Here is a 57,671-nt window from a genome sequence, read left to right as displayed (position 1 = left end):
GCGAAGCTGGAACACGTGCACCGATTCCGCGCGGCTTTCCGTGGTCGCCTTCGCGATCTCGAGCTGCCGGTCGAAGCTCAGCAGCGCGATGTACGACGACGCCACCGACGCAACCAGCGACAGGATCGTCGCGCGCCGCCCTTCCTCGGTGGACAGCAGACTGGCGCGCGCCGATTCCGTCAGGCGCCGGTTGCGCCCGAACAGATCGATTTCCCACGACGCGTTCAGTTGCGCCTGGAAGTCGTTGAAGATCGCGCCGTTCGAGAACACGGGCGTCGGACCAACCTGCGTGACGCGCTCGCGCGCCGCGCTGAAGCCCGCGCCGACTTGCGGCAGCAGTGCCGAGCGCGTGCTCCAGAACTGCCCGAGAAACTGCTCGACACGTGCGGCGGCGACCTTCACGTCCTTGTTGTCGGCAAGCGCCGTGGCGATCAGGTCGTCGAGCACCGGATCGTCGAACTGCCTCCACCATTCGGTGTTCGCCAGGTCCTGGGCTTCGCCTTCCTGGAAGCGGAAGGTGGCTGGCGTGTCGATCGCAGGGCGTTGATAGTTCGGGCCGAGCAGACAGCCGGTCAGACTGAATGCGAGCATCGATGCCGTCGCGAGTGAGCGTAGCGAGCGTTGCATGTCATTCATCCTCGCGACGGGCCGACGGCGTCACATGTGGGCCGCCCGGTCCGGGCGCCGGCGCGGACGGCGGCGCATCGCCGGCCGAGCCCGGCTTCGTCTTCTTCCCTTTGCGCCTGTCGGACCAGGTCTCCAGCACATAGAAGAACATCGGGATGAAGAACACCGCGATCGCTGTCGCGCCGAGCATCCCGCCGATCACGCCGGTGCCGATCGAATGCCGGCTGTTTGCCGATGCGCCGGTTGCGATCGCGAGCGGCACGCAGCCGAGAATGAACGCGAGCGAAGTCATCACGATCGGGCGCAGCCGCTCCTCGGCCGCATGCATCGTCGCATCGAACACGGACTTGCCGGATTGCCGGTTCAGCACGGCGAACTCGAAGATCAGAATGGCATTCTTCGCCGCGAGCGCGACGAGCATCGTCAGGCCGATCTGGAAATACACGTCGTTGTTCAGGCCGCGCAGCAGGATCGCGAGCAGCGCGCCGAAAATCGCGAACGGCACCGCCATCAGCACGCCGAACGGCAGGTTCCACTTCTCGTACTGCGCGGCGAGGATCAGGAACACCATCACGAGACCGAATACAAACACGAGCCCCGACGTGCCGCCCGACTGCTTCGCTTCATACGCCTCGCCGCTCCATGCGAGCGCATAGTCTTGCGGCATCTGCGCGCCGATTTCCTCGAGCGTCTGGATCACCTGCCCCGAGCTGTAGCCCGGCGCCGCATTCGTCGTGATCTTGACGGCCGGATAATTGTTAAAGCGCGTGACGAGGTCCGGACCGGTGACGTACTTGTACGTGACGACCGACTTCAACGGCACCATATCGCCGGAATTGCTGCGCACGAATACCTGCGTCAGATCGTCCGGCCTCAGGCGATACTGCGGTTCGGCCTGCAGAATCACCTGCCACAGCCGGCTGTTGCGATTGAACTGCGAAACGTAGAGCGAGCCGAACATCGTCTGCATCGTGCTATACACGGCTTCGACCGGCACGCCGAGCGTCGTCGCCTTGTCGCGGTCGACGTTGACGAGCAATTGCTGCGACGACGCGTTGAACGTCGATGTGACGCCGGACAGCTCGGGGCGCTTCTTCGCCTTTTCGACGAATTCCTCGACCACCGCCGCATACTGCGCGACGGATGCATCGCCCTTGCTCTGGATCCACACCTCCGTGCCGCCGGTCGTACCGAGACCCGGAATCGCAGGCGGATTGAGCGGCACGATGATGCCCTGCTTCACCTGCGACAGTGCTTTGTACGCATCGACGAGCACCGCCCGCGCGTTCTGCGTGCGAATGTTCGCCGACGTATAGCGTTCGTCGAACGACTTGAAGCCGATAAAGAACGTCGACGCGTTGTTCTTGTTCTGGCTATCGAGCAGGCTGTAGCCGTCGACGGTGGTCACGCTGTCGACCGCCGGCTGCCTCATGAAGTATTCCGTCACATCGTCCGACACGAGCCCGGTGCGATCGAGGCTCGCCGCGTCGGGCATGATCACGGCGCCTAGCAGATAGCCCTGGTCTTCGGGCGGCAGAAACGCGCCCGGTATGGTGCGCATCATCCATACGGCAAGCGCGATCATGCCCGCGAAGATCAGCAGGCCGATCGCAAAGCGCTTGATCATCAGCCGCACGGCGCGCGTGTAGCCGGCCGTCATGCGCGCGAACTGCCTGTCGAACCAGCGGAAGAAGCCGCGCTTTTCGCCGTGGCCGGGCTTGAGCAGCAGCGCCGCGAGCGCCGGCGACAGCGTCAGCGCGACGAGTCCCGAGATCACCACCGAGATCGCGATCGTAATGGCGAACTGCTTGTACATCTGGCCGGTAATGCCACCGATAAACGCAACCGGTACGAACACCGCGCACAGCACGAGCACAATCGCGACCACCGGACCCGCCACTTCGTCCATCGCGTGCTTCGCCGCGGTTTTCGGGTCGAGCTTGAGCACGGTCATATTGCGCTCGACGTTTTCGATCACGACGATCGCATCGTCGACCACGATACCGATCGCGAGCACCATGCCGAACAGCGTCAGCATGTTGATCGAGAAGCCCAGCGCGGCCATGCCCATGAACGTGCCGACGATCGACACCGGCACCGCGAGCACCGGAATCAGTGTCGCGCGCAGGCTCTGCAGGAACACGAACACGACGATCACGACCAGCACGACCGCTTCGAAGAACGTATGGACCACGTCGGTAATCGATGCGCGCGTGAACTCGGTCGTGTCCATCGCGATCTTGTAGTCGATCCCTTCGGGAAACGACTTCTTCATGTCCTCGAGCGTCTTGCGCACCGCCTTCGATACGTCGAGCGCATTCGCGCCAGGCTGCTGGTAGACGGCAATCACGGTCGCGGGCTTGCCCTGGAAGCGGCTGCGGATCGAATAATCCTTCTGCCCGAGCTCGGCGCGGCCGATGTCCTTCAGCCGCACGATCGCGGCGCCGCCGCTTTGCGCGCGGATGATGATGTTCTCGAACTCGGACGGTTCGGTGAGCCGCCCGGTGGTCGTCACCGCGAACGACTGCTCGACCGCGTTGCCCGTCGGCGACTGGCCGAGGCGGCCAACCGCGTATTGCTGATTCTGGTTCGCCACCGCGTGCTGCACATCGGCTGCGGTGATGCCCAGTTGCGCCATGCGGTCCGGCCGCAGCCAGATCCGCATCGCATAGTCGGGCGTGCCGAAGATGCTCGACTGGTTCGCACCCGGAATGCGCTTTAACGCATCGAGCACGTAGATGTTCGCGTAGTTGGCGATATAGGTCGAATCGTAGCGTTCGGTCGGCGAATAGATCGCGATCACCATCATGAACGCCTGCGACTTCTTCTGTACCGACACGCCCTGTGCCTGCACCGATTCCGGCAATTGCGGCAACGCGAGATTCACGCGGTTCTGCACGTCGACCTGCGCGAGTTCCGGGTTCGTGCCGATCTCGAAGTAGCAGTTGACCGTCAGATTGCCGGTCGACGAGCTCGACGAACTCATGTAAATCATGTTGTCCGCGCCGTTGACCTGCTGCTCGATCGGCGCGGCGACGTTGTTCGCGACCACGTCCGCGCTCGCGCCCGGATAGGTCGCGGTCACTGTGATTTGCGGCGGCGTGATGTCCGGATATTGCGCGATCGGCAGCGAGAGCATCGTGAGCGCGCCGCCGAGCGTGATGATGATCGAAATGACCGACGCGAAGATCGGCCGGTCGATGCAGAAGTGGGAGATGTTCATCAGCTCGCTCCCGGGCCCGACGCTGCCGATCCTGCCGATGCGGGCATGCCGGCCGCGGGTGCGCTGGCCGGCGGCTTACCCGGCTTGACGCCCGCGGGCGTCGTCGGCGCAGGCAGATTGCTCGGCGGCGCGGTGCCGGTGACCTTGATCGTCGAGTCCGAGGTTACGCGGATCGCGCCGTCGACGACGACGCGCTCGCCGTTGCGCAGGCCATCGGTGATAAACCAGTCGTCGCCGTGCCAGTCGCCGACATCGACGATGCGCTGATGCGGCTTCGATTCGTTATCGAGCACCCAGACAAAGTGGCTCTTCGCACCCTGCAGCACCGCACGCTGCGGCACGAGAATCGCATTCGGCCGCACCGCGCCGGACACCAGCGCGCGCACGAACTGTCCCGGACGCAACACGCCTTTCGGATTCGAAAATACCGCGCGCACGAGGAAGGTGCCGGTCTCCGAGCTGAACGCCGGGTTCGTGAAATCGATACGGCCGCGCTCGGGATACGTCGAACCGTCGGCCAGGATCACGGTCACGTCGAATCGGTTTTCCGGCGGAAAGCGCAGTTGCCCCTTTGCGATCTCCTCGCGATAGCGCAGCAGTTCGTTTTCGGAGATGCTGAAATTCACCCACATCGGATCGAGCTGATACACGTAGGTCAGCAAGCCGCCCTGGGTCGGCGTCACATAGCTGCCCTCCTGCTGGCGCGCATAGCTCGACAGGCCGAGCAGCGGCGACTTGATGATCGTGTAGCTGAGGTTCAGCTCGGCGGTCTGCACCTGCCCCTTCGCGGCGATCACCGCCGCTTCCGCTTCCTTCTCGTTGCCGACCGCGTCGTCCAGATCCTTTTTGCTCAATGCGTTTTGCGCGGCGAGCGGCACCACGCGGGCGAGGTTCGCCTTCGTGACCGTGAGCCGCGCCTGCTGCTGCGCAAGCTCGCCCTTGGCGGTCTGCAACGCTGCTTCGAACGGCCTGCGGTCCATGATGAACATCGTCTGGCCCGCCTTCACGAGCGAGCCTTCGGTGTACATGCGCTTGTCGAGGAAGCCATCGACACGTGCGCGGATCTCGACTTCGCGCGAACTTTCGGTCTGCGCGGTGAACTCGAAATCGACGGGCGTCGCCTTCTGTTCGACCGTGACGGTCGTCACGTCGACGGGCGGCCGTTGCGCCTCCGGGGGTGCCTTCCTGCAGGCGCCGAGCAACACGAGAGCCGCAGCGAACGGCAACCACCAGCAAGCGCGCCGGCCGCCCGACACGGCGCGCGACATCCGCTCATCGCGCTCAAACGATCGATTCATTATGTTTGCTCCGTCTGATCGTTACGCTCATTGATTGACTCGCGAAACGTCACTGAATGGTGTAGCCGCGTCCCGACATGCATGCCGACAATGCCCGGTTGTAAGTGGCGAGCTGCTGCGATGCCTGTTGTTGCGTCGCCTGCTGTTGTTGCTGTTGAGACTGCGCCTGACGGCGCTGGCGGATGCCGCCGCCGACCGCGCCGCCCGCCGCGCCGATCGCGGCGCCCTTGCCCGCATCGCCCGCTATCGCACCGACCGCAGCGCCCACGGCGGCGCCGCCTGCCGCACCGCGCACGCGCCCGCCGCTGGGCTGCTGCGCCGGCGTCTGATTGGCCGCGTGTTGCGCCAAAGCGGCCGGGTCGACGCCGGTGTTCTGTTTAGCCCACGCCTCGCACTGCCCCATGTCGCTTGCCTGCTGCTGGGCGCTTTGCCCCTTCGCGGGGTAGATGATCGGTTGCTGCGCCGCTGCCGGGAATATCACCGCAACCGCGACGAACGCGAGCACGGAAGCGCTCAGCACAGGCGAGATCCGCACTGCTGGTTTCATGTCTGCCAATCCTCATTCGATGACCTGTTGGCGGCACCGCTGTGCTCGCCGCCAATGCGCGGCGCGCGGGCACGCCTTGACGCTTGCCGTCTCAAAAGGGGCAAGTTCCGATGCTGTCAATATTGGAAGTCGCCCTCTTCGAAGACAATTGGACCTTGGTCCAATAGCTCGTGTGGCTTGTGCGGGAAGGCAGGTGGCGCGTCAGCGCGGCACCTCGATATCGAGCGCCGAGCAGACGGTGCGGATGAACAGCGCGTCGTTGAACGGCTTGCGCAGATAGGCGACGGCGCCGGCGGCAAGCGCTTCGTCGCGCACGCCGGCGTCGTCGTGCGCGGTGATGAAAATAACGGGCACGGCAAGTCCGGCCAGTCGCCGCTGGACCTCGAGTCCGTTCGAACCGGGCATCTGAACATCGAGAATCACGCAATCGGGACGATACGAGGGCATGGACGACAACGTGTCCAGAAATTCATCGCCGCTCGCGAACGTGTCGGCCACGATCCCGACAGAGCGCAACAATCGTTTGATCGCCCGGCCCACCGATGCATCGTCGTCAACCACCACAACGAATGGTTTGGCAGCGCCCATTTTGAATAGTCCGGTGACCGGCAACGCGCATGCGACGTCTGCAAATGCGTTCCCTGCAATAGACTATGAGACGGCGTGCGCGAGCGATATTGGACCTTGGTCCCGTACAGCGCCGCGGATCTCCGATGAAGGCGCGACAGTCGACTATGCGCGGGGCGCGGGCAAGGCCGATGGGAGCAGGCGTTTAGTCGTGCGAAGGCTGATTGAACGCCGCGCCGGCGCGCGCGACCTTGTCGGCGACGCGCACGAGTTCCGCGAGCGAGTTGACCTCCATCTTTTGCATCACGCGCGCACGATGTGCCTTGACCGTCTTTTCGACGGTACCGAGTTCGCAGGCCACCTGCTTGTTGAGGCGCCCCATCACGACGAGTTCCATCACTTCGCGTTCCCGAGGCGTCAGGCGTTCGACGCGGCTCTGCAGTTCCCGCAACTCGCGCAGGCTTCGCAACGCATCGGTGGAGCGGACCAGCGCTTCGTCGATCGCGCGCAGCAGGTCGACGTCGCTCACGGGCTTGGTCAGGAAATCCGCGGCGCCGGCCTTGAGCGCGCCGACCGTCATCGCGATGTCGCCGTGCCCGGTGAGGAAAACGATCGGCAACGATGCCGGCAGTTCGCGCTGCAACTCGAGCCCGCTCAGGTCCGGCAGCTGTACGTCGAGCACCACACACGACGGAATGTCGGCGGCCGGACAGCGCTCGTCGCGCACGCACGACAGCGCCTGCGCGAGAAACTCGCGCGCCGACCCATAGGCGTCGACGCTGTAACCGGCCGAACGGATCAGCCGCGCGAGCGCGCGGCGCACACTCGCTTCGTCGTCGACGACGTAGACCATCGCGTCGTACGCGCCGATCTCGTTACGCACGTTGAACATCATGATTGTCGCGCCGTTTCCGGCCCGCTCCATGGCGGCAGCACGACGTAGAACGTCATGCCCCTGTCGCTATTGTTTTCGGCCCATAAACGGCCACGATGCATGTCGACGATCGAGCGGCTGATCGACAGGCCAAGACCGAGCCCCTGCGGTTTCGACGTGACGAACGGCTTGAAGATGCGTTCGAGCCGATCGACGGCGATTCCTTCTCCGCGGTCGCGAATCGCGATGCGCACATTGCCGTCGCGGTCGAGCCCGGCGAAGGCGCTGACGGCACGCTCGAGCGCATCGCAACCGCGCATCGCGTCGAACGCGTTGATCATCAGGTTCAGCACGACCTGCTGCAGCTGGATCCGGTCGCCACGCACGGGCGGCAAGTCGTCGTCGATATCGACCGACAGATGCACGCCGCGCACGATCGCGTCGCTGTGCACGAGTTGCGCGACATCGCGCAACACGTCGCCGGGATCGAGCCTCACGAATTGCAGCTCGTCCTTCTTCACGAATGCGCGGATGCGGCGAATCACTTCGCTCGCGCGGCAACTGTCGTCGACGATGTCCTTCAGGATCTCGCGCACTTCGATAAGCTCTGGCGGATCGAGATCGATAAAACGTTGCGCCGCCTGCACGTTGCTGAGGATCGCGGTCAACGGCTGATTCAGTTCGTGCGCGAGCGAGCCGGCCAGCTCGCCGAGTGTCGACACGCGCGTCAGATGCGCGAGCTGCTGGCGATCGCGCCTCAGTTCGTTGCGTTCGGTGCGGTCGGTGACGAACGCAAGCATGGCGATATGACTGCCGTAACGCAGCGTGCCCGCGGCGACCTCCACGGGAAACTCGCTGCCGTCACGGCGTTTCGCTCGCATTTCGCGTGCGACTTCGGCCGGTTGCGTACACGCAGGCATTGCCGCATGCGGCGGGTCGGTCCGCGCGTGCGCGGCATCGAGCAGATGCGGAACAAGCAACTCCGCCGCGAGGCCCGCGAGATCGCCGCGCCGGTACTGAAACAGCCGTTCGGCCTGCGTGTTCGCGCGCAGAATCCGGCCCTCGCCGTCGACGACGATCGCCGCAACCGGCGCTGGTTCGAGCGCGGCAAAGGAATCGCACAGATCGGGCGCCACGCTTCCCGAATCGCGTTGGAAGACCGCGCGCCACGCGCCCGCGAATCGCCGGGTCCGCTGCATGACGCGCCGCGCGCCGCTGCCGGCTCCCGCTCGCTGCTCCGTCTCGAGCCGCGTGATCGACGACAGATGAATGCACGATGCGGTTCCATCGAGCGGGATACCGGTGCGCGCAGGGGCCGACGGGTACAAGATCGGAGCCCGCGTCGAGGACAGCAGCGAGCCCAGAAAACGGTTGAGGCGCGAGACAGCATTCGCGACGGCAAAGAGAGCGATGTTCATGGCTTACGTACCTCGTCGACGCTCGCACAAGACAACCTGATTTGCCTGACTGATGATGCATAACGGCAGACGCATGTTGACGGCCGGAATCCGGACCCGTGCGATTGCCGCCGGCAACCGCCCGATGCATCGATCGCTTGAAACACTAACGACTTGAACAACTTTTTCTGATTGCGCTTAACTGGGAACGGTGGAATTTCGACCGATGCGCGTGCAACACAGCGCAATGTCGAGAATGTTCACTGTCGCGCAAGCGACAGCGTAGGCATTTACTTCGCTATTCGAATTGTTCAGGGAAAAATTTGCAACTTAATGCTAGGCACAAACCAGGCGTTAGTAAAGCGATTCTTATCCCTGATCGTTGACGATTACAAAGTTTCCCAAATATATCGGCGGTAGGAGAAAGCGCTAACGGCAAAGATTCGTATTTATTCTTAAATGGCCGTGCAATTTAACGGAGGATTCTTAATTTGGTATCGAATATGTCCGATCAGCGATTGGACGAGGGGCGCGACGCGCTCTCGAGCAATTCATCGAGCACCGACATTTCGAGTGGCTTCACGAGATGCGCATCGAAGCCAGCCGCAAGCGATTGTTCGCGGTCGCTCGACTGGCCGAAACCGGACATCGCGACAATACGTGTTAACGACAGCGTCGGGTTCGAGCGCAACTCGCGCAGCAAACCGAAACCGTCGACGTTCGGCATCGCGAGATCGGTCAGCACGAGTTGCGGCAGATATACCTTCGCTGCGGCGAGCGCGCTCTCGCCGTCGTACGCGACGCGTGCCACATGCCCTTTCATCTCGACCAGCACCGCGAGACTGTCCGCGGAGTCGCGGTTGTCGTCGACGATCAGCACGCGCAGCGCGGCGCGCGGCGCGCCCGCCGCCACGAGCGGCAACGCGTCGTCCTGGTCGTGCCCGGCGCCGGCCGCGAGCGGCAGCCGCACGGTGAACGTGCTGCCTTGTCCGCGCCCGGCGCTGGCGGCCTGGATCGCACCGCCATGCAGTTCGACAAGCGAGCGGCATAGCGTCAGACCGATGCCGAGACCGGTGTCGGTCGGATTCTGCGCGTGACCCTCCTGCATGAACAGATCGAAGATGGAACCAAGTGCGTTCTCAGGGATGCCGCGCCCCTGGTCTTTCACGCGCACGACGACCGCCCGCCGTTCGGTTCCGACATGAATCGAAATCTGTGTGCCGTTCGGCGAAAACTTCGACGCGTTGTTCAGCAGGTTCTGCAACACCTGCACGAGCCGCGTCAGATCGGCGCGCACCACGAGCGGCGTGGCCGGCATTACTACCCTGATGGTTTGCCCGCGCGCGTCGGTGAATGGCCGCGCGGCCTCGACACTGCGCGCGACGACCTCCTGCATCTCGACCGCCGCCGTGCGTAGCTCGATCTTGCCGGTCGTGATGCGCCCGATGTCGAGCAGATCGTCGACGAGCCGCGTCAGATGGCCGATTTGCCGGTCGATCACGTCGCGGCATTGGCGCAGCAGCGGATCGGCATTCGGGGCGAGCTGCATCGCGCTGACGGCGTTGCGCACCGGCGCGAGCGGATTGCGCAGTTCGTGCGCGAGCGTCGCCAGAAATTCGCTCATGCGGCGACTCGACACCTCGAGTTCCTCGAGGCGCTTGCGTTCGCTCATGTCGCGCGTCACCTTCGCGAAGCCAAGCAGCCGCCCGGCGCTGTCGCGCACCGCGGTAATCACGACATTGGCCCAGAACATCGAGCCGTCCTTGCGCACGCGCCAGCCTTCGTCTTCGATGCGGCCGAAGCGCGCCGCGATCTCGAGTTCGCGCTGCGGTTTCAGAGCGGCATTGTCGTCGGCGCTGTAGAACACCGAGATCGGGCGACCGAGGATTTCCTCGCGCCGGTACCCCTTGATCTGCATCGCGCCCGCGTTCCACGTCGCGACGTTGCCGTCCGCGTCGAGCATGAAGATCGCATAATCCTTGACCGACTCGACCATCAGGCGAAAGCGCTCTTCGCTCTGGCGCAGCTTTTCTTCTTCCGCGCGCCGCGTGGTCAGGTCGCGGGTGACCTTCGCGAAGCCGCGCAGCCTTCCGTCCGCGCCGCGCAGCGCGGTAATCACGACATTGGCCCAGAACTTCGTGCCGTCCTTGCGGATGCGCCAGCCTTCGTCCTCGACGCGGCCGTACTGCTCGGCCAGCACGAGTTCGCGCTCGGGCTTGCCGGAAGCCTTGTCTTCTGCTGGATAAAACGTCGAAAAGTGCCGTCCGACGATTTCATCGGGCCGGTAGCCCTTGATATGCTGCGCGCCGGCATTCCAGCTCATCACGCGGCCGCCGCGGTCGAGCATGAAGATCGCATAGTCCTGGATGTCCTGGACGATCTGCGCGAAACGCTCGGAGCTTGCGTCGATCAATTGCACATCATTGGAGGCGTCGGTCGTGGGGCGCGCGGTGAGCAGGCAGTTGAAGCCGACCAGCGCGCCGGCTTCGTCCGATACCGAACTGATCGACACGCGGGCATGAATCGGCGCCCCATCGTTGCACCGCAACCGGCGCTCGCCTTCGATACGCCCCTGGTAAGCCGCGCCCTGCAGATCGCGGCGCGCAAGCACGTCGGCGGGAAGGCCGTCGTCGGCCGCGGCGCCCGCGTACAGGTATGACAGATGACGCCCGGCCATGGCGGCGTGCGCATGGCCCGTCAACCGCCCGGCGGCGGCGTTCCAGCCGATCACGACGCCGTTGCGATCGAGGATCGCAAGCGCACAATGATCGTTCCCTTCGACGAGCATCCTGTACGTTCCGTCATCCGTCGCCAGCGGCTCTGACGGCATCTGACGTTTGTCGCCGGCGACGACTAAGGCGGGTTTCCTGTCGCGGGTTGCCATGGGAATGTCTGCGCGGATTGCCTCTGATCGGAAGAATGCAGTCGAACCCTATCTTATGCCTTATACGGCCATAGACGGCATAGCGAGATTCAACCATCATGCGACCGCGAGTAGCAGAATGCATACCCGCCGGACTGCGACCGACGAGCCGGCCGCCGAATTGATGACATCGTCATGAAAGAGAATGTCGACACTTCAACGTTGCACGATGCGAAGGTTCCACGCTTCTGGCGCGACGACGCGTTCCCGTTCATCGAAGCGCGCGCGGTGCATGACGGACGAAGCGTCTGTTATGCAAAACATACGCACGAGACGTTTTCGATCGGGGTGATTACGCAAGGCATGTGCACCTACATCAACGAGCGTCTGCGCGAACGGATCGGTGTCGGCAGCGTGGTCGTCATCAATCCCGGCGACGTGCACGCGTGCAATCCGCTTGGCCGCGAGGCATGGTCGTACCGGATGCTCTACGTGGACGTGCCGTGGCTCGCCGGGCTGCAGCATGAACTCGGCGTCGGCAAGGCGGCCGACTTCCGTGTGTTCTCGACGGCCTTGTCCCTGTGCGGCGAGCTATATCGCGGACTGAACCAGCTTCATACGCTGCTCACGAGCGAAACCGCCGACCCGCTTCGCAAGCACTGCGCGCTGCTCACCTATTTCGGCGAACTGCAGCGCCAGCTCGATCCGGCACCCGAATCCAGTTGCGAGCACAACTACAAGCTTGCGCGCGCAGCCGAATACATTCGCGAAAATTGCACGCGCGCACTGAAGCTCGACGAAATCTGCGCGGCCGCGGAACTGTCGGCTTCCTATCTGATTCGCGCGTTCAAGCGCTGCTATGGGATGACGCCGCACGTGTATCTGATCAACCGCCGCGTCGACTACTGCCGCACGCAATTGCGGCGCGGACGAACGATTGCCGAAGTGGCCATCGAAGCGGGATTCTCGGATCAGGCGCATTTGCAGCGTGTGTTCCGGCAGTTCATGGCGGCGACGCCGGGACAGTATCGCCGGCGTACCTGAGACGCCGCACGGGATGCGGTTCACGTCATTTGCTGCGTGACCTGCGCGTACATCAGATAGGCCGCCGTAGCGATCAGCATTACGCCCATCGTCAGGTTGAAGATGCGAATGCGCAAGCGGCTATGCAGCAACACCGCGACACGGTCGCCCAATACCGCCCACGCCGCGAGCGACAGATAGCAGACGAGGAAATACACGCTGATAAACGCGAGCAGCGTGGCATACGAGCTCGAGAACAGCGCGGCACCCGATGCGCAGGCGACCCACGCCTTCGGGTTCAGCCATTGCAGCAGAAAGCCCTCGACGAAGGTTGGCGTGCGTTGTCGCTCGACGCTGATTTCGGGCGGCGCCAGCGCGATGCGGTAGCCGACGTACACGATAAACGCCGCGCCGACGAGTTCGAGGTACATCAGAAAGACTGGATACGCGCTCACGAACTTCATGAGCCAGAAGCTGACGACGATCAGCAGCAGCGTAAAGCCGATCGTCGCACCGGAGACGAACGGTATCGTGCGTCTGAAGCCGTGATTGGCGCCCGACGAAACGATCACCATGTTCACCGGCCCCGGAGAAATCGACATCGTCAGCGAAAACACGCACATGGCGATGAACAGCGTCATTCGGTTCTCTCCATCACGTGGTTCAGAAGTCTTTCAGCGTCAGGTCGGCGAAGTAATCGACATCGAACGGATTCATCACATAGCCCGCCACCCTGGTGCTCATCAGCCGGAACACCGTCGAGTGAACGAGCGGCACGACCGGTTCGTCGTCGGCGAGCATCGCCAGCGCTCGCGCATAGAGATCGCTGCGCGCCCTGACGTCGGACGTCGCGCGCGCGTCGGTGATCAGGCGGTTGAAGTCGGCGTTGCAATAGCGCGCATTGTTCGACCCGCGCGTAACCGCATCGCAGCTGAAGAGCGTGTAGAGGAAGTTGTCGGGGTCGCCGTTGTCGCCGGACCAGCCCAGCTGCGCCATGTCGTGCTCGCCGCGTTTGACCCTGTTCAGATAGGTGGGCCAGTCGTAGGTGACCAGTTCCACCTTGATGCCGACGCGCGCGAGGTCCGCCTGCATCATCTCTCCCATCGTGCGGCCGTTCGGGTTGTACGGACGGCTGACCGGCAAGGTCCACAACGTAGCGCTGAAACCGCTCTTGTAGCCCGCTTCGGCGAGCAGCGCGCGCGCCTTGGCCGGGTCGTAAGGATAGGTTCGCACGCGATCCGTATATGACCAGAGCGTCGGCGGATACGGGTTGAAGGCCGGTTTCGCGTTGCCGAGAAAAATCGCGTCGATGTATGCCTGCCGGTTCAACGCATGCGCGACCGCGCGGCGCACGAGCACGTTGTTGAACGGCGGCTTCGCGGTGTTCATCGCGAGGTAGCCGACGTTGAGGCCCTCCTGCGCCTGCAAGATCAGACGGCTGTCCTTGCGAATGGCGGGCAGCGCCGCCGGCGGCGGCGCCACCGCGATCTGGCATTCGCCGCGCCGCACCTTCTGCACACGCACGCTGGCGTTGGGCGTGATCACGAACACCAGATGCGCGATGCCGGGCGCGCCTCGCCAGTACTGCGGATGCGCGTCGTAGCGGATCACGCTGTCTTTCACGTAACTGCGAAACGCGTACGGGCCCGTGCCGACTGGCTCGGTATCGATGTCTTCGGGACGGCCCTGCTCGAGAAGCCTGGCGCCGTATTCGGCTGACAGGATCGACATGAACGGCATCGCGAGGTCCGCAAGGAACGGCGCGTCGGGTCGCGACAGCACGATGCGCACCGTGTACGCATCGACGCGTTCGACCGACACGATCAGCGTATCCATGCCCATGCCCTGGAAGTACTGATAGTTGCCGCCGCCCATCCGGTGATACGGATGATCTGCCCTCCATTGCCGGTGCACGGAAAACAGGACGTCGTCCGCATTGAAGTCGCGCGTCGGCGTGAAGAACGCCGTTCGGTGAAACTTCACGCCACGCCGCAAGCGAAACAGATAGGTTTTCTGGTCCGCCGAGATCGACCAGCTTTCAGCCAGTGCGGGCACGATTTCCGTCGTGCCGGGCCGGAAGTCGACGAGCCGATCGTAGATCGTCGTCGCCGTCGCGTTGCGTGCCGTGCCGGACAGCATCAGTTGCGGATTCAACGATTCGGGGCTGCCCTCCGAACAGTAGACGAGCGTATCGGCCGATGTGGCATACGCGGCGCCGCAGGCACACGCCGCATGAAACACGCAGCAGGAAAACGCCGCGCGTCGCACGAGGTCGAGGCTACGAGAGGCTACGAACGACATCATGACCATAGCCCCAGACTGCCATCCTTCCTGAGCCCGATAAACGACGTCTGCGAAATGCGCTCTCCATCGGGCGTGCCGAAAATCTCGTGGAAGTTCTGCGTGTTGAAAATGATCAGATCGCCGACTGCCGGCATGACGCACAAGCGGTCGTCGCGTTCGAGCACGTCATACGGGAAGTAATATTCGCCAGGCACTTTGAGGCGTTCGTTGTGCGGCGTATGAACCGTGTCGTAAATCACGAGTTCGCCGCCGTGGCCTTGCATGCAGTAGTAGATGTTCCAGGTCAGCTGGCGCTGGATCTGCGTGACCGCCCACGGCTGACGGATATGGCTCGGCGCGTGATCGACATGCAGGCGTCCGTGGCCGCGAAAGCGCCTGAACGCGCCGGCGAAATACGGGCCGAAACCCGGCTCTTCGAATACATCGACTTGCCGGTTCGCGCACGCCGCGATCGTGTCGGCGACCATGCGTACCGGGTCGATGCCGAGGCCCTCGTACACCCGTCCGGTCGCTGCCTGTGCGTCCCGCGTCTTGCGAAAATACACAGATTTGTCGTCGTGCGCCCACTGGTTGTGACACACGCCGACGTGATGCACGGGAATATTGTTCAGATGCGCATAGTCGCCAAATTCCAGCTCGCGCAGGCGTGCGGCGACCCGCGAGCAGATGCCAGGCTGTACGAACCCCTCGACGATGATGCCCGGAATTCTGAAGTCGAGCAGCAAGTCGAGATTCGACTCGGTCAATTCGCATAGCTGACGGCGAATCCAATTGCCCATGTTGTTCTCCGTTGGTTGCAGGATCGCGCTCAAACGGCGCGCACCGTTTGCCGGTCACCCGACGCGATAAAAATGATGACCGTCAGATAAAGCATCATTAGCAGACCGACCACTTCGACGAAGCGGCCATCGAAGCGATCGATCAGCGCGCCGACCAGCGCCGCCTGCATGCTCGCGACAAAGCAGCCAAGCGCGAACGAAATCCCGAATACCGAGCCGAGGCGGCCCTTCGGCGCGAGCGCGACCATGCCGCTGTAACCCATCATCCACAGAAACTCGAAAACGACCACCATCGCGAGAAAAAGCGCGCCGCTCGTGACCGGACTCATGCCGCAGGCGGCGGCGATGTAGAGCAGCGCCGCGAGCGCCGACAACACGACAGTCAGTCGCCGCACCTTCACGAACGGCTGCTCGAAAAGCCGCGTTTTCCTGCAGAAGAACGAGAAGCTCGCCGAGCCCGCGACGATGCCGATGCTTGCGAGCACGTACGACATCGATACCGCGGCTGGACCGAGCCCGAAGCGCTGTATGGGAAAAATCGGCTGCAACACGCTGTAGGTTCCCTGGAAGAAGGTGGCGGTCAGCGGGGGCAACAGCGCGCAAAGGAGGAGACGCCGGTCGCCGGCAAGCACGTCGCGGTATTCGGCAAGGCGAACGAGGAGCGATGGACGCGCGCTGCGAGACGCTTCCGGGCTTGCCTCGATACAGCGCGTGAACCAGACGAGACCGGCTGCCGCAACGAAGGTCAGCGCATCGAGCAGCGCGACTGCGCGAACGTCGAGCCGATCGGCGGCGACTACGCCGGCCACAGCGGCCAAACCGATCCCACAGTGATAGCCCGACTGCAGAAATGACGCGTAGTGTGCCGCTTTGGCCTGCGGAAACAGCGAGCGCGCCGCGACGGTCTTGTTGATGCGGTTCACCTGATCGACGAGTCCGCGCACGAGCAGAACCGCGATGACCGGCCAGTAACCGGCCGAATCGGGAATCAGCGCAACGGGCACGGTCAGCGCGGCCGAGACCAGTTCGAGCCGGAACCATCGCACGCGCGGATTGACGCCGTCGTTCCAGTCGCTGCGAACGAGCACCACGAGCATCGCGGGCAGCCACTGCAACGAAACGAAGACCGACGTCATCAAGCCGGAGCCGGTCTTCGCATAGATGGATATGGCCAGTACGATATGCAGCAGCACAGACCCGGCCGATGACATGGTGAACGCCGCGGTGCCGAGCAACAGGTTGACTCTGGCGCGATCGAGCTTGATCATCGGGGCCGCCTCTAGCCGATTGGCGCGATTGGCGCGATCGTCGTTCCGGCTGCAATGAAATCGACGGCTCGCGCGGCGTTAAGCTTTGCTTCATGCCGGTCGCGCCCGACACACATCACCTGCGCGATCCAGCTGAAGTTCGAATTCACGTCAGCAACGGTGTCGCCAGGTTCGCGATGCAGCCAGACGTCGTGCACGCCCGGCTGCGATCGGATCGCATCGATCGACGGCATGGCAACGACCTTGCCGCGCGTCGGGCTGACAAAGCACTTCCATGCGGCTCCGCGGCGCGGTTGATACAGCGGTTGCCCGGCGGTGCTGGTGCGCGTGGTCGCTTCAAGGCCCGCTTCATGGCGCGCTTCAAAGCCCGCGTCATGGCCCGCTTCATGGCGCGCTGCGTCGACTACGTGAAAGTCCGAGCCAACGTCGAGCGTGCCGAGGCACAGTTCGATGCAGTCGCCGACAATCGAGCGCGACGTCGCGAGGTCCAGCATCACCGAATGGCCGCTGCCGCCGACGCGCGTGTTGACTTCGACCAGATGCGGTCCGTCACGCGTGACGATCATTTCGACGTGGCTCGCGCCGAAGTCGTAGCCGATCGCGTCGAGCGCCGCGCACGCTTTTCGCTCGACGGCTTCACGGTGAGCATCGACGAGCGGAAACGAAGCGCCGATTTCAACGGCGCCGTTCATGACATCGCGATCCGCAATACCGACGATCTGATGCCGTCCCGCGCCCGTCGTCAGGATTTCGGCGCTGACGAGTGCGCCTTCCAGATAGTCTTCGACGACGAATGCCGGCGAGATCCAGTCCTCGTCGATCTGTCGCAGCGACTGCAGGACCGAGCCAATCGCGGCTCGATCGCGGCACACCATCGCGCCGATGCTCGAATGCCCCTGCACCGGCTTTACGAAGCAGGGAAAACCGGGCGCGCCCTCCGGCTCTTCCAGCAATGCCGGCAGCAATTCGATGCTATCGATCTTCCTGCATCGAACGCTGTCCGCACCTTTCGCGAGCAGCGTTCGGCGAAAACGGTACTTGTCCTGCGCGAGTGCGATCGCGTCGGGATTCGCGCCTCGCAAGCCGAGTTCGCGACACAGACGCGCGGCGATATGCGTACGGATTTCCGCGAAAGTCAGCAATGCGTCGATCGAATCGAGCTCGCCCTCGAGCGCCTTCGACACCTGTTCGAGATCGTTCGAATTCGGCACGCGTACAACCTTGTCGACGAGATCAAGCCTTGCGAGCGCTGACGCCGGAAACCACTTCCTGAAGCGCTCGAAATTATCGGTCACCAGCACGGACCGATAGCCGCGCTGTCTGCAATACGCAATCGCATCGAGACCGCTGAAGTTCGTTTCGATAAATACGACTGTTTTCATGCACGTATCCTTTATGTTGTTGCTGATCAGGCGACGCACGGATACGTCACGCGCAGGTGCGGGAGTCCGACTCGAGCTGGATCAGGTGCGCGCACTGATCCCAGAACCGACACCAGTAGTCGATGCCCTGGTCGAACGACTGTTTGAACGCTTCGCGCTCGGACTGCGTATTGCAGAACCGCAGGAAGTTGGCTACCGAATGCCGGATATGCTCGGTCTCGTCCGCGCGATGCACCCTGAAGAACGCCGAGTCGGACAGCACTTCGCCGCAACCTTCGCTGTAGCACAAGCCATCGAACAGCGTTTCGATGTTCTCTTCCGCGATGATTTCGAAGCTCAGCAGCAAGCCGATGATGCCGGCCTCGCTATCGGTGTGCGCAAGTGTCGCGTCGAGTACGCGAATGACGTCGCGGATCGACGCGCCTGACTCACTGGCCTCGACTTTCAAGCCGATCGCATCGATCGCCTTCAGGAAAAGTCGCGAGTGGATGAACTCCTTGTTGCGGCCGCCCAGTTCGTCGTAGGCGATCTGAATCAGATGATGCTGACGCTCGGGGTCACCGCTTTGGGAAACGGCGCGAGTAAGGAACGTCGGGACATAGCGTGTGAACTCGTACCAGGCAGTCGCCAGCGTTTGCGCGGCGCCGTGCGACCGCCGATTCGACGACGCGGCTTTGATTTTTGCAAAAACGTTGCGCTTTTCAGCCTCGCTCACAAAATGCCGGGTCCAGAAGATCACTTCGGGATGGTCGTATCCATATTCCGCTTCGGGAATCAGATAGCGCCGTCCTTCAACGGCATGCTGACTTGATCGAAATTCCTGTCGACTCATGCTGAGCTTCCCTTGTTTAGGTCTTGCACCGGTCAACCTGCATGCAAGGAGCCGGGACCTCGAACAGCCCGTGTTGCCTCTGCCCGGTCCGTCAGGCTGCCGTTGAAGACTGTTGTTGCCTTTGCGGCGGTCTCGTATGTGTCCGATCGGGACACGGGCGAGAGGTTATAGGGAGGCGACAGGCGTGTATTGAAGAAAATTACCCTCGTGACAGTTGCGTCACGGCGTTTAATAGCAGCTGTGAGCCTTCGGATTACTCAATGCAATCTAAGATATATCTAAGCAAATCTAATCAATTAATCGACCTATAAGATCAAAGGAGATTTCGATCCCGGTAGAGACGGACATTTCTGAGTTACGAAGGATTGCTACGCTTCATCAATGACTTTTTTTGCACGGGACGATTGCAGTTCCTCGTGCCCGATGGCACACTGAATGTGTAGCGGCGTTGCGATTTAAATATGCCCGGGTAGCCTGCGAAAAATTGGCGCCTGCAACCGTGAGCGTACCTGTTCTGTACGTCAGGTCCGGGTATCGCACTATCCGATAGCCTCCCCTTGCGGGAGGCTATTTTTTCTTGAGACCCTATGGGCGTAACGATCTATCTCGATGAAAGTGGATGCCTGGGCTGGAGGCTGAATAAACCGTATCTGCACGGCGGCTCGAGCCAATGCTTCACACTGGCTGCTGCCGTTATTCCCGACGGCCGGGAGCCTGTACTCAGTCGGATTGTTCGTGGCCTCTACAAGAAGCGCGGGCGCGCAGCAAAAAACGAGTTGAAGTCTATCGCGCTTTCGAACGGCGAACGTGAACGCTTCGCAATGGCGCTGTGCGATGCACGTAGAAAGCATCCTGACATTCAATTCCTTGCCATTACTGTCAGAAAGAAAAGCGTGAACGATGCGTTTCGTCGCAATCCTGATGGTTTATATAACTATCTGGTCAAGTGCCTGCTTCTGGACCTGATGTGCGAATACGAGTCCGTCAGTTTTATTCCGGATGCGCGATCGATGAAGGCTGAATACAGAAACGGGCTGCACGACTACCTCGCAACGGAGCTCGCGTCGATAGGCGACACCGTGCTGCAAACAACGCCGTGGGAAAGCAAGGACAGTCTGCCGCTGCAGTTCGTCGACATTCTGGCCAGCATCGTATGGGCGCATCACGAGCATGGGACGGGTTCGGCGTATCAGATCGCGGCGCCGTGTCTGGCGGAGAGACGCCTGCTGTTCAACAACCCCACGCATGAACGAGCGGTTGAATTGTGCTGAGCGGATTCCCGTGATGGCCCAGATGAAGGGCTGGAAAAGACAAAGCCCGCAAGTCACTGACTTACGGGCTTTTGCTTTGCTTTTGCTTTGCTTTTGCGTTGATACCTGGCGGAAAGGGTGGGATTCGAACCCACGATACGGTATAACCGTATACCGGATTTCGAGTCCGGCGCATTCGACCTCTCTGCCACCTTTCCTTGGATTCTGTGGAAGCCGGAAGCGGCCTTCGCAGCGCTTCAAGCCAATACCTGAGAGCTACCGGGACGCTTCACTAGCGCTTCGCCAAGCGGGTCGCTGCTTGGCGAAGCGAAGATTATAGAACAGGTAAATTCGGTTTCCAAGCCCTTTTTACATCGCCTGCATGAGCACGATGTCATGACGGAAGACGCTGCGTATTAACCCGCCGCCCCTGCTGCTGACCGCGCCGCTTCCAGCCGTTCGACACCGCCGAGATACGGCCGCAGTGCAGCCGGCACCGTTACCGAGCCATCGGCATTCTGGAAGTTCTCCAGTACGGCGACGAGCGTGCGGCCAACCGCGAGGCCCGAGCCATTCAGGGTGTGCACGAGTTCGGGCTTGCCCTGCGCATTGCGGAAGCGCGCTTGCATCCGGCGCGCCTGGAATGCCTCGGTATTCGAGCAGCTCGAAATCTCGCGATAGGTGTTCTGCGCTGGCAGCCACACTTCGAGGTCGTAGGTCTTCGTCGCCGAGAATCCCATGTCTCCCGTGCACAGCGTAATCACGCGATACGGCAGTTCGAGCTTCTGCAAAATCGTTTCGGCATGGACGACCATCTGCTCGAGCGTGTCATACGACGTCTCCGGCGCAACGATCTGCACCATTTCGACCTTGTCGAACTGATGCTGACGAATCATCCCGCGCGTGTCGCGGCCATATGAGCCTGCCTCCGAGCGGAAGCAGGGCGAATGCGCGGTCAGTCTGATCGGCAGCGCGTTCGCGTCGACGATGCTCTCGCGCACCGTGTTGGTCAGCGAAATCTCGGACGTCGAAATCAGATATTGCGTGACCGTATTTTCGCCGCCGCCCTTTTCGACACGGAACATATCGTCTGCGAACTTCGGCAGTTGACCCGTGCCGAAGAGAATCTCCGGGTTCACGATGTAAGGCGTATAGATTTCCGTGTACCCGTGCTGCTGCGTATGCGTGTCGATCATGAACTGAGCGAGCGCACGGTGCAGCCGCGCAATCTGGCCGCGCAGCATCGTGAAGCGCGCGCCCGCGAGCTTCGCGCCGGTTTCGAAATCGAGGCCAAGCGGCGTGCCGACGTCGACATGATCCTTGACTTCGAAATCGAACTGGCGCGGCGTGCCCCAGCGGCGCACCTCGACATTGCCGGATTCGTCGTTGCCGACCGGCACGCTTTCGTGCGGCAGGTTCGGCACGCCGAGCAGCAGATCCGACAAGCGCGTCTGGATCACATCGAGCTGCACGGCGGAGGCCTTCATCTCGTCGCCGAGCCCGCTCACTTCGGCCATCACAGCCGAGGTGTCCTCGCCGCGCCCTTTCATTGCGCCGATCTGTTTGGACAGACTGTTGCGGCGCGCCTGCAATTCTTCGGTGCGGGTCTGGATAGCGCGGCGTTCCGCTTCGAGCGCGGTGAACGCTGCGACGTCGAGGGTATAGCCGCGATCGGCGAGACGTTTCGCAACGCCGTCGAGATCTTTGCGCAGCAACTGGATGTCGAGCATGACGAGGGGGGAAATTCGTTGTGTGAAGCTGCGATTCTAGCGCACCGGCGTCTGGATCCGGTGCGCGTCCGGTGCGCGCGAGCAGCGCCGGCCGCCCTGTGCGGGGCTCAGCTCTTTTTCGGCTTGTGCTCGCTACGCCACGCGTCGTCGAGTTCCGCGAGCCGGGCGAGCTTCTCGCCGATCCGGCCTTCCAGGCCGCGCGGCGTCGGCCGGTACCAGTGCGGCTCGCGCATGCCGTCGGGAAGATACGTTTCGCCGGCCGCATACGCATCCGGCTCGTCGTGCGCATAGCGATACTCGTGACCGTAGCCGAGTTTCTTCATCAGCTTCGTCGGGGCGTTGCGCAAGTGCACCGGCACCGCGCGCGACTGGTCCTTGCCGACGAATGCGCGCGCCTCGTTGTACGCCATATAGCCCGCATTCGACTTCGGCGCGACAGCCATGTAGATGATCGCCTGCGCGAGCGCGAGCTCTCCCTCGGGTGTGCCGAGGCGCTCGTAGGTCTCGGCCGCGTCGAGCGCGATGCGCCCGGCGCGCGGGTCGGCGAGGCCGATGTCTTCCCACGCCATCCGCACGATGCGGCGCGCGAGATAGCGCGGGTCGGCGCCGCCGTCGAGCATCCGGCAGAACCAGTACAGCGCGCCGTCCGGGTTGCTGCCGCGCACCGACTTGTGCAGCGCGCTGATCTGATCGTAGAACGCATCGCCGCCTTTATCGAAGCGGCGCAGGTTTTCTGCGAGCGCGCTGCCGAGCAGTGCGCCGTCGATGTCCGTGGTCTTCTGCTGCGCCGCTGCGCGCGCGACAATCTCGAGGTTGTTCAGCAGCTTGCGCCCGTCGCCGTCGGCGGAACCGATCAGCGCGTCGCGCGCTTCGTCCGTGAACGTGAGGCCGCCCAGCTCATGCTGTGCGCGCTCGAGCAGTTCGCGCAATTCGTCGGCATCGAGGCTCTTCAGCACGTACACCGCGGCACGCGACAGCAGCGCGCTGTTCACCTCGAACGACGGATTCTCGGTCGTCGCGCCGACGAACACGAAGAGGCCCGATTCGACATGCGGCAAGAACGCATCCTGCTGGCTCTTGTTGAAGCGATGCACTTCATCGACGAACACGAGCGTCTGCCGCCCGTGCGCGCGATGCACCTGCGCGGTCTCGACGGCCTCGCGAATATCCTTGACGCCCGACAGGACGGCGGACAGTGCAATGAATTCCGCGTGAAATGCGTCGGCCATCAGCCGCGCGAGCGTCGTCTTGCCGACGCCAGGCGGCCCCCAGAGAATCATCGAATGCGCTTCGCCGGACTCGAATGCGACGCGCAGCGGCTTGTTCGGTCCGAGCAGATGCTTCTGGCCGATCACTTCATCGATGGTGCGAGGCCGCAAGCGCTCGGCAAGCGGAACATTGGCACGGGTTTCTTCGAACATGATGTTTGGGATAATCTCGGCTGTTTCGGCGCAAACTGACGTGCAGGGCCGCAACGCACGCTTGCGGAACGCTACGGGTTCGCCGACATGATCGAGCATTATGACAGCCGTCGCGTCACGGCGATGGCGCGACGGTTTGCAGTGCGACTCCATCGCTGCAATAGGCCGCGGCCGAATCTCAGCTGACTCGCGACTGAATTGCAGCCAAGCGCAGATCAAACTCATACAAACAAAGACAAGGAGGATCGACACCCATGGCTCAAGACCCGGCCCAGGACCCGCTCGCCGAGAACGCCGGCTCCGCCTACGCCCCGCTTTCACCGGTGCCCGAGGCGCGCCGCGCGTTTCGCGCCGGCGACGCATTCGCGCTGTGGTTCTCGCTCGGCATCGGCCTGCTCGTTGCGCAGGCCGGCGCCCTGCTCGTGCCCGGCCTGTCGTTGCCGCATGCGCTCGCGGTCATCGCGATCGGCACTGCGATCGGCGTCGTGCTGCTCGCGCTGGCCGGTGTCGTCGGTACCGATACGGGTCTCGCGGCGATGTCGTCGTTGCGGCCGACGCTCGGCGTGCGCGGCGCGTCGGTGCCTGCCGTGCTGAACGCGGTCCAGCTGGTCGGTTGGGGGTCGTTCGAAGTCATCGTGATGCGCGATTCCGCGGATGCGCTCGCAAAACAGGCGTTCGGCCTGTCGATGCCGCTCTTGTGGACCGTCATCTTCGGCGTGCTGGCCACGCTGCTCGCGATCAGCGGCCCGTTATCGTTCGTACGGCGTTTTCTGCGCAGCTGGGGCATCTGGCTGCTGCTCGCGGGCGCCGGCTGGCTCACATGGGCAGTGCTCGCGAAACACGATATCGGCGCGCTGCTGCATCGCGCCGGTACCGGCGAAATGCCGGCGGGCGTCGCGCTCGACCTCGTCGTCGCGATGCCGCTGTCGTGGCTGCCGCTGATCGCCGACTACACGCGTTTCGGCCGGCGCGCCGGCGAGACGTTTCGCGGCACGCTGCTCGGCTACGGCATTGCGAACGTCTGGTTCTATGCGTTGGGCGCCATCTACGGGCTCACGGCAGGCGGCAGCGACGCGCTGCTGACCACCGCGCTTGCGCAGGCGGGCGGCGGTCTCGCGTTGCTGCTCGTGCTCATCGACGAAATCGACAACGCATTCGCCGACATTCACTCGGCCGCGGTGTCGACCGGCACGTTCTGGACGCGCTCGCGCGTGCCGTGGCTGTCCGCGGCGTTCGGTGCGCTATGCACGCTGATAGCCCTGGCCGTGCCGATGGCGAAGTACCAGAATTTTCTGCTGCTGATCGGCTCGGTGTTCGCGCCGCTCTTCGGCGTCGTGCTCGTCGACCACTTCATCGTGCGCAAGCGCCGTGTCGACGCAGCCGCGCTCGCCGACCCGCAGGGCCGCTACGGTTACTCCGCGGGCTGGCACGTGAGCGCCTTCGTCGCATGGGCGATCGGCATCGCCGCCTACCAGGCGATCAACCAGTGGCTGCCGGATCTCGGCGCGACGCTGCCTGCGCTTGCGATCGGTGCCTTGTGCTATCTCGCGTTCGTGTCGACGCGCCGGCGGGCCTTCGCGTAGCTGGCAAGATGCGCGGCACCCGGCTGCAATTTGCTGCTAACCGTTCGGCAGCCGCCCTTTGCGGCGGCCGCGACAAACCCGCTCCCTCGGGGGCGGGCCGATCAATACGTCTGATTCGCGCTCGCTGCACCTGCATTTCTACGCGCGGTCAGGAACTGGCCGAGCATGATCGTGCGGCGCTCGATCAGCAGATACATGGCGGTGGCGACCGGAATCTCGAGCGCGGCCGCTATCAGAATGGAGCGCCACATCGTGCTCGCGGACGGCATCAGATGAATCACCGTCAGCAGCACGATCGTATGCGTGAGGTACAGGCTGTATGAAATCTGGCCCAGAAACGCGAACGGCCGCGCCTCGAGTAGCGTGGCAAAGCGCGCCGATACGAGCGACGTGCAGATCAGTCCAGCAGAACCCGCGGTAACGAGCCAGTCGTACAGATACTGACCAGCCGGACCGAGCTTCATCGAGAGCGCCCCGCGCGACAGGAAATACAGCAACGCCGAGATCACCAGCACCGGGCGCAAGCGGCCTTTCTTCATCAGCCATTGGCGCCATGCCGTGCGATGCACGGCCAGCACCGCGCCGACGACAAACATGCCGGCGTAGTGCAGCGTCATGGGCCAGTCGCCGCCGAAATTCGCGCCTTGCGGATCGTCGCCTTCGAGCAGGATGAGCATGAACGAGACGATCGAGACGCAGAGCGCGACCACGATCGAAGTGCGCGCCGATACCCGTGCGACCCACGCGACCACGAACGGCATGACGATCGAAATCCGCAGTTCGTAGATCAGCGTCCAGATAACGGGAATCATCTGGCCGGCGCGATATTTCCCGATAAAGAGCAGATGGTCGGCGATCTCCGTGCCGGTAAACGGGCCGCTCCATACTTCGTTGCCCCAGCCGCCCAACCATTTGATTGGCTTCACTTCGAGCGCATTCACGATCGAGAAGGTCACGACCAGCACGACCAGATACGGCAAATAAATCCGGCAAATTCGTTTGACCAGGAAATCTTTATACGAAATACTTCGGCCTGAGCGCAGTTGCAATGTCAAAACGAATCCGCTCAGTATAAAAAAGAGAATAACTGCCTGATGGCCCAGTGAGTTGACACGAAAAGGTGACTGGGAAGCCCACTCGAGCGGGCCTACCAGGGCAAAATGACTGATCACCACCGACAGCGCGGCGACGCCGCGTAGCGCATCGAGCTGATGGTAATGCTGTCGATTGGAAACACTCGGTTCTGTCATCCGTTGAATACCCGCGGCGAAGAACAGGCAAATAGGCATGCGAAAGGCGCGCTCGCAAGCGCGCCCATCGTCAAGGGGTTTTCAGTACCCGCCTGCTCAGGTGTTCATGATTGATATGTTTAATTCTGACAGCAGTCGGCGGGAAGGATTGAATAACTTTCTAATACTTTTAGTTTTTTATATTTTTGTCGCAGGTTATTACGTGCGAAGGATCGCTCTTTGCGACGATTGCCGGTTAAGCCGCGCTGGTATTATTTCGGGTAAGTTTTACCCTCTAGTACGTTCGATACCGGCAGTCCACCGTTTAAACATTGCACGTTACGATATTTGTAGCGATTATGGTGCCGTCGTTCAAACAATACTTGCATTTCATGCAAGCTCAGACCGGCCCGTCAACGCGCCCGTACCGCTCGATACTGGACACCCGGCAGCACGCAAAGCAGTTCGAAAGCGAGGTTCGCACCGAGCAGCGCGGTCGTGCCGAATGGATCGTAGGGCGGCGCGACTTCGACGAGATCCGCGCCGATCACATTGAGCCCGTGGACGCCGCGAATGATCTCGAGCGCCTGAGGCACGGTAAGTCCCGCGATTTCCGGCGTGCCGGTGCCGGGTGCAAAAGCCGGGTCGATCCCGTCGATATCGAAAGTGATATACACGGGTGCAGTGCCGATCCGTTCGCGCACGCGCGCCATTAGGGGCGCAAGCGAATGGTTCCAGCACGCTTCCGCCTGCACCACTTCGAAGCCCTGGTCGCGGCACCAGTCGAAGTCTTCGGCCGCGTAGCCGGTGCCGCGCAGTCCGATCTGCACGACGCGTTCGCAGTCGAGCAGCCCCTCTTCGACCGCGCGCCTGAACGGCGTGCCGTGCGCGATCTTCTCGCCCATCATCGTGTCGTTGACGTCCGCATGCGCGTCGACGTGGATCAGCGCGACCTTGCCGTGCCGCCGGTGCATCGCGCGCAGGATCGGCAGCGCAATCGTATGGTCGCCGCCGAGCGTGATCGGCTTCGCGCCGTGCGCGAGGATCTCGTCATAGGCGGTTTCGATGCGTGCGATCGAATCGTGGAGGTTATACGGGTTGATCGCGACGTCGCCGATGTCGGCAACGCGCAGCGAATCGAACGGCGCGGCGCGCGTGGCCATGTTGTACGGTCGCAGCAGCACCGATTCGCTGCGGATCTGGCGCGGTCCAAAACGCGCACCGGTGCGGTTCGACGTGCCGAGGTCGAACGGCACGCCGACAAAGCATGCGTCGAGCCCTTCCGGAGAGCCCGCATTGGGCAAACGCATCATCGTGGTAATGCCGCCGCAGCGCGGCATGACGTTGCCCGATAGCGGCTGCGGGCGCTCGGACGACAGGTCCGGGGAGACAAAGGACGACTTGTTCATCGCGGTTCACCGGTCAGAGGTGGGGGATGAATCCGGTCGCCGCAGCCGGCAAGCCTAGCCGTTGATCACGTCCGCCCCCTTCGGCACCGTGAACTTGAACGCATCGGCTGGCAGCGATGGATTCTTCTGAATATTCGAGAACTTCAGCAGCGTCACATTTCCGAACACGTCATGCAGTTCCATCGCTTCGAGGCTGCCGTCGCGAAAGCCGATGCCGATGCGCTGGAACTGCGTGTCTTTTGATTTTGGCACCAGTTCGAGCCAGTCGATACCCGCTTTCACCCCAGCATCCTTCAACGTAAAGTTCTGCTCGAGATCGTTGCTCCCGAAAAGGATCGCCGCCGGACTTGCGCCAAGCGCGCCGCCGAGCGCGCGCACGGTGACCTGGTTCAGGTCCTTGTCGTAGACGTACAGCTTGTCGCCGTCGGCCTGCAGAAGCTGCTCGTACGGCTTCTGATACTGCCAGATGAACTTGCCGGGCCGCGCGAACGAGAATGTGCCGCTCGACACCGTATTGCCCCTCATGCCCTGCGTCGACAGGGTGCCGCTAGCGCCCTTGGCGTTACCCGGCACATGGATTTCGGTCTGCACGAAGTCGCCGCGCGCCGCATGGACCTGCGAGATGAACTGCTTCAACTGGTCCGTGCCGCTCGCGAACGCGGGCGACGCGACGAAAAGCGTCGCGCAAGCCGCCATGCAAGTCACGACGCGGGCGAGGCGGGCGACACGACCGACGCGCCGCGCAAGCGCATGCGCGAAGCTGCTGCGAACGCGGGAATCACCGAAGCGGGCGTCAAGCCCGCCGACGTAATGCTGCATCGATTTCTCTCCGTGGAAAAAACAGGAAGCGCGACGCGCGCTGCTGACGAGGCCTGCGAATCGACAACGACGGCGACAACGACGACCACAACGACGGCGACAACGGCCGGCCGCCGCGCAGACGAACGGGCGACGCTCAAGCCGCGTTCATTCGGCCTCGCGCGCCGGCACAAGAATTTCGCGGTTGCCGTTCGACGACATCGCCGATACGAGCCCCGATTGCTCCATCTGTTCGAGCAGCCGCGCCGCACGGTTATAGCCGATGCGCAGATGCCGCTGCACGAGCGAAATGGACGCGCGGCGATTCTTGATGACGATTTCGACCGCCTGATCGTAAAGAGGATCCGCTTCACCGCCGCCCGCGCCGCCGCCGGCGCCTTCGGCCGAGCCTTCATCACCTTCACCCGCCACGCCGCCTTCGAGAATGCCCTCGATATAGTTCGGCTCGCCCTGCTCCTTGAGCTTGTCGACGACACGATGCACTTCGTCGTCGGACACGAACGCGCCGTGCACGCGAATCGGCAGGCCGGTGCCCGGCGGCAGATAAAGCATGTCGCCCATGCCGAGCAGCGATTCGGCGCCCTGCTGGTCGAGAATCGTGCGCGAGTCGATTTTCGACGACACCTGGAATGCCATCCGCGTCGGCACGTTGGCCTTGATCAGGCCCGTGATCACGTCGACCGACGGACGCTGCGTCGCGAGGATCAAATGGATGCCGGCGGCCCGCGCCTTCTGCGCGATACGCGCGATCAGCTCCTCGACCTTCTTGCCGACCACCATCATCAGGTCGGCGAGTTCGTCGATGACGACGACGATATTCGGCAGCCGCGACAGCGGTTCCGGCTCGTCGGGCGTCAGGCTGAACGGATTCGGGATCTTTTCTTCGCGCTTCGTCGCTTCGTCGATCTTGTTGTTGTAGCCCGCGAGGTTGCGCACGCCGAGCTTGCTCATCAGCTTGTAGCGGCGCTCCATTTCGGCGACGGTCCAGTTGAGCGCGTGCCCCGCCTGGCGCATGTCGGTGACGACCGGACACAGCAGATGCGGAATGCCTTCGTAGACGCTCATTTCAAGCATCTTCGGGTCGATCAGGATCATGCGGACCTGGTCGGCGCTCGCCTTGTACAGCAGCGAAAGAATCATCGCGTTGATGCCGACCGACTTGCCCGAGCCGGTCGTGCCGGCGACGAGCAGGTGCGGCATCTTCGCGAGATCGGCGCAGACCGGGTTGCCGCCGATGTCCTTACCGAGGCCCATGGTAAGCGGCGAGGCCGCGTCCGCATAGACGGCCGAGCCGAGAATTTCGGACAGACGCACCGTTTGGCGGCGCTGGTTCGGCAACTCGAGCGCCATGAAGTTCTTGCCCGGGATCGTCTCGACCACGCGGATCGACACGAGCGAAAGCGAGCGCGCGAGGTCTTTCGCGAGATTGACGATCTGGCTGCCCTTCACGCCAGTGGCAGGCTCGATTTCATAGCGCGTGACGACCGGTCCCGGATACGCGGCCACCACGCTGACGTCGACGCCGAAATCCTTGAGCTTCTTCTCGATCAGGCGCGACGTGAACTCGAGCGTGTCGGCCGAAATGGTTTCCTGGGCGGCGGGCGCCGGGTCGAGCAGCGCGATCGGCGGCAGCGTCGAATCGCCGGGCAGGTCGGTGAAGAGCGGCACCTGCCGTTCCTTTTCGACCCGCGCGGACTTCTCGGGCGTCACGACGGGCGGCACGATCGTGACCGGCTCGTGCTCCTCGATCTTCACGCGGCTCTGCTCGACCTTGCCCTCGCGCTTCACCGCGGCGGCCTCGCCGGCCTTGCGGTCGCGCACCGCCTCGCGGCGCAGCTTCGCGAGCGTGACCGCGGAAATGATCGATTCGCCGACGCGCTCGGCCACCGAAAGCCACGAAAAGCGGAAATAGAGCGACAGCCCGATTGCAAGCACGAGCAGCAGCGCGAGCGTGCCACCGGTGAAGCCGAGCGCATGCGACACCGCGCGCGCCACCGCTTCGCCGACCACGCCGCCTGGCGCACGCGGCAGTTGCACCTTCAGCGACCACATGCGCATTGCTTCGATGCCGTCGCACGCGAGCAGCACGAGCACGAATGCGCCCGCTTCGGCGAGCCATGTGTGATCGCGCGGCGCGTCTTCGTCGACCGATTCGTTGCGGGTGATGCGGCGGTAGTTCGCCGAGATGCGCCGCGCGAGCAGTACGACCCACCAGTACGCAGACAGGCCGAACAGCAGCAGCAGGATGTCGGAAGTCCAGGCGCCGACGCGGCCGGCCCAGTTCGCAATACGGTCGACCTGCGCCGCATGGGTCCAGCTCGGATCGTGCCGGCTGTAGCTGACGAGCGCCATCAGCAGGAAGACGCCGAGCGCGACCTGCAGAATCCAGCGGATTTCGGTGAAGAGGCGCGACATGCGGTGCGGCAATGCCTGCGCGTTCGCGGAATAGGTAGCTTTTGCCATTGATCCTTAGCGTGTGCGACCGGCGCCCGGGGTGCCGCGCTCAGGGCATGCGCTCAGGGCACGCGCTCGAGTCCCCGCTCGTCGAGTTCCCGCTTCGCCCTGTCAGGCCGCGTGCCCTGCGGCTCGGGCCGCCGGTCGTTGATCGAGGGCTATTGTAAACGCACTGCCCGGCGCAAGGCTGTAAGTGACGGTAACGGACAACACCCTTGTACCGCGTTCGTGCCGTTTTTACCCGCCGTGTGCCCGCTTTATGTCGTTGCGCATCGCATCGCCGCACAAAACAGCGCTTTCGCAGGCCCGCGGCGCTATCGTCGCGATTGCAAAGCGCGATGAGGCGGGCAGACCTGGCGACCTTTATAATGCCGGTTTGGTTCCTATCTACTGCGCAACAGTGCTGATACCGGCCTTGCACCCGCGGGCCGAACGCTTTTTACGGATTTCGATCATGCCAGCATCCACGACAAAACATGCAAAGGTCCTGATTCTCGGTTCCGGCCCGGCCGGCTACACGGCGGCGGTCTACGCGGCGCGGGCCAATCTGTCGCCGGTGCTCGTCACGGGTCTTGCGCAGGGCGGCCAGCTCATGACCACGACCGACGTCGAGAACTGGCCGGCCGATCCGAACGGCGTGCAGGGTCCGGAGCTCATGCAGCGCTTCCTCGAACACGCCGAGCGCTTCAACACCGAGATCATCTTCGATCATATCCACACCGCGAAGCTCAATGAAAAGCCGATCCGGCTGATCGGCGATTCGGGCGAATACACGTGCGATGCGCTGATCATCGCGACGGGCGCGTCGGCGCAGTATCTCGGTCTGCCGTCCGAGGAGCTGTTCATGGGCCGCGGCGTGTCCGCGTGCGCGACGTGCGACGGGTTCTTCTACAAGCAGCAGCACGTGGCCGTGGTCGGCGGCGGCAACACGGCGGTCGAAGAAGCGCTGTACCTCGCCGGCATCGCGAACAAGGTCACCGTCATTCACCGCCGCGACAAGTTCCGCGCCGAGCCGATCCTGATCGACCGCCTGCTCGAGAAGGAGAAGGAAGGCGTCGTCGAAATCAAATGGAACCATGTGCTCGACGAGGTGAAGGGCAACGACGGCGGCGTCAACGCCGTCCGCATCAGGCACGCGCAAACAGGCGAGACGACCGATATCGAACTGCAAGGCCTCTTCGTGGCGATCGGCCACAAGCCGAACACCGACATCTTCGAAGGGCAGCTCGAGATGAAGAACGGCTACATCATCACGAAGTGCGGGCTGCAGGGCAACGCCACCGCGACGAGTGTGCCGGGCGTGTTCGCTGCCGGCGACGTGCAGGACCACGTCTATCGTCAGGCGATCACGAGCGCGGGCACCGGCTGCATGGCCGCGCTCGACGCGCAACGCTATCTCGAGAGCATTCACGAGTCGATCGGCGAGCGCGCCATGAGCGCGGAAGCGGAACGGTAAAAGGCCGGCACCGCCGATCGCACCGCTACGAAGGGCCGCTGCCTCATCATGGGCAGCGGCCCTTTTCGTTAGAACGCCTGCGCGCCGGTCCTGAACACACTGACCACGCCGTTCATCCGCTCGGCCTGTTCGCGCAACGACGCCGCCGCGGCCGCCGCCTGCTCGACGAGCGCCGCATTCTGTTGCGTGACCGAATCCATTTGCGTCACCGCCTGCGTGACCTGCTCGATCCCGTCGCTCTGCTCTTCCGATGCCGCGGAAATCTCGACGGTGATCTCGGTCACGCGCCGCACCGCCTCGTTGATCTCGTCCATCGTCCTGCCCGCGCGGCCCACCAGTTGCGTGCCGTTGCCGACGCGTTCGACCGATTTGTCGATCAGCGCCTTGATCTCTTTCGCCGCGGCCCCGCTGCGCTGCGCGAGCGTGCGCACCTCGCCGGCCACGACCGCGAAGCCGCGCCCATCCTCGCCCGCGCGCGCCGCTTCGACCGCCGCGTTCAGCGCGAGAATATTCGTCTGGAACGCGATGCCTTCGATCACGCCGATGATGTCGGCGATCTGCTGCGAGCTGCCGTTGATCTCGTCCATCGTCGACACGACCTGTGAAATCACGTCACTGCCCGTCTGGGCGACGCTCGTCGCCTCGCGCGCGAGGTTCGTCGCCTGACGCGCGTTCTCGGTGTTCTGACGCACGGTCGACGTCAGTTCGGTCATGCTCGAAGCGGTTTCGCCGAGCGACGCGGCCTGCTCCTCGGTCCGCTGCGACAGATCGATATTGCCGGCCGAGATCTGTTTGGTCGCCGTGGCGATCGACTGCGCGCTGTCTCGCACCGTGGTGATCGTCTCGGTAAGCCTCGTCTGCATCGTCTGCAGCCCTTCCATCAGGCGGCCCATTTCATCGCGCGAGCGCACTTCGATGCGATGGCTCAGGTCGCCGTCGGCGATCCGGCGGAACTGCAGCAACGCCTCGCCGAGCGGCCCCGCGATCGATTTCTGCAGCGTATACCAGGCGAACACCGCCATCGCGAGCCCGACGGCGAGGCCCGCCGCCGCGATCACGAGAATCGCGTCGAAACGCTTTTGCGCCGCCTCGTAGAGCGCGCGCGCCTGGTCGGCCTGCATCGCCTCGAGTTGCATGGTGCGGTCGGTCACCTCGTTGAAAGGCGCGGTCATCCTGTGCGAGATCAGATCGCTCAAGGCCGCCGCATCGTGCCGATCGATCGCCGCGTAGACCTGCGCGACCGGTCCGGACATCGCTTCGGCACGCTTCGCTTCAACCTCGTCGCTCAGGCGCATCTCGTCGGCGGCTGCGGGCAGGGCGCGGTAGGTTTGCCATGCCTTGTCGGCAGTGTCGAACTGCTCTTTCGCGCGCTGCCGCAGATTTGCGACGTCCGGGCTATCGGGCTGCGCGGCGATGCGATCGAGCACGAGGCGTCCGCGTGCAACGTAAAAATCGTATTTGCCGAGTGCGATCGCCGACGCGAGCTGATCCGTATACAGCTCCTTCTGATCGTTGTTGCTCATCGCGATGCCGACGACGCCGAGGATTGCGCCGACGATCATCAGCAAGCCGAGAAATCCCATCGCAAGAGCGAGACGGATACGGATCGTGATATTTCTGAACATGAAAACCCTCAGGAAGAGAAAGCGCAACGAAAGGTCGCGCGCTACGGAATGAATCCGTTCTCTTCGGGTTTACGGCAGCGCGTCCACGATGTGTAGAACGATGTGACGACGGGTCGTCACAGAATCGGCGCGTTGTTTGCGCCAGATCAAATTTGCATGCACGAATACGGGACGCGACGTTGTGCCTTTCGCTTCGGTCAACGCGATTTCGCGCAATGCCGGCCGCGTGATGCGCCCCACGAAGCGCGTGCGATTCGACGGGAAGCATTCGTTCCTTGAAGTGTTGTGAAAGAGGCCGCGCTATCGTCGACACGATGTCCCATCGAGGGCATAGGCGACGACGACGGCTGGCCCCTCGTCATCGTTGTACCTGCAACTGCTTTGAGGAAAGGAGAATCTGATGAAAAACATCCGTCTCGCTGCTGTCTGCGCATCGGCGCTCGTATTCGTTTCGTTCGGCGCGCATGCGCAATCGTCAAGAGTGACGCGCGCCCAGGTCAATGCGGAACTCGCGCAACTGTCGGCCGCCGGCTATAACGGCGAAAAGGTGACCTATCCGGACCATCTGCAAGCCACTGAACGCCGCATCGAAGCGTCGGGCTCAGCGCAAATGAACAATGCCGCCGGCAGTTATGGCGGCGTCGCACCGGGCACTTCGGCGCAGTAACTCGAGCACGCATCGACACGACGCAACGTATCAACTGAACGCGGCCGCCCTCACCAGCGCCCAGCCGCAAATAACAAGGCAGCACACGCAATGCGCGCCATGCTGCCTTCGTCAATCCCACCGCCCCCTGTTTCGCCGCGCATCGCTGCGCGCGTGCCTGCATTTATAGCCGGTCAACATGGCGGCGATCAGATTCTCGCGTGTCCAGACGCTCATCACGATCGCAGCGGCGATATGGACACATACGCAGACTTCGAGCGCGACCGCGAGCAGCGTGTGCATTTCCGCGGGCCAGTCCTCGCCCCAGAACGCATCGAGGCGCATCAGCCAGCCCGTCAATGCAAGCGCGACGACCAGCGCCCACATCGTCAGCGCCATCAATGCGCCAAGCGGATTGTGCGACAGATGATGCGCGGGCCGGCCCGATGCCAGCGAGCGCAGATACGCAAGCAGGCGCGAACGTGCGGGCCACCACGCGGAAAAGCGCGCGTAACGCGTGCCGACAACGCCCCACACGAAACGCGCACCGACCAATGCAGCCGCCGCATAGCCAAGCTTCCGATGCAGCGGATCGGTCGGACCGAACAGATTCCAGATCACGATGCCCGCGACGACCCAGTGCGTGACACGCACCCACCAGTCCCAGACGCGGATTCGAGCAGTGTCGGACATCGCGGGCATCAGGAAAAGTTATCGCACGCTCGATTTCGCCGGCTTCAATCGATCTCCGACTTCACGACGTCGAGCGTTTTCGTATCGAAGTAAATTTCCACCTTCCTGCCCTCCTTGTCGGTGCCGTAGATCTCGTAGCAGTGGCCGTCGACCTTGAATTTCCTGATCTTGTAGCCCTGCCCTTCGAGCTGGGCGCGAGCGTCGGACTCTTTCATCCATTCGTCTTTCGGATGCGCGGTGCAGTCCGCCTTCGCGAACGCGGCCCCCGAAAAACCAAGCGCCGCGATCACCGTAATCAGTTTGAGCATTTGCAACCTCATTGTTAGTCAATCGAAAGCAGACTGTGCCACAAATGAGAACAGCTCTCAATAAGACTATTCAACAGTTGATGAGAGATGCTTCTGACTGTTCGAGTTGTGTTAAGCGGGTTTTCCATAAGCGCGATTCCCGCTAAAATGTCGACACTTCCGCCGAAGTTGCGTCGCGATCCGCCCCCTCCCGCCGGTCCCGGGCAACGCATTCTTCGGCTAGCCCACGGCGCGACGCATGCTCGCCCAATCGTTTCCCATGACCGAAGATTCCAGGCACACCGCGTTGCTATGGATCGTCGCTACCGGCTTCTTCATGCAAGCGCTGGACACGACGATCGTCAACACCGCTTTACCGTCTATTGCCCACAGCCTGGGCGTCCCCGCACTCGCGATGCAGCCGATCGTCGTCGCGTACACACTTACGATGGCTCTGCTGACCCCGGCATCGGGCTGGCTCGCCGACCGGTTCGGCACGCGGCGCGTTTATTTCGTCGCGATCCTGCTGTTCGTGATCGGTTCGTTGTGCTGCTCGAGCGCGCATACGCTCGGCCAACTGATACTCGCGCGCGTGCTGCAAGGCGTCGGGGGATCGATGCTGCTGCCGATCGGGCGCCTCGCCGTGCTGCGCACGATCACCGGCGAGCAATACGTATCGGCGCTTGCGCTGATCTCGGTGGCGGGTCAGGTCGGTCCGATTCTCGGCCCGACGCTCGGCGGCTGGTTCGTCGAAGCGTTCTCGTGGCACTGGATCTTCCTGATCAACGTGCCGATCGGCGCGCTCGGCGTGATCGCGGTGAACCGCTATCTGCCCGACGGCACATCGCGCGACGCGCCGCCGTTCGATGTGGTCGGCGGCGCGCTGCTGTCGCTGTGCATGGTCGCATGCTCGCTTGCGATCGACGTGCCGATGCAGACGCATCGCGCCGCATGGTCGGCAGGGCTTTTCGTGCTGGGACTCGCAGCGGCGCTCGTCTATATCCCGTACGCGCGGCAAGCGAAGAATCCGCTGTTCCGCCTCGGGCTTTTTCGCGAGCCGAACTTCAGCGTCGGGCTGATCGGCAATCTCGTATGCCGGATCGGTTCGAGCGCCGTGCCGTTTCTCGTGCCCTTGCTGCTGCAGCTGCAACTCGGCTATACGCCGCTGCATTCCGGGCTCATGATGCTGCCGTCCGCGCTGGCGGGCACGCTCGCGAAACGCTGGATCGCGCCGCTGATCCGGCGCTACGGCTACGAAGCGTTCCTGCTCGTGAACACGCTGATCGTCGGCAGTTCGATCGTTGCGTTCGCGCTGTTTTCGCGCGGCACGCCGATCGCGATCGAGATCGCCGTGCTGGCGATCTTCGGCGCGGCGAACTCGATGCAGTTCGCCGCGATGAACAGCGTAACGTTGAAGGGGCTCACGATCGCCGACGCAGGCAGCGGCAATAGCCTCTTTTCGATGGTGCAGATGCTCGCGATCGGCCTGGGCGTGTCGATCGGCGGCGGCCTCGTCAATCTGTTTACCGATCAATGGGGTTCGGCCGCGCTCGGCTTCAGGCTCAGCTTCGCGTGCGTCGGGGCGATCACACTCGTGTCGGCACTCGTGTTCCGGCGCATCGACAACGAAACGGGGCGTCCTGTGCCGATCGCCGCGCGCGCCGCGCCTCGCCAGGGCTAACGCGATCCGAACGCCTGGCGCCCGCAGCGGTCCGCCGCCGTCGCGGGCCGCATCGCCTTCAGATCGAACTCCGCTTCTTTCGGCCCCTGCTGCGTGAGCGTGATCCAATGCAGCGCGGTAGGCGAGCGGACCAGCCCGATGCTGCCTGTCTCGCCCCACTTGACCGGCGAACGCTGCGCGCCGGCCAGTTCGATCGACGAAGCGCCGAGCTTCAGATCGAGCAGACGCCCGTCCTGAGCCGGCACATACGCATGATCGCCGACCACGGCGATGCTCGACTCGCGCACCGACGCGGGCATGCACGCGAGCGTCGCGGACGTCGCGCCCGTTTCGTCGATCAACTGCGCGAAGCCCTTGCCGTCGAAGCCCGTCGCCACCACCAGAAACCGATCGAGCGCCGGCACGTACGCGGCCGCATACGTGTAATAGCGCAAGCTCGGCGCCAGCACGCGTGCTTCCGTGAGCGAGCCGTCTTCGGGATCGAATACGGCCGACTTCAACCGCGCGTACGTTGCGCCCGGCACGAACTGCTGCCAGATCAGCAATGCGTGCGTGGGCGACCCGGCAATCATCGGCCACCATTCGCGCACGCGCGGCGCAACGTCGACCGACTTCAGCAGCGTGCCGTCCTCATCGTAGGTTTTCAGATAAACGCCGTTGCCGGTGCCGAGATTGTCGACCCCGCCGCCGTCGATCCAATCGTCGGAGTAAAACACGACGAAGCGCGACCCGACCGCCGCCACATGGCCCGAATGCCCGCCCACTTTGACGTCGACCGGATAGGCCTTCACGGCGTCGAGCCCGGACGTGTACACACCGTAACGCTGGTTCACTTCGCTCGCCGTATTCCATCCGTCCTCGAAGCTGACGATCACGCGGCCCGTATCGTTCTGCGCGATCGACACCGGCTCCTGCGCTTCAGGACGACTGATGAAAATGCGCGGCGTCTCCAGATTGCGCTGCAGCGGCGACCAGCGCGCGACGTATACATCATGCGTCCAGTTGCGGTCGCGCCCCGGTCCACGCGGCGGCAAACCCGAACTGCTGAAAAACACCCACAAGTTGCCGTTCCCGTCGCTCGCCGCACCGATGCCATGCATATACGAACGCGGATCGACGGCCGCCGGCCGCGCGCGGCTCGCGCCTTTGCTGCCCGCCATCGATAGCGGAGCACACAGACAGACGCCGAGCAGCGCGGCGGCGACCAGCACCTTTCGCATGTTCAGGTTCACTCACTCCACCGTGACGGACTTCGCGAGATTGCGGGGCTTGTCGACGTCGGTGCCGCGCACGCACGCCGTGTGATATGCAAGCAGTTGCAACGGCACGACATGCAATATAGGCGACAGCGGCCCGTAGTGCGCGGGCAGCCGGATCACGTTGACGCCTTCCTCGCGGTCGATCGGCGCATCTTCGTCGGCGAACGCGTAGAGCAGGCCGCCGCGCGCCCGCACTTCCTGAATATTCGACTTCAGTTTCTCGACAAGCGCATCGTTCGGCACGATCGTCACGACCGGCATCTCGTTCGTGACGATCGCCAGCGGCCCGTGCTTCAGTTCGCCAGCCGGATAGGCCTCCGCATGCACGTACGAGATCTCCTTCAGCTTCAGCGCACCTTCGAGCGCGATCGGATAATGGAGTCCGCGCCCGAGGAACAGCGCATGATCGCGACGCGCGAACTCTTCGGCCCAGCGCTCGATCTGCGGTTCGAGCGCGAGCACGCTGTTTACCGCAGCCGGCAGATGATGCAGTTGCTCGAGCCAGCGCGTCTCGTGTTCGGCATCGGCGATGCCGCGCTGTTTCGAAAACGTCGCGGCGAGCATGAACAGCGCGACCAGTTGCGTCGTAAATGCCTTCGTCGACGCGACGCCGATCTCGGGCCCGGCGCCGGTCAGATACTGCAGGTCGGTCAGGCGCATCATCGAGCTGTGCCCGACGTTGCAGATCGCCAGCGAATGGTTGTGGCCAAGCTGCTGTGCATGTTTGAGCGCGGCGAGCGTATCGGCAGTCTCGCCCGACTGGGACACGACGACCACGAGCGCGCGCGGATTCACGACGCTGTCGCGATAGCGGTATTCGCTTGCCACTTCGACCTGCGTCGGCAGACCCGCCAGCGACTCGAACCAGTATTTCGCCGTCAGCGCCGAGTAGTAGCTCGTTCCGCACGCGAGAATCAGCAGCGAATCGACCTGCTCGAACACACGTTGCGCGTTGGCGCCGAATAGCGCCGGCGTCAATGCATTGACACGCTCGGTCGCATCGGCAAGCACCGACGGCTGCTCGAAAATCTCCTTCTGCATGTAGTGCCGGTACGGCCCGAGTTCGGTCGTGAAATGGCTCGCGCGCTGCGTCTGCACGTCGCGGCGCACCACTTCGCCGCCGCAATCGACGATTTTCACCGCTTCGCACGTGAGCACCGCAACGTCGCCCTCCTCGAGATAGACGAAACGGTCCGCGGTGCCGGCGAGCGCCATCGGGTCCGACGCGAGATAGTTGCCGCGGTCGGTCAGGCCGACGACGAGCGGCGAGCCCACGCGCGCGCCGATCACGAGACCCGGGTCGCTCTTCGCGAACACAGCGATCGCGTAGGCGCCGCGCAGCCTGCGCAGCGCGCGCCGCACGGCGACGAGCAGGTCGCGCGTCGGATCCTGCTTGCGCGTGTGATGAATCAGATGCGCGATCACCTCGGTATCGGTCTCCGAGTCGAACGCGTAGCCGAGCGTCTTCAGTTCCTTGCGCAGCGCATCGTGGTTCTCGATGATGCCGTTATGCACGAGCACGATTTCGCCGCATGAAAAGATCGGATGCGCATTGTCGGTGACCGGCGCGCCATGCGTCGCCCAGCGCGTATGCGCAACGCCGATCGTGCCCGACAGGCCTGCGTAATCGACCTGCTCCGAAAGGTTCGCGACGCGCTCGACGCTGCGCACGCGGCGCGGCACGCCATGCTGCAACACGGCGACGCCGCACGAGTCGTAGCCCCGGTATTCGAGGCGCCGCAGCCCTTCGGTAAGCACCGGCACGACATCACGCCTCGCCACTGCTCCCACTATCCCGCACATAGTGTTTTCTCCCTCTTATGATCACGCGGCTTGCCGCGCGTATTCAGGCATCGAGACGACGCGGGAAATCATCCCGTCGTCATCGTGATAGGCGACGAGGCAGCGGCCCGCCGCGAGCGTGACCGGCAACTCCGGTTGCAGCGGCGCCGCGGCCGCGTCTGCAGCGCGCGCGCCGTCATGCATGCGGCGCAGCCGCCCCGAATGAAACAGGTCGATCTGGCGCGCGATGGTCCAGACGATCAGCGTTGCGCTGACCGCCGCCACGCCGACGATGATCGGCACGAACGCTTCGAGCGACACCTCCTCGGGTGTCGCATGCTCGAGACACCAGCGGATATAGCGGACCGCGAGAAACCAGATGCCGAACACGAGCAGCGGACGCACTACGCGATACCACGCGACAAACTGCCACGCGCGGCTACGCGTGCACTGCGTTTCGAACTCTGCGACAGACTGCTTCGATACGTCGATAATCGGGAAAGTCATGATTGGCCTCCATGTGGGGGGTTAGCTGCTCTGATCGACTTCGAGCGCATTGCTGTACGACGTGTGTGCCGCGAGTTCCGGCGCGGCGCTGCCGGCGGCAAGCACAGTGCCCGCACGAATTCCCCGATCGGGGCTGATCCAGCGCGCGCGCTTGCGCCGCTTCATCGCGACGCTCGGCAGAGCAATCACCGACGCGATCATGCTGATCGCCCAGAACGCGGCCGGATACCAGACGGTGTCCGCGAAATAGCGCATGAGGTTGCTGTCGTAGCGGCGATCGATGAGGCAGCCGATCAGAATCTGCAGGCAGCAGGTGAGGAACAGCAAAATGCCGGTGCCGCGCGGCACGAAGCCGAAGCGCCACGCTTCAGGCATCGGCAGCAGCGCGTTGCAGGCCATGATCGCGAGCGTAAACAGCATGCAGTACGCCCACACGATACTGACCGCATACTCGGCGAAGATCGGCCACATCATCAGATTGCGGCGCGAAAGCACTTCGCCCGCGTACTTGAACAGCACCTGAATGCCGCCCTTCGCCCAGCGCAGCCGCTGCCGGTATAGCCCGCGGAACGTCTCGGGCATCAGGATCCAGCTCAGCGCGCGCGACTCGAAGTGGATCAGCCAGCCGCTCACCTGCAGCTTCCAGCTGATATCGATGTCCTCGGTCAGCATGTCCGAGCTCCAGTAGCCGACTTCCTGCAGCGCGCGCTTGCGGAACATCGAGACGACGCCGGACACCGTCAGCAAGCGGCCGTACATGTGCTGCGTACGCTTGATGAGGCCGACGATCGACGAGAATTCGCCCACCTGCATGCGGCCGAGCAGCGACGAACGCGTGCGGATCCGCGGGTTGCCGGTCACCGCGCCCACCGATGCGTTATCGAGGAAATGGCGCAGCATCCAGCCTATCGCTTCCTCGTCGAGCAGCGAGTCGCCGTCGATACACATCAGATACTCCGAAGTCGGATCGTAGCCATGTCGTTCTGTGAGCCAAGGAGTTGGTAGAATGTTTTGTCTTCCTAAGACCGCTTGGCCTCCGACTTATAGACGTTGACGAGCTCGTTCAGGATCGTACCGGTCTCGTCGCGGCTGCCGTCGTTGATCGCGATAATGTCGTAGTTCGGATAGTTGAGCCTGTCGAGGCTCGCGATCACCTCGCGCACGTTGTCGGCCTCGTTGTAGCAAGGCACGACCACCGACACCTTCGGATAGCTCGTGAGCGCCGGCGCGGCCAGCTTGCCGCCGTCCTTGCGTTCGACGAGCAGGTAATGCAACAGGCCTCCGACCATCCACAGATACGCCATCAGCAACGGATAGTAGAAGACGAAGTTCGAAATCAGGTCCATCGCGTTTTTCATTGTTTTCCCCTATTTGCCGGGCCGGCCCGGGGGCCGGTCGCGAAGACCGGCCCCGCGGACGCGTAGGGTCAACCCAGCATCCCCTGGTTCGAGCGCAACGTGCTTTGCACCGACATCACATCGCGCAGCATCGTGGTGTCCGGCTGGTTTGCGATGAAGTTGTCGGGCCCGTAACCGAGATGCACGACGCCCGCCGCATTGAGCCGCTTCATTTGCGCGCGCAGCAGGTTCGATGCAATCGGCTGCTGCGTCGCCGGGTCGACAGCCGGCAACTCGAACACTGTCTTGGTCCCGGCTTTCGGGTGCGCGAGCACCGTCTTCGTCAGCGAATCGAGCCAGCTGTTCGTGGCGCGCGCTTCGCGGCCGGCCGCGGCGCCCGCTGCGCGGGTTGCGGCCTGATCGGGAAAGGCGGCCAGCGCGACGAAGTCGTAGTTCGTGACGAACACGTCGAGGTTCTGCGCGAAATGGCGCTCGGCATCGTCATCGAATACGGCTTCGGCCGACAGCGCGCGCACGGTCAGCACATTGCCGCCGCCCTGGTACGCGCGCACGCGTTGCGCCAGCTCCTGCGTGAACGCGGTCAGATACATCGTCTTGGCGCTCGCCCAGTGACGCATGAGGCCGTCGGACGCATGGATGTGCGCGATATCGCGCGGCAGGCCCCACGTCGCATAGGTGTCGGTCGCAGCGAGGCTCACGTCTTCATATTCGTTGAGCGTCGCGTCCTCGCCGAACACAACGCCGTTGAAGCTCGCATAGCGCGTGAGGTCGTCGTAGATGTCGACGATCGTCGCGCGCGCGGTTTCGTCGAACGGACTCAGGCGCTGCACGCGCGCATTGCCCATCGCGTTTTCAACGACGCGCCCGGCAGCCGGATGGCCCGCCGGCAACTGGAACGCGAGCAGCGGCATGCGTGCGTAGACCTGCACGCCCGCGCGCGTGATCAGCTGCCACGCAACGCGATTGAACAGGTCCGCGCGCATCGGCATATGGCGGCTCGGGAAATACACGGCGCGTGCCACACCCGTGCCGTCCGGATCCGAATACGCTTTCAGATAAACCGATTTCGGTTCGAGATCCTTGATGCGGTCGAGCAGCCGGCCGAGCTTGTCCTCGCTCTTCGCCGGGTCCGGGTCGTACAGCTCGTCGAGCGACACGTTGACGACGCGCTCCACCGGATTCTTTTCGCCGCGATACGCGCGCGCCACGCGCATCTGGCCGATCAGCGTGCCGACGTCCCAGTCGTACGAAACAAGCAGGCGGCGCACTTTCGTGAGCGGCACGTCCGGCGTATTCGGGCCGTCGTCGAGCGTGAAATGCACGCCCATGCCGAGCGCCTGCGACGCTTCGATCAGCGTCTGGTTGTACATGCCGTACGGCCACACCGCGGAACGCACCTTGACGCCGGTCTTCGCCTGTATCAGCCCGACGCTGTGCTCGAGATCTCCGTGAATGCGCGCGCGATATTCGTCGTCGGTTTCGTAGCGCTGCAGTTCCGGGTAGTACAGGTGCGCGCTCGCCGCCGGCAGCTCGTTGCCTTGCGGGTTCGCCAGCGCGCCGTGATGCATGTCGTGCGTGTGCGACGCAACTTCGACGAGACCCGAGTCGGCCATTTCGCGCAGGTTGTCCCAGCTCATGAAGTAGCCGGGCTCCATCACCGACTTGTGGCTGATGCGCACGGGTTCTCCCGCCGGCGTATCGGTCCAGCGCGTGACCACGCCGATCAGCGCCGGATAGTTGTACTGCTTGAGCAACGGGAACGCGCGCGTGTACTGGCTCCTGTACGCGTCGTCGAAGGTCAGCAGCACGGCACGCGGCGGCAGACGCGGACCGCCGTTGCGCGAGGCGAGAATCTGATCGACGCTCACAGGGTGGAAGTTATTGCCCTTGAGCCACGCGAACAGCATGTTCAGCGTGGCCGTGCTGATCGCGCAGGTATCGGCCACCGAGCCGATGTCGGCATGCAGGTCGTCGCGTATGTCGTGAATCGCGAGTACGCGGAAGGTCAGACCGTCGTCGGCATCGGGCTGCGGCAACAGATCGAGGTTGAAGCGCGATTGCGCCGCCTGGGCGGCAGGCACGGCCGACAGCGCGGCGGCGAAAGCGAGAAAGCGTCTGCGATTGAGCTTGTCCATGGTGGCTCACAAGGGAATGTTGAGGTTCAGGTAGATCAGCTTGCTGGTTTCGCGGGTACGGTCCATCCGCTGGCTTGCCACCCCGATTCCGTAGGCGAGCGTGGCCTGCGTACCGAGCTGCCATGCCTGCTCGAGACGCACTTCCCACAACGCGCTGTCGCCGACGTTGCTCTGCCGGTATCCGCCGAACGTCGCGTACACGCGTTGCGCAAACGACTTGTCCGCGTTGCGCCACGGCGTCCACTGGTACATCGCGGTGACCTGAGCGGTGTATTCGCGCGGCGGACTGAAATAGACGGTATTGGTCACCGTGTTGCTGCTCGTGTTGAACTCGACCCACGTCGAAATCTGATGACTCGGCGTATTGAGGAACCGCTCGTACCAGATCGCCGCCCACTGCTGGTTCAGGTTCGTATCGCTGTAGCGGCCGACGCCATACGCGAGATCGAAGTAGCGGCGGTCGTCGACCGAATAGCGCGCGCTCGCGCCGAGCGTGCGGCCCGTGATGCCGGCCTGATACGCTTTCCACGGCAAACCGTTGCTGTTCGTATCGAAGCCCGCCTGGAAATGCCAGTGGTCGTCGAGCGCGTAGCCGAAGGTGCCCGCGGCGCCCGTGTACGAGTTGCCGCCCGTCGAATGGTCGACCTCGGCTGCCGCATCGATGCCGTTCAGCCGAAAGTCGGCGCCGATGCCGTTACGCACGCGGCTCACGCTGTCGCCGTCGCCGGTATCCGCGCGGCCGCTGAACTGATGCGCGAACACGCGCCAGTACTTCGCGATGGGCTGCGAATACAGTTGCGTGTCGACTCCCCAGTCGTTGTCGGCGATCACCGAGTTGCCCTTCTGCCCGTTCGCCGCCACGATCAGCTGAGGGCTCTTGTAGGCCTCGTAATCGCGCTGGAATTTCCTGACTGTGTTGTTGTCGGGGAACTGGTCGGCGAACGTCGCATTGACCTCGGCCGCGCGGTCGTACTGATTCAGCTGCAGCGCGGTCTCGCCGAGACCGGCGAGCGTCTCGATGTCGCCGGGGTGGTCGACGAGCGTGCCCGCATAGAGCCTTTCGGCTTCGCGCGGCCGCTGCTGAATGAGCGACGCGTCGGAACGCGCGCTGATCAGCGCGGGGTCGAACGGCGCTTCGTGACGCAGCGTGTCGAGCGCTTCGACGCCTTCGCGCGTGCGGTCCGTATACAACAGGTACTGCGCCTGCAGCTTTTTCACGCGGCCATAGTCTTCGTTGACGTCTTCCGGGTGCTCGGAAAGATCGGCGCGAATCGGCGTGCTCGCGGAAATCTGCTTCAGCAGTTGCTGCGCGTTGTCGTAGCGGCCCGAATCGAGGTACGCGAAGAAAAGCCCTTCCTGCACGTCGATGCGCTTCAACACATGCGGCTCGACCGAGGGCGTGAGCGGATCGACCGGCGTTTGCAGCGCGCGTTCGTAAGCGGGTGCCGCGCGCCGCGGTTTGTCGAGATACGTGTACGCATCGCCGGCGGCCGCATAGGTGCGCGCGGGCAGCGGCTCTTTCGAGATCGTCAGCTGTTCGTAGAGCGCGGTGGCTTCCTTCATGCGGCCGACGCCCTGCAATGCACCGACCCGCTCGGCAAGCACGGCGCGGCGAACTTCGGCGTATTCGTCGCCCTCGGGAATGCGCGCGAGCATGTCGTCGATATGAGCCAGGGCCGACTTCATCTGGGAAAGCCGGTCGGGGTCGTCGCTTGCGATTGCCTGCTGCCGGCCCCAATGCACTTCGGTCACCACGACAAGCGATTCGATCTGCAACAGGTCCTTCCGCGAAAACGCATCGGGACGCTTGCGCGCCTGTTCAAGCGCGACCTGCGGCGAGCCGCCGTCCGCCAGTTCGAATACCTGTCTGCGAATCTGGTCGCGTTCGGTCATGATCTGGCCTTCGGCGACATTCCCCGGTGAATCCGCTGCGGCACTGGGCTGCGCGGCGCAGTAGTCGCGCGCGAGCAGCGCCAGCAGCAAGGCAGTCGCCTTGACTGCGGCGCGCATGCGTCGGCTAGAGCGTCTGTTTTTCATGGTTCCTCGCTTGTCGGAGCCGCGCTCCAGACAAAAGAACCCCCCGCGCCATATTTGGCACGACTGAAAAACATCGGGGAATTCCTGGTCTCGCGTGCGGCGTTTATGTACAGCGCTACCCGGTGTCTCTTCGAACGCTATACCTCGGGTTAGCGCGGGCACCCCATAAGCGAGGTCTGTGCCAGAGCAATACCGCCCTTTTGCCGACAAGGGAAACATTGCAGGCCATCGACGTGCTTCGTGAGCATGCCGAAGAAACGTTTCATCGATGAAAGTACGCCAGCGTACACAGCGCAATGACCAGGCCGGCCGCGCGCGTTCCTGCAGGAGGATTTGCGCGGGGGAAACCGCGCACACATTGAAGGTGGCTTGCGCGCACGACCGGCCGCAAAAAGCGTTTCATCAATGAACAGTCCGTTGAAAAGCGGGCCGGATTCGTCAGCGGATACAAGGCGGGTTGCACCGGCAAAACCGCACATTCGCGCATGAATGATTTGCTGAATTCGTTTCAGGTCAGGAAACAATGACCGGCGCCGCGCTAAACCGCAAATAAAACACTTTCGAGAACGGATTTTCCCGGTATGCAATACGCGTGACCCCAATTTCCTCGCACGCAACGCCATATGTTCGTTCGCGCACAGAACGGGCGGGCGTCGAAAGCTTAATGTCTCGCTCGCGAAGTCGAATTGTTGTGTTGCAACGCGCATGGCCGTCGCGATGCGCGGCAACCGGGTGCCTCTAATTTTTCGCTAATTCGCCGCGCCGATCATGCAGGTCATGGATTCGGGTAACCGTTTCAGGTCACCCCTCGGTTAGCCCCGGTTAGTTCTTCGGGCTAGCCCGAGATATCGCCAGGAATCCTGCGGCAGGACATGAAAGCGAGGCGCCCAAATGTACAGGCACATTCTGGTAGCAGTCGGAACCCGTTCCGATTCGATCACGCTGGAAGCAGCACTCCGGCTCGCGCACGAAACCGGCGCGCGAGTCACCGCACTGCATGTCGTCGATCCGGTACCGCCGTATGCGGGCGCCGAGACCTGCGACTTCAGCGCGGCATTCGAAGCACTGGACGCATACGGGCAAGCAGTCGAAGCGCGCTGCCTCGAGGCGATTCGTCGGTCCGGCTGTGCAGGCGACGCACGCTCGATCGTGCTGCCGATGAGCGGCGTCACGGTCGGCCGCGCGATAGCCGAACACGCGCGCGAGATCGGCGCGGATCTGCTTGTCGTCGGTAACCGGAGGGCGTCTTTCCTGAGCTTCTTGCGCGAGAATCTGTATAAGGAACTGCGGCGCCATACCGATACGCCGGTGCTCGTCGCGACCGATGCGCTGCCGGCCGCCGCGGGCCGCGCGCTCGCGCTGCGGCCGCGTTATGCGCGGACCGTTTGATGCCCGATGTTCGCGCGGCGCCGCGCGGTAACGGCGGCAGGTACCGGCTGGAGACTAGCGGTACTCGAGTTTCGGATACCAGTCGGTCCCGCGCCCTTCGGGCGTCAGGTCCAGAATGGTCCATAGCGGCATCGGGTCCGGCGCGCCGCGCGGGTCCTGACCCGGGTCAGCCGTCGCAAAGCCCATCTCGCCGCCCCAGAAATGGCGGATCGTGCCGTCGCGACGCGTAAACACGTTGAGCGCGGGCTCGTCGCCGCCTTCCTGCGAGATCGCGTGATAGTCGCGGCTGAAGTTGCCGTTCAGGTCCGAGTACAACGGCAGGTCTCGCCAGCCGCGTGCCTTCGTGAACGCGAGTATTTTCTGAAGCGGCGAGCGCGCGACGACTGCCATCGCCACGCGCTGCTGCACATCGGCCGCTTCGCCTTCCCATGCGCTTAACAACGACGTGCACATCGGGCACGGACGCTCGCGCTGCGGACCGAACATATAGCTGTAGACGACCAGCGTCTGCTTATCGCCGAAGAGCGCCGCGAAATCGACCGCGCCCTGCTCGCCTTCGAAGCGATAGTCGCCGGTCACCGCGCCGCCGGGCGGCAAGGTGCGGCGCAACGCGGCCACGCGCTCGATGGACCGGCGCAGTTCGATCTCTTCGGCAAGCAGTGCGTTGCGGGCGCGCCGGTAATCGGCGCTTTCATTCGGGAACGTCACGGTGTTGCGTTGAGCGAGTTCGACGGCGGGAACGAGGGTTGGAGTGTTCGCCATATCAGTCTCCTGTAAAAGTGCTCGATGCGGGGTTGAACGATTCAATCGCGCTCTGGCGCGCCCAGCGGAAAAAGCGGCCGGTATGGCCGCGCTTCGTCGACCGCGCGGGCGAATGAAGGCCGCGCGAGCAGCCGCTGCCGGTATGCAATCACATTCGGAAATGCGGCGCCGATCCGATGCGTCCAATCCGCATAAAACAGGGAAGGCGCGGCCGCGCAGTCGGCAAGGCTGAAGTGCTCGCCCGCGGCCCAGGTGCGATTCGCCATCGTGCGGTCGAGCCATCCGTAGGCCGTGTCGAGCATCGCGCGCGCGTCGGCGACGCCGCGCATATCGCGCTCGGCTTCGGGCCGCAACGCATCGAAAACGATCTTCTGCTGCGGCGTCGAGACGTAATTGTCGAAGAAGCGGTCCATGCTCCGCACTTCGATCGCGGCATCGCGATCATCAGGCACGAGCTGTACCGGGCCCGGATAGTGCAGGCCCAGATATTCGATGATGACGGTCGACTCGATGACCGTGCGACCCTCGTCGACGAGCAGCGGAAAGCGCCTGATCGGCCAAAGCGCCGCGAATTCCGCGGTCGATTGCGGATTGTCGGGAGAAAGCTCGCGCCATTCGAACGGCGTGCCGTTCTCATAGAGCGCGACCAGAACCTTCTGGCAGTACGAAGAGAAAGGGTGGGCGTAGAGCTTGAGCGTCATCGTGTGTCACCTCCGGCGAACGTGCGTGAGTCAGGGCCTTTCAACCAGACGACGAACGAAGCCGCAGGAAGTCGACACGCGGGCGAAAGATTTCGCCCCCGGCCGACATCGCTACGCGTTTTTACCTGGCCGCGCGCCGGTCCACCGCCTCCTGCAAGATCGACGCCGCCGCAGCGGCCGCGACCTCGCAACCGAGCACGATATGCTCGTCGGCCGTGTTCTCGGTGAAATCGTGACTGATGCCGCCGATGCTCGGCACGAACATCATGCAGGCGGGCAGATGCGCCGCGAGTATCTGCGCATCGTGCGCGGCGCCGCTCGGCATGCGCACCGAACGGCCGGGCGCGAGCGCCTGCGCGGCACGGGCAACGTGCTCCTGTAATGCAGCGTCCATTGACACGGGCTCGATCGCTTTCTCGAGCGCGGCAAGCGCGACGCCGACCGGCCCACGCGCGTCGAACTCGCGCACGAGCGCGGCAAGCGCCGCTTCCATTGCGGCGAGACGTTCGGCGCTGCCGTCGCGGAACTGCAAATGGAGGTCCGCCTGACCGGGCACGACGCTCAGCGATCCGGGTTCGAGATCGATGCGGCCGACGGTCCACACGGTATCGGCATCGGCGAGCGCGCAAAACGCGTCGTCCATGCGCGCGATGAACGCGACGAGCGCCGCGCCCGCATCGCGGCGAATCGACATCGGCGTCGTGCCTGCGTGATTGCGCTGGCCGGTGAAACGCACGCGCAGTTCGCGCATGCCGACGATCGTCGTGACGACGCCGATCGCATGACCGCTCGCTTCGAGCCGCCCGCCCTGCTCGATATGCGGCTCGAAACAGGCGATATGGCGCCCGCGCTCGAGATGCGCGCGCGGCCGTCCCGCGAGTCCGGCCGCGCGCAGCGCGTCGTGCAGCAACTGCCCGTCACGGTTGCGGGCGCAACGGATTGCTTCGTCGACCGATGCGTCGTGCTCGCCAGCCACGAAGCTGCGGCTGCCGAGAAACCCTGAAAACGTGCCCTCTTCGTCGATCCACGATGCGACGTCGAGCGCGAGATGCCGCGTGTCGTCGCTTTCGGCGAGCGCGCGCGCGATTTCCAGACCGTAGATCACGCCGAGCGCGCCATCGAGCCAGCCGCCGGTCGGCTGCGTATCGGTATGCGAACCGATCAGCAGCGCGGGCCCGGCCTGGCGTGAGCGGCCGAACACATTGCCGACGCCGTCGATCTGCGCGTCGAGCCCGGCCTCGCTCATGCGCTCCGCGAGCCAGCGGCGCGATTCGATATCGACGCGCGACAACGCAAGCCGCACGACGCCGGGTCCGGTCGCACCGAAGCTGCGCAGCGTGCGCAGGTCGCCGAGCAGGCGTTCGGGATTGATGGTCGGCAAGAGACGGTTCTCCTTCAGTGGATCGGTTTCGACCGGTCGGCGTGCCGCGCGATCGAGCAGCGACCCGGCCGCTCAGCGCTGCTTGACAAACGCTTCGAAAGCGGCCGCGTAATCGGGATGCCAGCGCGACAGCGGCGGCCGGTTTTCGACGATATCGCCGGCCGCCCACAGAATGCGCCGTTCGTCGAGCGAGCGCGGCACGTCGTTGTCGGGACACAGAATATAGAAATCGCCGGCCGCGAGGCGCGTCATCATGAAGTCGACGGTCTGCTCCGCGGTCCATGCGCCGGCCGGCTTCTCGGTGCGCTCGCGCCGCGTGAGATCGGTGAACACGAAGCCGGGAATCAGCAGATGCGCGCTGATCCGGCCGTCCGCCGTATTGCGCAACTCATGCTGCAGCGCTTCGGTGAAAGCCTTCAGGCCGGCTTTCGCGACGTTGTATGCGGGGTCGCCCGGCGGCGTCGTGATGCCCTGCTTCGAGCCCGTGTTGATGACGAGACCGGGCCGGCCGCGTTCGATCATCGCGGGCACGAACGTCTGCGTGCCGTGAATCACGCCCCACAGATTGACGCCGAGAATGCGCTGCCAGTGGTCGCCAGGACCGAACATCGTGCTGCCGATCTGAATGCCCGCGTTGTTCATCAGCACGTCGGTGCCGCCGAAGCGCTCGCGCACGGCCGTCTGCAGGCGTTGCACGTCTTCGATGCGGCTCACGTCGGTCTGCTGTGCGAATACGTCTTCGTTGCCGTGTGCGGCGACTGCGGCGATCTGATCGACTGCGTGTGCGAGACGCTCGGCGCCGAGATCGGCGATGCACACGCGCAGTCCGAGTTGCGCGAAACGCTTTGCGGCCGCGAGGCCGATACCGGCGGCGCCGCCGGTAATGACGGCGACAGCGCCCGGTTTGAGCGCAGCGTGAATTGCCGGGTTGCCTGCGGAATGAGTGGCTGCGGAATGAGCGGCGGCTTGAGTGGTGGAATCAGTCATCGGGACCTCGTTGGCGCGGGGACCGCGACACCGGTGCCGCGGTTCCGGTTCAGAAAAAGCAATGTGGCCGACGATGCTAGCACGAAGCATCGCCATGCATCGCCGCGCATTGCAGTGAATGGCCGGGCATCACCGTCGTTCATTCGGCCGTGCCGCTCTGCCCGCTTTCAACGAGCTTCACGAGCGTATGCAACACGCGATTGGCCGGCGTCGCGACACCGAGCGCCGCGCCACGCCGCACGACATATCCGTTCAGGTGATCGATTTCGCTGTGTCGGCCGCGCGCGAGGTCCTGCGCCGTCGACGAATACTGGCCGGCCATCGTCTCGGCAATGCGGCGCACCGCAACGTCGATATCGCCGGGAATGACGACGCGATCGGCCTGCGCCACGGCGACGCATTCGTCGACGACGTCGCGCATCACGCCGGTCACGCCCTCGCGCTGCACGAGCTGACCGTACGGCAATTGCGCGAGCGCCGACATCGCGTTATATGCGCAATTGAGAATCAGCTTCGCCCACAGCGCGCCGCGCACGTTATCGGAAATCTCGGTGGGCACGCCGGCATCGATCAGCGCGCGCGCCACGGCATCGCTCGCAGGCGACGGCTCGATCACGAGCTCACCGCGGCCGTTGTGCCTGACATGACCGGGGCCGGCCATTCCGGCCGCGACATAGACGACGGCCGCCGCCACCTGCTGCGCAACGTGCTCGCGCACGCGCTGCGCATTGTCGACGCCGTTTTGCAGCGACAGGATCAGCGCGTCGGCGGCGAGATGCGGACGCAGCTGCTGCGCGGCAGCTTCGGTATCGGTGGACTTCACGCAGAACAGCACGAGCTGCGCGCCCTTTGCAGCGCTCGTTTCGGTGCTGGCTTCGGCACGCACGAATTCGTCGAAGCTTTGCGTGTCGAGCCGCAAGCCGTGCGCGCGAATCGCATCGACATGCTGCGCGCGGCCGATCAACACGACATCGTGGCCCGCGCGCGCGAGCATGCCGCCGTAATAGCAGCCTACGGCGCCCGCGCCCATCACGGCGATTCTCATTCTGGTCTCCTTCCCGTCGAATCCCGAAGCCGGGGCGACACGCGCTTACGCCCGCACGCCGCCCGCGGCGAAAGCGGCAACGGTAGCATACGATGTCGCGCCGGGAACAGCGCCGCCAGAACGCCTTGCGGATGGATCAGCGCCGGGCGCGGTGCCGGGCGCCGTGCGCCATGTGCCGCGCTACTGCGTATGCATCGGTGCGGGCGGCTCAGGCGGTTCGGGCGAGCGCGGTGAAGAAATACGCGCAGGTGCGCCAAGCCGCTCGTATTCGGCAATCAGTTGCGCCCCGAACAGCAGCAATGTCGCGAGCGCTTCGAGGCTGAACAGCACGACGATCGCGGTCGCAAGCGACCCATAGACGACATTGACCTGCGACAGCGTCGCAAAGTACCAGACGAGCACGCGCCGCGTAATCTCCCACAGCACCGCAGCGGTTACCGCGCCCATCAGCGCGTGACGCGGCGTCGGCCGCCCGACCGGAATCACGAGATAGATGGCGGTCAGCACGAACACCTCGCCCGCGACGCCAAGCAGATACAGCACCGCACGCACCGCGCCGGTCAGCGAGATCGCGTGCCCGAACAGCACGACACCATCGGTCGCCACGGCCTGCAGACTGCTCGTGACGAGCGTGACGATCAGCACGCCGATGCCGAGCGAAAGACTGAAACAGTAAGGAACGATCGCCGAGACAAGAAAGTGCCGGCGCCGGATGGCCACACGATGCACGAAGATGATCGACAGCGCGTTCTCGAGCACCGTGAATGCAAGCGAACTGAAAAAGATCATCGTGACGAGCAGCAGCCAGCCGACTACATTGCGATGCGCAAGAAAGTTCGCGAGTTCGCTCACGATCGCGCGCGATTGCCCCGGTATCAGCCACTCGAGCAGGCGCGCAAGCGAATCGAGCAGTCTCGCTTCGCCGACGAAATGCGAGAACGCAATCGCGACGAGAATCAGCAGCGGCACGATCGACAGCAGCGCGTAATACGCCACCGCACCGGCGAGCAGCAAACCCTGATTCGCACGGAACGCCTTCAACGCAATCCACACGAAACGGGCCGGATGCATGGCGACGAAGCGCAGCGCATCGTTGCGCAGCGCGTTGTGGAACGTGTTCCTCAGCGTCGTCATGGTGCGCTCCCACGGTGAAGAGCCCGCGCGGCCCGTGCACCGCGCGGCGTTTGTAACGCTTACGCATGCCGCGATGAATCATGTTGCACGCGTTTGCGCGTTTTTGCGCGCTTTTTACGCGCTTTTTGTCCGCCTCGTGCGTCGACTATCTGGCCCGCTTTGCACGCGGCGATGCGGCCTGCCCCGCTGTGTCGTCCGGATCGTCCTGCGGCACGGCGTCTTCGAGCGTGCGCTTTTTCGATTGATCAGCGGAAATGGGCGCCGGCTCGTCGCCGCCTTCGGCGTCGATCTGCCTGCGCGCCTTCTCCCAGTATTCTTCGGCCCGGCCATCCGGCGCACCGTCCTGTTCCCACAAGTGATATGCGCGTTCGCGGATACGTTCGTCGCTATGCTCGTTCGCCATGGTTGCCGCCCTCCCGATGAGTTTCCGTGGCCGCGCCGTCGACGCAAACGCAACAGTGCGTTCGCGCGGCGCGGGCTTGTCCGACCGCTCAGCATCCGCTATACCCAAACATGCAGACGGCCGCATCGGACGAATCGCAGTGGCACGCAATCTGCATCGTGCGCGCCGCCCGGATTCGTGCGAATCGGCAAAACGCCGTTCGTGCCGCAATACGCGGTCGCGCGTGTCGCGCGATGCTCGACAGTCGAACCGCCGCAACCGGCTCTCGCACCCCGCAGTCGTATCCTGACATCACGGCCGCGCTACCTTGTTCGAACCGACACTCCATCGAGGAAAAAACCATGACCCAAAGCACAAGCAAGCAAGTCAAAGCCCCGCTGCATACGCCGTCCGGTCTCTCGCAGGAAGCCGTTGCCAATGTGTCCGGCGCGCTCAATCCGCTGCTCGCCGACACGTTCGCGCTCTATCTGAAGACGAAGAATTTTCACTGGCACATGTCCGGCCCGCATTTCCGCGACTATCACCTGCTGCTCGACGAGCAGGGCGAACAGATCTTCGCGATGACCGACGATATCGCCGAACGCGTGCGCAAGATCGGCGGCACCACGTTACGCTCGATCGGCCATATCGCGAAGCTGCAGCGCGTGCGCGACAACGATCAGACCTTCGTGCCGCCGCACGAAATGCTCGCCGAACTGCGCGACGACAATCTCGCGCTGGCCGCGCATATGCGCGAAGCGCACGAAGTGTGCGACGAAGCCGGCGATGTCGCGAGCGCGAGCGAGCTGGAAAACTGGATCGACGAAGCGGAGCGCCGCGCGTGGTTCCTGTTCGAGGCAACGCGTACCGAGTAGGCCGTCGGCAAGCGATGTGCCGGACGGTACACGTGCAAAGGCCCGCGAAATAACTGATCGCGGGCCTTTGTCGTTTCCGCAGCGATGCGTTCGCTGCGATTATCTGACCGCGGAACACTGAGCGCGGCACACTGAGCGCGGCACACTGAGCGCGGCACACTGAGCGCGGCACATGAGCGTGCCAAACTGAGCGTGCCGAACTGAGCGCGGCGCCTCACTTGCCGGCGTTTTGCGGCGCTTTCTGATCCGCCTCGGCGACGAGCGCGGGCGCCATCGCCGCCTGTTCGAGCTGATCGGTCGACCAGCCGCCGCCGACCGCGCGAATCAGTTGCACGTTGGCGCTCAGTTGCCGCGTCTGGATCTGAAGCGCCGATATTTCGGCATCGAGCGCGGCGGTCTGCGCGGTGACGACGTCGAGATAGCCGACCGCGCCCTGCTTGTACTGCGTCAGCGCAAGCGAAAGCGCGCGTTCGGCCGCCGCGGCCGCATCCTTCTGCTGCTGCAACGCCGTGCCGAGATCCGACAGCAGCGACAGATTGTCTTCGACCTGCTGGAACGCCGTGAGCACGACGCCGCGATAACGCGCGCCCGCTTCGCTGGTGGCTGCCTTCGCCGCTTCGAGCTGGCCGCGCCGGAAACCGCCGTCGAAAATATACTGCGCGAGCTGCGGACCGACGGCCCAGAAAAAGTTCGGCGCGCTAAAGAAGCTTGCGTACGCGGAACTCTGCAGGCCGCCTTGCGCAGTCAGTGTCAGCGACGGGAAATACGCCGCGCGCGCGACGCCGATCTTCGCGTTCGCTTCGGCCACGCGCCGCTCGGCGGCGGCGATGTCGGGCCGCCGCTGCAGCAGCACCGACGGCACCCCCACGGGAATGGCCGGCAGCGGCAGATTCGCCGTCGATTCGGGCAGCGTGAACTCGGACGCCGACGCGCCGACCAGCACCGCAATCGCATGCTCGAACAACGCGCGCTGCGCGAGCGTCTGCGACAGTTGCGATTGCGCGGACGACAGCTGCGTCTTCGCACGTTCGACGTCGAGCCCCGCGACGATGCCGCCGCCATGCAGCGCTTCGGTCAATTGCAGCGCCTTCGTGAACGCGACGACGGTCTGACGCAGCAACGCAGTCTGCTGATCGAGCCCGCGCAACTGCACGTAACTATCGGCCAGCTGCGCCTGCAAGCTCAGCTGCACCGACGCGAGATCGGCCTGCGTCGCCAGCGCTTCGTCCTTGCCGGCCTGCACGGTATCGCGCACCCGGCCCCACAGGTCGACGTCGTAGTTGACCGCGCCGCCAAGCGTAATCGCGTTGTAGTAGTCCGGACCGCCCGAGCGCAGCGGCCGCGTCGCCGATTGCCGCTCGCGAAACAGCGACGGGTTCAGCGTCACGCTCGGATACAGATCCGCGCTGACCTGCGTAACGAATGCCTGGGCCTGCTGATAGTGCGCGTACGCCGCTTCGAGATCGGTGTTGTGTTCGAGCAGGCGCTTCTCGAGATCGCCGAGCTGCGCGTCGTCGTACATGTTCCACCAGCCGTCGCGGTTGAGCCGGTCGCCGGGCTTCGCGCTGACCCACGGCCCGGTGATCCGGTATTGCGCGGCGACCGGCGACGGCGGCACCTTGTAGTCGGGCGCGAGCGAGCAGCCGGCGACGAGCATCGCGACCGCAGCGGCAAGCGGCGCGCTGCGCATAACGGCGTTGACCATGTTAGCCATGAGCCGCCTTCTTGCCGCCGGCTGCAATCGCCACCTTGTCGCCTTCGGCCAGACCGTCGGGCGGCGCATCGATCACGCGGTCGGTCGGCAGCAGGCCGGAACCGATCTCGACCGCATCGCCAAGGTCGCGCGCAATCGTCACGCGCTTGTACACCACGTGGTCGCCCTGTCCGACTGTCGCAATACGCAAACCATGACTGTCGAACAGCAGCGCGCTGGCCGGCACGCGCAACGCGTCCGGCGCGACCGGCAGCTTGAACTGCACGCTCGCGAAGCCGCCCGGCAACAGCTTGCCCGCGCTGTTGTCGACGAGCAGCTGCACGAGCGTCGAGCCCGACGCTGCATTGACCGAATCGGCCGACGCGACCACCCGCGCCGGGAACTGCTCGTTCGGATACGCGGGCACCGTGAGCATCGCGATCGTGCCTGCATGCACGATCGGCGCGTAGTTCTGCGGCACCTGCACGTACACGCGCAACTGCCTGACGTCGGACACCTGGAACAGCTCCTGGCCGACGCCGCCGCTGCCCGCATTGATCAGCGCGCCGATATCGGTATCGCGCGCGGTCACGACGCCGTCGAACGGCGCGACGATGCGCGCGAACGACTTGGTCGCGACGAGCCGGTCCAGATTGGCTTGCGCGGCGTCGACGAGCGCCTTCTTCGCCGCATAGTCGCCGTTGCGCGTATCGACGTCCTGCTGCGCGACGGCGTCGGTGCCGAGCATCGCGCGCCAGCGCTTCGCGGTGGTCTCCGCGAGATCGGCGTTGGCCTTCGCCGTTTGCAGATCCGCTTTCGCCTGAATCAGTTGCTGGTCGATTTCAGGCGTTTCGATCACGGCAAGCAGTTGCCCCGCCTTCACGTGTCCGCCGATATCGACGTAAGTCGGATCGTAGCCATGTCGTTCTGTGAGCCAAGGAGTTGGTAGAATGTTTTGTCTTCCTAAGACCGCTTGG

General features: G+C 63.7%; 45 protein-coding genes, 1 tRNA gene and 1 pseudogene (1 of these 47 running past the window's edge). 8 read left to right on the top strand and 39 right to left on the bottom strand.

Features of this window, described 5'->3' with window-relative positions; translation table 11 throughout:
* From QYH69_RS15595 to QYH69_RS15560, 8 genes are all read right to left on the bottom strand, one after another.
* Window positions 1-627 carry the 5' portion of an efflux transporter outer membrane subunit gene (locus tag QYH69_RS15595; protein ID WP_308832764.1) on the bottom strand. It extends 855 nt beyond the left edge of the window, so 627 of the gene's 1,482 nt are visible here — the first part of the coding sequence; its start codon is at window positions 625-627; the stop codon falls past the left edge of the window.
* 1 nt (window position 628) lies between these two features.
* Complete coding sequence (locus QYH69_RS15590) at window positions 629-3,850, bottom strand: multidrug efflux RND transporter permease subunit (RefSeq protein ID WP_308832763.1); 3,222 nt, start codon at window positions 3,848-3,850, stop codon at window positions 629-631.
* On the bottom strand, window positions 3,850-5,118 hold the full coding sequence (locus QYH69_RS15585; RefSeq protein ID WP_308832880.1) for an efflux RND transporter periplasmic adaptor subunit: 1,269 nt from the start codon (window positions 5,116-5,118) through the stop codon (window positions 3,850-3,852). Before QYH69_RS15585 ends, QYH69_RS15590 begins: the two co-directional genes overlap by 1 nt.
* A 79-nt stretch (window positions 5,119-5,197) precedes the next feature.
* Complete coding sequence (locus QYH69_RS15580; protein WP_308832762.1) at window positions 5,198-5,695, bottom strand: YMGG-like glycine zipper-containing protein; 498 nt, start codon at window positions 5,693-5,695, stop codon at window positions 5,198-5,200.
* Between the two features lie 201 nt (window positions 5,696-5,896).
* Window positions 5,897-6,283 (bottom strand): response regulator transcription factor, encoded by a 387-nt coding sequence (locus QYH69_RS15575; protein WP_075157902.1) that lies wholly within the window; start codon window positions 6,281-6,283, stop codon window positions 5,897-5,899.
* Between the two features lie 184 nt (window positions 6,284-6,467).
* The gene (locus QYH69_RS15570; RefSeq protein ID WP_308832761.1) at window positions 6,468-7,157 is read right to left on the bottom strand and encodes a response regulator; all 690 of its coding nucleotides are present in this window, start codon (window positions 7,155-7,157) and stop codon (window positions 6,468-6,470) included.
* Window positions 7,154-8,554, bottom strand: a complete 1,401-nt coding sequence (locus QYH69_RS15565) for an ATP-binding protein (RefSeq protein ID WP_308832760.1) — start codon at window positions 8,552-8,554, stop codon at window positions 7,154-7,156. The genes QYH69_RS15570 and QYH69_RS15565 overlap by 4 nt, the downstream gene beginning before the upstream one ends.
* Before the next feature lie 490 nt (window positions 8,555-9,044).
* Entirely contained in the window at window positions 9,045-11,321 is a 2,277-nt protein-coding gene (locus QYH69_RS15560) for a PAS domain S-box protein (protein WP_308832759.1), read from the bottom strand.
* A 270-nt stretch (window positions 11,322-11,591) separates the two neighbouring features.
* On the opposite strand from QYH69_RS15560, the gene QYH69_RS15555 reads away from it, so the two are divergent.
* A complete protein-coding gene (locus tag QYH69_RS15555; RefSeq protein ID WP_308832758.1) occupies window positions 11,592-12,440 on the top strand; it encodes an AraC family transcriptional regulator in 849 nt (282 codons plus the stop codon).
* Between the two features lie 20 nt (window positions 12,441-12,460).
* Here QYH69_RS15555 and QYH69_RS15550 read toward each other — a convergent pair whose 3' ends face one another.
* Genes QYH69_RS15550 through QYH69_RS15525 form a run of 6 tightly spaced genes read right to left on the bottom strand, consistent with a single transcriptional unit; the run spans window position 12,461 to window position 18,984 of the window.
* On the bottom strand, window positions 12,461-13,060 hold the full coding sequence (locus QYH69_RS15550) for a LysE family translocator (RefSeq protein WP_308832757.1): 600 nt from the start codon (window positions 13,058-13,060) through the stop codon (window positions 12,461-12,463).
* 22 nt (window positions 13,061-13,082) lie between these two features.
* Entirely contained in the window at window positions 13,083-14,723 is a 1,641-nt protein-coding gene (locus tag QYH69_RS15545; protein WP_308832756.1) for an ABC transporter substrate-binding protein, read from the bottom strand.
* Window positions 14,720-15,502 carry a hypothetical protein gene (locus QYH69_RS15540; protein ID WP_308832755.1) on the bottom strand — a complete coding sequence of 261 codons (783 nt, stop codon included), beginning with the start codon at window positions 15,500-15,502 and terminating at the stop codon, window positions 14,720-14,722. The genes QYH69_RS15545 and QYH69_RS15540 overlap by 4 nt, the downstream gene beginning before the upstream one ends.
* Before the next feature lie 29 nt (window positions 15,503-15,531).
* On the bottom strand, window positions 15,532-16,770 hold the full coding sequence (locus tag QYH69_RS15535; protein WP_308832754.1) for an MFS transporter: 1,239 nt from the start codon (window positions 16,768-16,770) through the stop codon (window positions 15,532-15,534).
* An 11-nt stretch (window positions 16,771-16,781) separates the two neighbouring features.
* Complete coding sequence (locus QYH69_RS15530) at window positions 16,782-18,152, bottom strand: ATP-grasp domain-containing protein (RefSeq protein ID WP_308832753.1); 1,371 nt, start codon at window positions 18,150-18,152, stop codon at window positions 16,782-16,784.
* Window positions 18,153-18,198: 46 nt separating this feature from the next.
* A complete protein-coding gene (locus QYH69_RS15525) occupies window positions 18,199-18,984 on the bottom strand; it encodes an iron-containing redox enzyme family protein (protein WP_308832752.1) in 786 nt (261 codons plus the stop codon).
* Between the two features lie 587 nt (window positions 18,985-19,571).
* On the opposite strand from QYH69_RS15525, the gene QYH69_RS15520 reads away from it, so the two are divergent.
* Window positions 19,572-20,255: a DUF3800 domain-containing protein gene (locus QYH69_RS15520; RefSeq protein WP_308832751.1), complete on the top strand. Its 684-nt coding sequence runs from the start codon at window positions 19,572-19,574 to the stop codon at window positions 20,253-20,255.
* 106 nt (window positions 20,256-20,361) lie between these two features.
* Here QYH69_RS15520 and QYH69_RS15515 read toward each other — a convergent pair.
* The 3 genes from QYH69_RS15515 to QYH69_RS15505 all read right to left on the bottom strand — a co-directional run bounded on the left by QYH69_RS15515 (window position 20,362) and on the right by QYH69_RS15505 (window position 23,385).
* Window positions 20,362-20,452, bottom strand: a tRNA-Ser gene (locus QYH69_RS15515).
* Between the two features lie 198 nt (window positions 20,453-20,650).
* Window positions 20,651-21,964, bottom strand: coding sequence for a serine--tRNA ligase (gene serS / locus QYH69_RS15510; protein WP_308832750.1), 1,314 nt, complete (start codon window positions 21,962-21,964; stop codon window positions 20,651-20,653).
* Window positions 21,965-22,071: 107 nt separating this feature from the next.
* Window positions 22,072-23,385 carry a replication-associated recombination protein A gene (locus QYH69_RS15505; RefSeq protein WP_308832749.1) on the bottom strand — a complete coding sequence of 438 codons (1,314 nt, stop codon included), beginning with the start codon at window positions 23,383-23,385 and terminating at the stop codon, window positions 22,072-22,074.
* Window positions 23,386-23,639: 254 nt separating this feature from the next.
* Between QYH69_RS15505 and cytX the strand changes: the two genes are divergently transcribed.
* Complete coding sequence (gene cytX, locus QYH69_RS15500) at window positions 23,640-24,968, top strand: putative hydroxymethylpyrimidine transporter CytX (RefSeq protein WP_308832748.1); 1,329 nt, start codon at window positions 23,640-23,642, stop codon at window positions 24,966-24,968.
* A gap of 101 nt (window positions 24,969-25,069) precedes the next feature.
* Here cytX and QYH69_RS15495 read toward each other — a convergent pair whose 3' ends face one another.
* The 4 genes from QYH69_RS15495 to QYH69_RS15480 form a co-directional block, all read right to left on the bottom strand.
* Window positions 25,070-26,218: an acyltransferase gene (locus QYH69_RS15495; RefSeq protein WP_308832747.1), complete on the bottom strand. Its 1,149-nt coding sequence runs from the start codon at window positions 26,216-26,218 to the stop codon at window positions 25,070-25,072.
* A 392-nt stretch (window positions 26,219-26,610) separates the two neighbouring features.
* Window positions 26,611-27,606: an agmatinase gene (gene speB, locus QYH69_RS15490; RefSeq protein ID WP_308832746.1), complete on the bottom strand. Its 996-nt coding sequence runs from the start codon at window positions 27,604-27,606 to the stop codon at window positions 26,611-26,613.
* Between the two features lie 54 nt (window positions 27,607-27,660).
* Window positions 27,661-28,425 carry an outer membrane lipoprotein chaperone LolA gene (lolA, locus tag QYH69_RS15485; RefSeq protein ID WP_308832745.1) on the bottom strand — a complete coding sequence of 255 codons (765 nt, stop codon included), beginning with the start codon at window positions 28,423-28,425 and terminating at the stop codon, window positions 27,661-27,663.
* A 147-nt stretch (window positions 28,426-28,572) separates the two neighbouring features.
* The gene (locus QYH69_RS15480; protein ID WP_308832744.1) at window positions 28,573-30,888 is read right to left on the bottom strand and encodes a DNA translocase FtsK 4TM domain-containing protein; all 2,316 of its coding nucleotides are present in this window, start codon (window positions 30,886-30,888) and stop codon (window positions 28,573-28,575) included.
* Between the two features lie 445 nt (window positions 30,889-31,333).
* On the opposite strand from QYH69_RS15480, the gene trxB reads away from it, so the two are divergent.
* On the top strand, window positions 31,334-32,335 hold the full coding sequence (gene trxB, locus QYH69_RS15475; RefSeq protein ID WP_308832743.1) for a thioredoxin-disulfide reductase: 1,002 nt from the start codon (window positions 31,334-31,336) through the stop codon (window positions 32,333-32,335).
* Window positions 32,336-32,403: 68 nt separating this feature from the next.
* Here the strand turns inward: trxB and QYH69_RS15470 are convergent, their stop codons facing one another.
* Window positions 32,404-33,960: a methyl-accepting chemotaxis protein gene (locus tag QYH69_RS15470; RefSeq protein ID WP_308832742.1), complete on the bottom strand. Its 1,557-nt coding sequence runs from the start codon at window positions 33,958-33,960 to the stop codon at window positions 32,404-32,406.
* Between the two features lie 400 nt (window positions 33,961-34,360).
* Between QYH69_RS15470 and QYH69_RS15465 the strand changes: the two genes are divergently transcribed.
* Window positions 34,361-34,627 (top strand): DUF4148 domain-containing protein, encoded by a 267-nt coding sequence (locus QYH69_RS15465; RefSeq protein ID WP_308832741.1) that lies wholly within the window; start codon window positions 34,361-34,363, stop codon window positions 34,625-34,627.
* A gap of 111 nt (window positions 34,628-34,738) precedes the next feature.
* Here the strand turns inward: QYH69_RS15465 and QYH69_RS15460 are convergent, their stop codons facing one another.
* On the bottom strand, window positions 34,739-35,299 hold the full coding sequence (locus QYH69_RS15460; RefSeq protein WP_308832740.1) for a cytochrome b/b6 domain-containing protein: 561 nt from the start codon (window positions 35,297-35,299) through the stop codon (window positions 34,739-34,741).
* A 44-nt stretch (window positions 35,300-35,343) separates the two neighbouring features.
* Window positions 35,344-35,607, bottom strand: a complete 264-nt coding sequence (locus tag QYH69_RS15455) for a PepSY domain-containing protein (protein ID WP_308832739.1) — start codon at window positions 35,605-35,607, stop codon at window positions 35,344-35,346.
* 259 nt (window positions 35,608-35,866) lie between these two features.
* Here QYH69_RS15455 and QYH69_RS15450 point away from each other — a divergent pair, with 259 nt between their 5' ends.
* Window positions 35,867-37,267, top strand: coding sequence for a DHA2 family efflux MFS transporter permease subunit (locus QYH69_RS15450; RefSeq protein ID WP_308832879.1), 1,401 nt, complete (start codon window positions 35,867-35,869; stop codon window positions 37,265-37,267).
* Here the strand turns inward: QYH69_RS15450 and QYH69_RS15445 are convergent.
* From QYH69_RS15445 to pgaA, 6 genes and pseudogenes are all read right to left on the bottom strand, one after another.
* Window positions 37,264-38,499, bottom strand: coding sequence for a hypothetical protein (locus QYH69_RS15445; protein ID WP_308832738.1), 1,236 nt, complete (start codon window positions 38,497-38,499; stop codon window positions 37,264-37,266). The two genes, QYH69_RS15450 and QYH69_RS15445, sit on opposite strands and share 4 nt — an antisense overlap.
* Window positions 38,500-40,329 carry a glutamine--fructose-6-phosphate transaminase (isomerizing) gene (glmS, locus tag QYH69_RS15440; RefSeq protein WP_308832737.1) on the bottom strand — a complete coding sequence of 610 codons (1,830 nt, stop codon included), beginning with the start codon at window positions 40,327-40,329 and terminating at the stop codon, window positions 38,500-38,502. It abuts the gene before it with no gap.
* Window positions 40,330-40,350: 21 nt separating this feature from the next.
* Entirely contained in the window at window positions 40,351-40,815 is a 465-nt protein-coding gene (locus tag QYH69_RS15435) for a hypothetical protein (protein WP_308832736.1), read from the bottom strand.
* 21 nt (window positions 40,816-40,836) lie between these two features.
* Window positions 40,837-42,173: pseudogene (gene pgaC / locus QYH69_RS15430) on the bottom strand (poly-beta-1,6-N-acetyl-D-glucosamine synthase).
* A gap of 68 nt (window positions 42,174-42,241) precedes the next feature.
* Window positions 42,242-44,308 carry a poly-beta-1,6-N-acetyl-D-glucosamine N-deacetylase PgaB gene (gene pgaB / locus QYH69_RS15425; RefSeq protein ID WP_308832735.1) on the bottom strand — a complete coding sequence of 689 codons (2,067 nt, stop codon included), beginning with the start codon at window positions 44,306-44,308 and terminating at the stop codon, window positions 42,242-42,244.
* A gap of 6 nt (window positions 44,309-44,314) precedes the next feature.
* On the bottom strand, window positions 44,315-46,345 hold the full coding sequence (pgaA, locus tag QYH69_RS15420) for a poly-beta-1,6 N-acetyl-D-glucosamine export porin PgaA (RefSeq protein WP_308832734.1): 2,031 nt from the start codon (window positions 46,343-46,345) through the stop codon (window positions 44,315-44,317).
* A gap of 891 nt (window positions 46,346-47,236) precedes the next feature.
* Between pgaA and QYH69_RS15415 the strand changes: the two genes are divergently transcribed.
* Window positions 47,237-47,734: a universal stress protein gene (locus QYH69_RS15415; RefSeq protein WP_308832733.1), complete on the top strand. Its 498-nt coding sequence runs from the start codon at window positions 47,237-47,239 to the stop codon at window positions 47,732-47,734.
* Window positions 47,735-47,788: 54 nt separating this feature from the next.
* Here QYH69_RS15415 and QYH69_RS15410 read toward each other — a convergent pair whose 3' ends face one another.
* The 7 genes from QYH69_RS15410 to QYH69_RS15380 all read right to left on the bottom strand — a co-directional run bounded on the left by QYH69_RS15410 (window position 47,789) and on the right by QYH69_RS15380 (window position 54,147).
* Window positions 47,789-48,496, bottom strand: coding sequence for a DUF899 family protein (locus tag QYH69_RS15410; protein ID WP_308832732.1), 708 nt, complete (start codon window positions 48,494-48,496; stop codon window positions 47,789-47,791).
* A 41-nt stretch (window positions 48,497-48,537) separates the two neighbouring features.
* Window positions 48,538-49,197, bottom strand: a complete 660-nt coding sequence (locus tag QYH69_RS15405) for a glutathione S-transferase family protein (RefSeq protein WP_308832731.1) — start codon at window positions 49,195-49,197, stop codon at window positions 48,538-48,540.
* Between the two features lie 121 nt (window positions 49,198-49,318).
* Window positions 49,319-50,578, bottom strand: a complete 1,260-nt coding sequence (locus QYH69_RS15400; protein WP_308832730.1) for a Zn-dependent hydrolase — start codon at window positions 50,576-50,578, stop codon at window positions 49,319-49,321.
* Between the two features lie 72 nt (window positions 50,579-50,650).
* Window positions 50,651-51,565 (bottom strand): SDR family NAD(P)-dependent oxidoreductase, encoded by a 915-nt coding sequence (locus QYH69_RS15395; RefSeq protein WP_308832729.1) that lies wholly within the window; start codon window positions 51,563-51,565, stop codon window positions 50,651-50,653.
* A 139-nt stretch (window positions 51,566-51,704) separates the two neighbouring features.
* Window positions 51,705-52,610 (bottom strand): ketopantoate reductase family protein, encoded by a 906-nt coding sequence (locus QYH69_RS15390; RefSeq protein ID WP_308832728.1) that lies wholly within the window; start codon window positions 52,608-52,610, stop codon window positions 51,705-51,707.
* 180 nt (window positions 52,611-52,790) lie between these two features.
* Window positions 52,791-53,744 (bottom strand): YihY/virulence factor BrkB family protein, encoded by a 954-nt coding sequence (locus QYH69_RS15385; RefSeq protein ID WP_308832727.1) that lies wholly within the window; start codon window positions 53,742-53,744, stop codon window positions 52,791-52,793.
* A 145-nt stretch (window positions 53,745-53,889) separates the two neighbouring features.
* Complete coding sequence (locus QYH69_RS15380; protein ID WP_308832726.1) at window positions 53,890-54,147, bottom strand: DUF2934 domain-containing protein; 258 nt, start codon at window positions 54,145-54,147, stop codon at window positions 53,890-53,892.
* 341 nt (window positions 54,148-54,488) lie between these two features.
* Between QYH69_RS15380 and QYH69_RS15375 the strand changes: the two genes are divergently transcribed.
* Window positions 54,489-55,001, top strand: a complete 513-nt coding sequence (locus QYH69_RS15375) for a Dps family protein (RefSeq protein WP_075157940.1) — start codon at window positions 54,489-54,491, stop codon at window positions 54,999-55,001.
* A gap of 214 nt (window positions 55,002-55,215) precedes the next feature.
* Here QYH69_RS15375 and QYH69_RS15370 read toward each other — a convergent pair whose 3' ends face one another.
* Window positions 55,216-56,706, bottom strand: a complete 1,491-nt coding sequence (locus tag QYH69_RS15370; protein WP_308832878.1) for an efflux transporter outer membrane subunit — start codon at window positions 56,704-56,706, stop codon at window positions 55,216-55,218.
* Between the two features lies 1 nt (window position 56,707).
* A partial coding sequence (locus QYH69_RS15365; protein ID WP_308832725.1) for an efflux RND transporter periplasmic adaptor subunit occupies window positions 56,708-57,671 on the bottom strand: 964 nt, incomplete at its 5' end.

The sequence above is a fragment of the Paraburkholderia sp. SARCC-3016 genome (assembly GCF_031119615.1).
GTDB lineage: Bacteria > Pseudomonadota > Gammaproteobacteria > Burkholderiales > Burkholderiaceae > Paraburkholderia.
The sequence above is the reverse complement of the archived record's forward strand: the minus strand, read 5'-3'. Positions and strand labels throughout refer to the sequence as shown.

What these genes read in the sequence shown, in the direction of transcription:
- QYH69_RS15450 (WP_308832879.1), top strand. Translation starts at nt 35,867, where the DNA reads ATGACCGAAGATTCCAGGCACACCGCGTTGCTATGGATCGTCGCTACC.
- QYH69_RS15465 (WP_308832741.1), top strand. Translation starts at nt 34,361, where the DNA reads ATGAAAAACATCCGTCTCGCTGCTGTCTGCGCATCGGCGCTCGTATTC.
- QYH69_RS15435 (WP_308832736.1), bottom strand. Translation starts at nt 40,815, where the DNA reads ATGACTTTCCCGATTATCGACGTATCGAAGCAGTCTGTCGCAGAGTTC.
- pgaB (WP_308832735.1), bottom strand. Translation starts at nt 44,308, where the DNA reads ATGGACAAGCTCAATCGCAGACGCTTTCTCGCTTTCGCCGCCGCGCTG.
- lolA (WP_308832745.1), bottom strand. Translation starts at nt 28,425, where the DNA reads ATGCAGCATTACGTCGGCGGGCTTGACGCCCGCTTCGGTGATTCCCGC.
- glmS (WP_308832737.1), bottom strand. Translation starts at nt 40,329, where the DNA reads ATGTGCGGGATAGTGGGAGCAGTGGCGAGGCGTGATGTCGTGCCGGTG.
- QYH69_RS15455 (WP_308832739.1), bottom strand. Translation starts at nt 35,607, where the DNA reads ATGCTCAAACTGATTACGGTGATCGCGGCGCTTGGTTTTTCGGGGGCC.
- QYH69_RS15530 (WP_308832753.1), bottom strand. Translation starts at nt 18,152, where the DNA reads ATGAAAACAGTCGTATTTATCGAAACGAACTTCAGCGGTCTCGATGCG.
- QYH69_RS15565 (WP_308832760.1), bottom strand. Translation starts at nt 8,554, where the DNA reads ATGAACATCGCTCTCTTTGCCGTCGCGAATGCTGTCTCGCGCCTCAAC.
- QYH69_RS15575 (WP_075157902.1), bottom strand. Translation starts at nt 6,283, where the DNA reads ATGGGCGCTGCCAAACCATTCGTTGTGGTGGTTGACGACGATGCATCG.
- QYH69_RS15550 (WP_308832757.1), bottom strand. Translation starts at nt 13,060, where the DNA reads ATGACGCTGTTCATCGCCATGTGCGTGTTTTCGCTGACGATGTCGATT.
- QYH69_RS15525 (WP_308832752.1), bottom strand. Translation starts at nt 18,984, where the DNA reads ATGAGTCGACAGGAATTTCGATCAAGTCAGCATGCCGTTGAAGGACGG.
- QYH69_RS15385 (WP_308832727.1), bottom strand. Translation starts at nt 53,744, where the DNA reads ATGACGACGCTGAGGAACACGTTCCACAACGCGCTGCGCAACGATGCG.
- QYH69_RS15405 (WP_308832731.1), bottom strand. Translation starts at nt 49,197, where the DNA reads ATGACGCTCAAGCTCTACGCCCACCCTTTCTCTTCGTACTGCCAGAAG.
- QYH69_RS15460 (WP_308832740.1), bottom strand. Translation starts at nt 35,299, where the DNA reads ATGTCCGACACTGCTCGAATCCGCGTCTGGGACTGGTGGGTGCGTGTC.
- QYH69_RS15390 (WP_308832728.1), bottom strand. Translation starts at nt 52,610, where the DNA reads ATGAGAATCGCCGTGATGGGCGCGGGCGCCGTAGGCTGCTATTACGGC.
- QYH69_RS15495 (WP_308832747.1), bottom strand. Translation starts at nt 26,218, where the DNA reads ATGACAGAACCGAGTGTTTCCAATCGACAGCATTACCATCAGCTCGAT.
- QYH69_RS15555 (WP_308832758.1), top strand. Translation starts at nt 11,592, where the DNA reads ATGAAAGAGAATGTCGACACTTCAACGTTGCACGATGCGAAGGTTCCA.
- QYH69_RS15415 (WP_308832733.1), top strand. Translation starts at nt 47,237, where the DNA reads ATGTACAGGCACATTCTGGTAGCAGTCGGAACCCGTTCCGATTCGATC.
- QYH69_RS15505 (WP_308832749.1), bottom strand. Translation starts at nt 23,385, where the DNA reads ATGTTCGAAGAAACCCGTGCCAATGTTCCGCTTGCCGAGCGCTTGCGG.
- cytX (WP_308832748.1), top strand. Translation starts at nt 23,640, where the DNA reads ATGGCTCAAGACCCGGCCCAGGACCCGCTCGCCGAGAACGCCGGCTCC.
- serS (WP_308832750.1), bottom strand. Translation starts at nt 21,964, where the DNA reads ATGCTCGACATCCAGTTGCTGCGCAAAGATCTCGACGGCGTTGCGAAA.
- QYH69_RS15580 (WP_308832762.1), bottom strand. Translation starts at nt 5,695, where the DNA reads ATGAAACCAGCAGTGCGGATCTCGCCTGTGCTGAGCGCTTCCGTGCTC.
- pgaA (WP_308832734.1), bottom strand. Translation starts at nt 46,345, where the DNA reads ATGAAAAACAGACGCTCTAGCCGACGCATGCGCGCCGCAGTCAAGGCG.
- QYH69_RS15370 (WP_308832878.1), bottom strand. Translation starts at nt 56,706, where the DNA reads ATGGTCAACGCCGTTATGCGCAGCGCGCCGCTTGCCGCTGCGGTCGCG.
- QYH69_RS15545 (WP_308832756.1), bottom strand. Translation starts at nt 14,723, where the DNA reads ATGATGTCGTTCGTAGCCTCTCGTAGCCTCGACCTCGTGCGACGCGCG.
- QYH69_RS15380 (WP_308832726.1), bottom strand. Translation starts at nt 54,147, where the DNA reads ATGGCGAACGAGCATAGCGACGAACGTATCCGCGAACGCGCATATCAC.
- QYH69_RS15535 (WP_308832754.1), bottom strand. Translation starts at nt 16,770, where the DNA reads ATGATCAAGCTCGATCGCGCCAGAGTCAACCTGTTGCTCGGCACCGCG.
- speB (WP_308832746.1), bottom strand. Translation starts at nt 27,606, where the DNA reads ATGAACAAGTCGTCCTTTGTCTCCCCGGACCTGTCGTCCGAGCGCCCG.
- QYH69_RS15520 (WP_308832751.1), top strand. Translation starts at nt 19,572, where the DNA reads ATGGGCGTAACGATCTATCTCGATGAAAGTGGATGCCTGGGCTGGAGG.
- QYH69_RS15540 (WP_308832755.1), bottom strand. Translation starts at nt 15,502, where the DNA reads ATGGGCAATTGGATTCGCCGTCAGCTATGCGAATTGACCGAGTCGAAT.
- QYH69_RS15410 (WP_308832732.1), bottom strand. Translation starts at nt 48,496, where the DNA reads ATGGCGAACACTCCAACCCTCGTTCCCGCCGTCGAACTCGCTCAACGC.
- QYH69_RS15560 (WP_308832759.1), bottom strand. Translation starts at nt 11,321, where the DNA reads ATGCTCGTCGAAGGGAACGATCATTGTGCGCTTGCGATCCTCGATCGC.
- QYH69_RS15570 (WP_308832761.1), bottom strand. Translation starts at nt 7,157, where the DNA reads ATGATGTTCAACGTGCGTAACGAGATCGGCGCGTACGACGCGATGGTC.
- QYH69_RS15395 (WP_308832729.1), bottom strand. Translation starts at nt 51,565, where the DNA reads ATGACTGATTCCACCACTCAAGCCGCCGCTCATTCCGCAGCCACTCAT.
- trxB (WP_308832743.1), top strand. Translation starts at nt 31,334, where the DNA reads ATGCCAGCATCCACGACAAAACATGCAAAGGTCCTGATTCTCGGTTCC.
- QYH69_RS15470 (WP_308832742.1), bottom strand. Translation starts at nt 33,960, where the DNA reads ATGTTCAGAAATATCACGATCCGTATCCGTCTCGCTCTTGCGATGGGA.
- QYH69_RS15590 (WP_308832763.1), bottom strand. Translation starts at nt 3,850, where the DNA reads ATGAACATCTCCCACTTCTGCATCGACCGGCCGATCTTCGCGTCGGTC.
- QYH69_RS15585 (WP_308832880.1), bottom strand. Translation starts at nt 5,118, where the DNA reads ATGTCGCGCGCCGTGTCGGGCGGCCGGCGCGCTTGCTGGTGGTTGCCG.
- QYH69_RS15480 (WP_308832744.1), bottom strand. Translation starts at nt 30,888, where the DNA reads ATGGCAAAAGCTACCTATTCCGCGAACGCGCAGGCATTGCCGCACCGC.
- QYH69_RS15375 (WP_075157940.1), top strand. Translation starts at nt 54,489, where the DNA reads ATGACCCAAAGCACAAGCAAGCAAGTCAAAGCCCCGCTGCATACGCCG.